The sequence below is a fragment of the Acinetobacter sp. FDAARGOS_559 genome, assembly GCF_003940475.1.
In the GTDB taxonomy this organism is placed as follows: domain Bacteria; phylum Pseudomonadota; class Gammaproteobacteria; order Pseudomonadales; family Moraxellaceae; genus Acinetobacter; species Acinetobacter baumannii.
Window position 1 is genome coordinate 1,730,144 of sequence record NZ_RKJG01000005.1, and the last position, 57,671, is coordinate 1,787,814.

The 57,671-nt window shown below is 39.2% G+C and carries 52 protein-coding genes, 1 tRNA gene and 4 pseudogenes (1 of these 57 cut by a window edge); 33 read left to right on the forward strand and 24 right to left on the reverse strand.

The features are described from left to right. Positions 1–86: 86 nt before the first annotated feature. Together EGS71_RS09695 and EGS71_RS09700 are read left to right on the forward strand one after the other, a co-directional pair. Positions 87–1,259 (forward strand): acyl-CoA desaturase, encoded by a 1,173-nt coding sequence (locus EGS71_RS09695; protein WP_000199593.1) that lies wholly within the window; start codon positions 87–89, stop codon positions 1,257–1,259. Between the two features lie 113 nt (positions 1,260–1,372). After that, positions 1,373–2,815 carry a protein adenylyltransferase SelO gene (locus EGS71_RS09700; RefSeq protein ID WP_001160204.1) on the forward strand — a complete coding sequence of 481 codons (1,443 nt, stop codon included), beginning with the start codon at positions 1,373–1,375 and terminating at the stop codon, positions 2,813–2,815. 63 nt (positions 2,816–2,878) lie between these two features. On the opposite strand, the gene EGS71_RS09705 is transcribed toward EGS71_RS09700, so the two are convergent. Beyond that, positions 2,879–3,565: a response regulator gene (locus tag EGS71_RS09705; protein WP_000680577.1), complete on the reverse strand. Its 687-nt coding sequence runs from the start codon at positions 3,563–3,565 to the stop codon at positions 2,879–2,881. A 19-nt stretch (positions 3,566–3,584) separates the two neighbouring features. Further along, positions 3,585–5,243, reverse strand: coding sequence for a sensor histidine kinase efflux regulator BaeS (baeS, locus tag EGS71_RS09710; RefSeq protein ID WP_031946322.1), 1,659 nt, complete (start codon positions 5,241–5,243; stop codon positions 3,585–3,587). Positions 5,244–5,374: 131 nt separating this feature from the next. Between baeS and EGS71_RS09715 the strand changes: the two genes are divergently transcribed. The 4 genes from EGS71_RS09715 (at position 5,375) to EGS71_RS09730 (ending at position 10,397) form a co-directional block, all read left to right on the forward strand. Beyond that, positions 5,375–5,755, forward strand: a complete 381-nt coding sequence (locus EGS71_RS09715) for a hypothetical protein (protein WP_000784265.1) — start codon at positions 5,375–5,377, stop codon at positions 5,753–5,755. 289 nt (positions 5,756–6,044) lie between these two features. Beyond that, entirely contained in the window at positions 6,045–7,847 is a 1,803-nt protein-coding gene (locus tag EGS71_RS09720) for an acyl-CoA dehydrogenase C-terminal domain-containing protein (protein ID WP_001136744.1), read from the forward strand. A 167-nt stretch (positions 7,848–8,014) separates the two neighbouring features. Continuing rightward, positions 8,015–9,796, forward strand: coding sequence for an acyl-CoA dehydrogenase C-terminal domain-containing protein (locus EGS71_RS09725; RefSeq protein WP_001123422.1), 1,782 nt, complete (start codon positions 8,015–8,017; stop codon positions 9,794–9,796). 118 nt (positions 9,797–9,914) lie between these two features. Then, the gene (locus tag EGS71_RS09730; RefSeq protein WP_001113293.1) at positions 9,915–10,397 is read left to right on the forward strand and encodes a phosphate-starvation-inducible protein PsiE; all 483 of its coding nucleotides are present in this window, start codon (positions 9,915–9,917) and stop codon (positions 10,395–10,397) included. A gap of 37 nt (positions 10,398–10,434) precedes the next feature. Here EGS71_RS09730 and EGS71_RS09735 read toward each other — a convergent pair whose 3' ends face one another. Continuing rightward, complete coding sequence (locus tag EGS71_RS09735; protein WP_000743011.1) at positions 10,435–10,815, reverse strand: RcnB family protein; 381 nt, start codon at positions 10,813–10,815, stop codon at positions 10,435–10,437. A 164-nt stretch (positions 10,816–10,979) separates the two neighbouring features. Between EGS71_RS09735 and EGS71_RS09740 the strand changes: the two genes are divergently transcribed. Then, positions 10,980–11,426, forward strand: a complete 447-nt coding sequence (locus EGS71_RS09740; protein ID WP_001290059.1) for a hypothetical protein — start codon at positions 10,980–10,982, stop codon at positions 11,424–11,426. 314 nt (positions 11,427–11,740) lie between these two features. Here EGS71_RS09740 and EGS71_RS09745 read toward each other — a convergent pair whose 3' ends face one another. Together EGS71_RS09745 and znuD are read right to left on the reverse strand one after the other, a co-directional pair. Continuing rightward, positions 11,741–13,204 carry a phospholipase D family protein gene (locus tag EGS71_RS09745; protein ID WP_001218071.1) on the reverse strand — a complete coding sequence of 488 codons (1,464 nt, stop codon included), beginning with the start codon at positions 13,202–13,204 and terminating at the stop codon, positions 11,741–11,743. A gap of 75 nt (positions 13,205–13,279) precedes the next feature. Continuing rightward, complete coding sequence (znuD, locus tag EGS71_RS09750) at positions 13,280–15,337, reverse strand: zinc piracy TonB-dependent receptor ZnuD (RefSeq protein ID WP_000899871.1); 2,058 nt, start codon at positions 15,335–15,337, stop codon at positions 13,280–13,282. A gap of 135 nt (positions 15,338–15,472) precedes the next feature. Between znuD and EGS71_RS09755 the strand changes: the two are divergent. From EGS71_RS09755 to EGS71_RS09775, 5 genes and pseudogenes are all read left to right on the forward strand, one after another. Next, positions 15,473–16,237, forward strand: a pseudogene (locus tag EGS71_RS09755) (DUF4184 family protein). 170 nt (positions 16,238–16,407) lie between these two features. Further along, positions 16,408–18,186 (forward strand): aspartate--tRNA ligase, encoded by a 1,779-nt coding sequence (gene aspS, locus EGS71_RS09760; RefSeq protein ID WP_000986451.1) that lies wholly within the window; start codon positions 16,408–16,410, stop codon positions 18,184–18,186. A gap of 141 nt (positions 18,187–18,327) precedes the next feature. Next, positions 18,328–18,546: a hypothetical protein gene (locus EGS71_RS09765; protein WP_001251493.1), complete on the forward strand. Its 219-nt coding sequence runs from the start codon at positions 18,328–18,330 to the stop codon at positions 18,544–18,546. Positions 18,547–18,588: 42 nt separating this feature from the next. Further along, positions 18,589–19,638, forward strand: coding sequence for a glycosyltransferase (locus EGS71_RS09770; RefSeq protein ID WP_001216506.1), 1,050 nt, complete (start codon positions 18,589–18,591; stop codon positions 19,636–19,638). A gap of 85 nt (positions 19,639–19,723) precedes the next feature. Continuing rightward, a complete protein-coding gene (locus EGS71_RS09775; RefSeq protein WP_001032032.1) occupies positions 19,724–20,656 on the forward strand; it encodes a glycosyltransferase family 8 protein in 933 nt (310 codons plus the stop codon). 82 nt (positions 20,657–20,738) lie between these two features. Here EGS71_RS09775 and EGS71_RS09780 read toward each other — a convergent pair whose 3' ends face one another. Further along, positions 20,739–21,593, reverse strand: a complete 855-nt coding sequence (locus tag EGS71_RS09780; RefSeq protein WP_001035148.1) for a WlaTC/HtrL family glycosyltransferase — start codon at positions 21,591–21,593, stop codon at positions 20,739–20,741. Positions 21,594–21,696: 103 nt separating this feature from the next. Here EGS71_RS09780 and EGS71_RS09785 point away from each other — a divergent pair, with 103 nt between their 5' ends. Then, complete coding sequence (locus tag EGS71_RS09785) at positions 21,697–22,827, forward strand: acyltransferase family protein (RefSeq protein ID WP_000608844.1); 1,131 nt, start codon at positions 21,697–21,699, stop codon at positions 22,825–22,827. Between the two features lie 68 nt (positions 22,828–22,895). On the opposite strand, the gene EGS71_RS09790 is transcribed toward EGS71_RS09785, so the two are convergent. The 9 genes from EGS71_RS09790 to EGS71_RS09830 form a co-directional block, all read right to left on the reverse strand. Then, positions 22,896–23,963: a glycosyltransferase family 4 protein gene (locus EGS71_RS09790; RefSeq protein WP_000734175.1), complete on the reverse strand. Its 1,068-nt coding sequence runs from the start codon at positions 23,961–23,963 to the stop codon at positions 22,896–22,898. Further along, positions 23,960–24,988 carry an ELM1/GtrOC1 family putative glycosyltransferase gene (locus EGS71_RS09795; protein ID WP_000551862.1) on the reverse strand — a complete coding sequence of 343 codons (1,029 nt, stop codon included), beginning with the start codon at positions 24,986–24,988 and terminating at the stop codon, positions 23,960–23,962. The genes EGS71_RS09790 and EGS71_RS09795 overlap by 4 nt, the downstream gene beginning before the upstream one ends. Beyond that, the gene (locus EGS71_RS09800) at positions 24,981–25,976 is read right to left on the reverse strand and encodes a glycosyltransferase (RefSeq protein ID WP_000546718.1); all 996 of its coding nucleotides are present in this window, start codon (positions 25,974–25,976) and stop codon (positions 24,981–24,983) included. The genes EGS71_RS09795 and EGS71_RS09800 overlap by 8 nt, the downstream gene beginning before the upstream one ends. A 12-nt stretch (positions 25,977–25,988) precedes the next feature. Further along, positions 25,989–26,798, reverse strand: coding sequence for a polysaccharide deacetylase family protein (locus tag EGS71_RS09805; RefSeq protein ID WP_000499402.1), 810 nt, complete (start codon positions 26,796–26,798; stop codon positions 25,989–25,991). Positions 26,799–26,811: 13 nt separating this feature from the next. Then, entirely contained in the window at positions 26,812–27,699 is an 888-nt protein-coding gene (locus tag EGS71_RS09810; RefSeq protein ID WP_000548426.1) for a mitochondrial fission ELM1 family protein, read from the reverse strand. Positions 27,700–27,766: 67 nt separating this feature from the next. Further along, positions 27,767–28,693, reverse strand: a complete 927-nt coding sequence (locus tag EGS71_RS09815; RefSeq protein ID WP_001046506.1) for a branched-chain amino acid transaminase — start codon at positions 28,691–28,693, stop codon at positions 27,767–27,769. Positions 28,694–28,717: 24 nt separating this feature from the next. Then, positions 28,718–31,468, reverse strand: coding sequence for a bifunctional [glutamate--ammonia ligase]-adenylyl-L-tyrosine phosphorylase/[glutamate--ammonia-ligase] adenylyltransferase (gene glnE / locus EGS71_RS09820; RefSeq protein WP_000990834.1), 2,751 nt, complete (start codon positions 31,466–31,468; stop codon positions 28,718–28,720). A 68-nt stretch (positions 31,469–31,536) separates the two neighbouring features. Continuing rightward, positions 31,537–32,805 carry a sensor histidine kinase gene (locus EGS71_RS09825; protein ID WP_000194111.1) on the reverse strand — a complete coding sequence of 423 codons (1,269 nt, stop codon included), beginning with the start codon at positions 32,803–32,805 and terminating at the stop codon, positions 31,537–31,539. A gap of 534 nt (positions 32,806–33,339) precedes the next feature. Further along, a tRNA-Leu gene (locus EGS71_RS09830) sits at positions 33,340–33,426 on the reverse strand. 182 nt (positions 33,427–33,608) lie between these two features. On the opposite strand from EGS71_RS09830, the gene queA reads away from it, so the two are divergent. The 7 genes from queA to secF all read left to right on the forward strand — a co-directional run bounded on the left by queA (position 33,609) and on the right by secF (position 41,148). Further along, positions 33,609–34,646 carry a tRNA preQ1(34) S-adenosylmethionine ribosyltransferase-isomerase QueA gene (gene queA / locus EGS71_RS09835; protein ID WP_001177138.1) on the forward strand — a complete coding sequence of 346 codons (1,038 nt, stop codon included), beginning with the start codon at positions 33,609–33,611 and terminating at the stop codon, positions 34,644–34,646. A gap of 153 nt (positions 34,647–34,799) precedes the next feature. Next, positions 34,800–35,828, forward strand: a complete 1,029-nt coding sequence (locus EGS71_RS09840) for a hypothetical protein (RefSeq protein ID WP_001121089.1) — start codon at positions 34,800–34,802, stop codon at positions 35,826–35,828. A gap of 86 nt (positions 35,829–35,914) precedes the next feature. Continuing rightward, on the forward strand, positions 35,915–36,484 hold the full coding sequence (locus EGS71_RS09845; protein WP_000147158.1) for a LemA family protein: 570 nt from the start codon (positions 35,915–35,917) through the stop codon (positions 36,482–36,484). Between the two features lie 175 nt (positions 36,485–36,659). Continuing rightward, the gene (gene tgt, locus EGS71_RS09850; protein WP_000667230.1) at positions 36,660–37,793 is read left to right on the forward strand and encodes a tRNA guanosine(34) transglycosylase Tgt; all 1,134 of its coding nucleotides are present in this window, start codon (positions 36,660–36,662) and stop codon (positions 37,791–37,793) included. 98 nt (positions 37,794–37,891) lie between these two features. Continuing rightward, positions 37,892–38,221, forward strand: a complete 330-nt coding sequence (gene yajC / locus EGS71_RS09855) for a preprotein translocase subunit YajC (RefSeq protein ID WP_000051669.1) — start codon at positions 37,892–37,894, stop codon at positions 38,219–38,221. A 51-nt stretch (positions 38,222–38,272) separates the two neighbouring features. Then, on the forward strand, positions 38,273–40,174 hold the full coding sequence (gene secD / locus EGS71_RS09860; protein WP_001270222.1) for a protein translocase subunit SecD: 1,902 nt from the start codon (positions 38,273–38,275) through the stop codon (positions 40,172–40,174). 8 nt (positions 40,175–40,182) lie between these two features. After that, positions 40,183–41,148, forward strand: coding sequence for a protein translocase subunit SecF (gene secF, locus EGS71_RS09865; protein ID WP_001984787.1), 966 nt, complete (start codon positions 40,183–40,185; stop codon positions 41,146–41,148). Positions 41,149–41,211: 63 nt separating this feature from the next. On the opposite strand, the gene coaBC is transcribed toward secF, so the two are convergent. Next, positions 41,212–42,465 carry a bifunctional phosphopantothenoylcysteine decarboxylase/phosphopantothenate--cysteine ligase CoaBC gene (coaBC, locus tag EGS71_RS09870; RefSeq protein ID WP_000006958.1) on the reverse strand — a complete coding sequence of 418 codons (1,254 nt, stop codon included), beginning with the start codon at positions 42,463–42,465 and terminating at the stop codon, positions 41,212–41,214. Between the two features lie 100 nt (positions 42,466–42,565). Here coaBC and radC point away from each other — a divergent pair, with 100 nt between their 5' ends. Both radC and EGS71_RS09880 read left to right on the forward strand, forming a co-directional pair. Then, positions 42,566–43,285 carry a RadC family protein gene (gene radC / locus EGS71_RS09875; RefSeq protein ID WP_085943986.1) on the forward strand — a complete coding sequence of 240 codons (720 nt, stop codon included), beginning with the start codon at positions 42,566–42,568 and terminating at the stop codon, positions 43,283–43,285. A gap of 61 nt (positions 43,286–43,346) precedes the next feature. Beyond that, complete coding sequence (locus tag EGS71_RS09880; protein ID WP_000637023.1) at positions 43,347–44,258, forward strand: bestrophin family protein; 912 nt, start codon at positions 43,347–43,349, stop codon at positions 44,256–44,258. Between the two features lie 7 nt (positions 44,259–44,265). Here the strand turns inward: EGS71_RS09880 and EGS71_RS09885 are convergent, their stop codons facing one another. After that, complete coding sequence (locus tag EGS71_RS09885) at positions 44,266–45,117, reverse strand: PHP domain-containing protein (protein ID WP_001161528.1); 852 nt, start codon at positions 45,115–45,117, stop codon at positions 44,266–44,268. 44 nt (positions 45,118–45,161) lie between these two features. On the opposite strand from EGS71_RS09885, the gene EGS71_RS09890 reads away from it, so the two are divergent. From EGS71_RS09890 to mnmC, 4 genes are read left to right on the forward strand one after another with little or no spacing between them, the layout of a single operon-like run. Further along, positions 45,162–45,776: a septation protein IspZ gene (locus EGS71_RS09890; protein ID WP_000645707.1), complete on the forward strand. Its 615-nt coding sequence runs from the start codon at positions 45,162–45,164 to the stop codon at positions 45,774–45,776. A 34-nt stretch (positions 45,777–45,810) separates the two neighbouring features. After that, the gene (locus tag EGS71_RS09895; RefSeq protein WP_001115787.1) at positions 45,811–46,113 is read left to right on the forward strand and encodes a YciI family protein; all 303 of its coding nucleotides are present in this window, start codon (positions 45,811–45,813) and stop codon (positions 46,111–46,113) included. Between the two features lie 4 nt (positions 46,114–46,117). Next, positions 46,118–46,597 (forward strand): hypothetical protein, encoded by a 480-nt coding sequence (locus EGS71_RS09900; protein ID WP_001175198.1) that lies wholly within the window; start codon positions 46,118–46,120, stop codon positions 46,595–46,597. 23 nt (positions 46,598–46,620) lie between these two features. Then, the gene (mnmC, locus tag EGS71_RS09905; protein WP_001043526.1) at positions 46,621–48,492 is read left to right on the forward strand and encodes an FAD-dependent 5-carboxymethylaminomethyl-2-thiouridine(34) oxidoreductase MnmC; all 1,872 of its coding nucleotides are present in this window, start codon (positions 46,621–46,623) and stop codon (positions 48,490–48,492) included. Between the two features lie 51 nt (positions 48,493–48,543). On the opposite strand, the gene EGS71_RS09910 is transcribed toward mnmC, so the two are convergent. Next, entirely contained in the window at positions 48,544–48,858 is a 315-nt protein-coding gene (locus tag EGS71_RS09910; RefSeq protein ID WP_000619820.1) for a rhodanese-like domain-containing protein, read from the reverse strand. Positions 48,859–48,949: 91 nt separating this feature from the next. On the opposite strand from EGS71_RS09910, the gene EGS71_RS09915 reads away from it, so the two are divergent. Further along, the gene (locus EGS71_RS09915) at positions 48,950–49,438 is read left to right on the forward strand and encodes a YajQ family cyclic di-GMP-binding protein (RefSeq protein WP_001138893.1); all 489 of its coding nucleotides are present in this window, start codon (positions 48,950–48,952) and stop codon (positions 49,436–49,438) included. A 35-nt stretch (positions 49,439–49,473) separates the two neighbouring features. Then, the gene (locus tag EGS71_RS09920) at positions 49,474–49,968 is read left to right on the forward strand and encodes a DUF4442 domain-containing protein (protein WP_000083571.1); all 495 of its coding nucleotides are present in this window, start codon (positions 49,474–49,476) and stop codon (positions 49,966–49,968) included. A gap of 39 nt (positions 49,969–50,007) precedes the next feature. Here EGS71_RS09920 and EGS71_RS09925 read toward each other — a convergent pair whose 3' ends face one another. From EGS71_RS09925 to EGS71_RS09935, 3 genes are read right to left on the reverse strand one after another with little or no spacing between them, the layout of a single operon-like run. After that, entirely contained in the window at positions 50,008–50,430 is a 423-nt protein-coding gene (locus EGS71_RS09925; RefSeq protein ID WP_001287657.1) for an acyl-CoA thioesterase, read from the reverse strand. A 1-nt stretch (position 50,431) separates the two neighbouring features. Further along, positions 50,432–50,869, reverse strand: coding sequence for a thioredoxin TrxC (gene trxC / locus EGS71_RS09930; protein WP_000587649.1), 438 nt, complete (start codon positions 50,867–50,869; stop codon positions 50,432–50,434). Continuing rightward, positions 50,870–51,766 (reverse strand): alpha/beta hydrolase, encoded by an 897-nt coding sequence (locus EGS71_RS09935; protein ID WP_000543478.1) that lies wholly within the window; start codon positions 51,764–51,766, stop codon positions 50,870–50,872. Positions 51,767–51,958: 192 nt separating this feature from the next. Between EGS71_RS09935 and EGS71_RS09940 the strand changes: the two genes are divergently transcribed. Next, the gene (locus EGS71_RS09940) at positions 51,959–52,294 is read left to right on the forward strand and encodes a TIGR01244 family sulfur transferase (RefSeq protein ID WP_001293924.1); all 336 of its coding nucleotides are present in this window, start codon (positions 51,959–51,961) and stop codon (positions 52,292–52,294) included. A gap of 286 nt (positions 52,295–52,580) precedes the next feature. Here EGS71_RS09940 and EGS71_RS09945 read toward each other — a convergent pair. Then, positions 52,581–53,633, reverse strand: a pseudogene (locus EGS71_RS09945) (hypothetical protein); the annotation flags it as partial. An 87-nt stretch (positions 53,634–53,720) separates the two neighbouring features. Between EGS71_RS09945 and EGS71_RS09950 the strand changes: the two are divergent. The 3 genes and pseudogenes from EGS71_RS09950 to EGS71_RS09960 all read left to right on the forward strand — a co-directional run. Then, positions 53,721–54,104 carry a transposase gene (locus EGS71_RS09950; protein WP_001055589.1) on the forward strand — a complete coding sequence of 128 codons (384 nt, stop codon included), beginning with the start codon at positions 53,721–53,723 and terminating at the stop codon, positions 54,102–54,104. After that, the gene (gene tnpB, locus EGS71_RS09955) at positions 54,101–54,436 is read left to right on the forward strand and encodes an IS66 family insertion sequence element accessory protein TnpB (protein ID WP_000619347.1); all 336 of its coding nucleotides are present in this window, start codon (positions 54,101–54,103) and stop codon (positions 54,434–54,436) included. The genes EGS71_RS09950 and tnpB overlap by 4 nt, the downstream gene beginning before the upstream one ends. A gap of 74 nt (positions 54,437–54,510) precedes the next feature. Next, a pseudogene (locus EGS71_RS09960) lies at positions 54,511–54,825 on the forward strand (IS66 family transposase); the annotation flags it as partial. Between the two features lie 73 nt (positions 54,826–54,898). Here EGS71_RS09960 and istB read toward each other — a convergent pair. Both istB and istA read right to left on the reverse strand, forming a co-directional pair. Further along, positions 54,899–55,672, reverse strand: a complete 774-nt coding sequence (gene istB / locus EGS71_RS09970; RefSeq protein ID WP_001053381.1) for an IS21-like element ISEc57 family helper ATPase IstB — start codon at positions 55,670–55,672, stop codon at positions 54,899–54,901. Continuing rightward, complete coding sequence (istA, locus tag EGS71_RS09975; RefSeq protein WP_002009888.1) at positions 55,672–56,697, reverse strand: IS21-like element ISEc57 family transposase; 1,026 nt, start codon at positions 56,695–56,697, stop codon at positions 55,672–55,674. Before istA ends, istB begins: the two co-directional genes overlap by 1 nt. An 89-nt stretch (positions 56,698–56,786) precedes the next feature. Here istA and EGS71_RS09980 point away from each other — a divergent pair. Beyond that, positions 56,787–57,671 (forward strand): annotated as a pseudogene (locus EGS71_RS09980) (IS66-like element ISAba25 family transposase); its annotated part runs 387 nt beyond the window's last position; the annotation flags it as partial.

The window sequence follows — 57,671 nt, forward strand, 5'->3', positions numbered from 1 at the left end:
ATAGCAATATATCTTGAAGATTGGTTTTGCTATGTCGATTTGTCTTTTTACCTTGTATGACAAGGTTTCTAGGAGCGCTGCCGGATATGACTTCCGCCCCACTCAAGGCCCCAATTAACTGGACCGCTAGCATTACCTTAATTGGTTTACCAATTCTTGCTGCAATCATAATCCCGATTTATGCGTATTATTATGATTTTAGTGTAAGCGCATGGGTAAGCTTATTTTTTCTTTTAGCTTTAAGTAGCATGGGGATTACTGCTGGTTACCATCGTCTTTGGGCACACCGTGCTTATGAAGCGTCGTTACCACTTAAAATTCTTTTAATGATTGGCGGCACATTTGCTGTACAAAACAGTATTCTGTTTTGGGCATCTGGTCACCGTACCCATCACCGTCATGTCGACGATGTAGATGAAGATCCATATTCAATTGAACGTGGCTTTTGGTATGCCCATATGGGCTGGATGATCCGCGATCATTCTCCATCTGAACCAGATTTTAAAAATGCACCAGACTTACTCAATGACAAACTGGTGATGTTCCAACATAAATACTACGCCTTGATGGTCGTAGCAGTTCACGTTGGTATTTTAGGTTTGGTTGGCTGGGCAACTGGCGATTTATGGGGTGTTGTACTTCTTGGTGGTCTATTACGTTTAATCATTAGTCATCAAGTTACATTCTTCATCAACTCACTTTGCCACATGTTCGGTAAACGTCCTTATACCGATGAAAACTCAGCACGTGATAACTTCTGGTTAGCGATTGCAACTTGGGGCGAGGGTTACCACAACTATCACCATATTTTTCAGTACGACTATCGTAATGGTGTGAAATGGTGGCAATATGATCCAACAAAATGGCTAATCTGGACATGCTCTAAGATTGGTTTAGCAAAGAACCTACGTCGTATTCCAAGCTTTAATATTAAAAAAGCAGAATTGGCAATGAAGTTTAAATATGCTGAACAAGACTTGGCTATTTATGGTCATGATGTAAATGCCGACATTAGTCAAATGAAGCAACGTATTGCTCAAGAGTATGAAGCATTTACGCATACTTTAAATGACTGGGCGAAACTCAAAGAACAAGAGTTACAAGCAAAGAAAGCAGCAATGGCTGAAAAGATTCACAAAATGGATCATAAGTTAAAAGTTGATTTCCAATTGCTTGAACATCGTTTGAGTCATCACCGTGAGTGTTTAGAAACTTTAATGCGTAACATTAAAAAGAACACAAACGTCGTACCAGACTAATACGTCTTTATCCCGAAATAGCACCTGTAGAGCCATACTTTGCAGGTGCTATTTTTTTGGCTTGTTTTTAACTATGGTATAGTGAATTTTGCCTCAAATATTTAGTCCAGCCTATGCAATTTAATCCGCTTTATTCATCGCTCAATCCTAAGCTTTTTCATATCCAGCAACCTTCTCCGCTTCGTGGTGCAAAGGCTGGACACTTTAATTTAGCTTTAGCCGAAGAGTTACAATGGACAGATGAAGAAAAACAGGCTTGGGTAGAAATTTGCAGTGGTCAGCGTACCTTCTCGGAATTCCCGCCTTTGGCTATGGTGTATGCAGGCCATCAGTTTGGACAATGGGCCGGTCAACTAGGCGACGGACGTGGCTTACTCATTGCGCAGATTCTTAATAAAAAAGGCCAAACCATAGATTTACATTTAAAAGGTGCAGGCCCTACGCCCTATTCGCGTATGGGAGATGGGCGAGCAGTTTTACGCTCTGTTATTCGTGAATATTTAGCAGGACATGCTTTAAATGCTTTAGGGGTGGCTTCTAGTCACGCAGTAGGTTTTACAAGCTCCACTCAAGGTGTACAGCGTGAAAAGCTAGAACCTGGCGCAATGTTACTTAGAACATCTGAATGTCATATTCGTTTAGGCCATTTTGAATGGATCAATCAATATGCACCTGATCTATTGGCCGAGTTCACTCAAAAATGTATTGAATGGCACTATCCAGAATGCCAACAAGAAGAGCAACCTATTTTAGCTTTTGCTAAAGCTGTGATTAGAAATACAGCCATTATGATCGCCAAATGGCAGTTGGTCGGTTTTGCTCATGGTGTGATGAATACCGATAACTTAAATATTACGGGTTCTACACTCGATTTTGGTCCATACGGTTTTATGGAACGTTTCCGACCAAATTGGATTAACAACCATTCCGATTACCAAGGGCGTTACACCTATCAAAACCAACCGAGTATTGCGCACTGGAACTTATGGACTTGGTTAAATAATCTTATTCCACTTGCCGAACCTGAGCATAAAGAGCAGTTCAAAGAAGCGCTGGCCGCTTGCCTAGAAGAATTTGAGCCGACTTTTATTGAGCATTACACCACTGGGTTATGTCAAAAAATGGGGCTTCCTCATTTTCATAAAGACAGTACTGAATGCGGCTTAAGCTTTTTGCGTATTCTGCAAGCGGAGCAGCTCGATTACACCCAAAGCTTCATTCGCCTTCAAAATAAAGAATACAAAGCTTTACGTGATGACTGCCTTGATATTCGACAATTTGATGCATTCCTTACGCAGTATCAAAACATCCGTGAATATCAAGATATTGATGAGCTTGATGCAAACATGCAGCAGGTAAATCCAATTTATATCTTACGTAACCATATGGCACAGAGAGCTATTGAGGCAGCGGAGCGAGATGATTTTAGTGAGGTTGATCGCTTATTCAAGCTACTCAACCATCCCTATACAAGACAACCAGATTTGGAAAAACCGGAAGATTTAGGTCCGTTACCAAGCGATGTACCTGATGTCGCGGTGAGCTGTTCTTCTTAATTTTTTATCCACATTTTCTGTGGATAACATTGTGGTTATCCACAGCATAACTTTTCTAAGCAATTATTCTTCTGGATATTCGAAGCGGTAACCTACTCCATAAACAGCTTGAATCCACTCATGACGGTTACCAGTTTCGGCCACTTCCGTGATTTTTCGACGCAAGTTTTTAATATGGCTATCAATAACTCGGTCGGCAACATCAAAGCTATCCGGATTAATATGATCTAATAATTGTGCACGTGAATAAACTTGCCCCACATGTTCTAAAAATAACTCAAGTAGGCGAAATTCTGTTGGCGTTAAACTTAAAGATTTTTGTTGATACCAAATTCTTTGCTGTGCTTTATCAATACGGAAAGAATCATTTTGCTCTGGCTCAGCCTTACGTTCTAAACGGCGTAAAACGGCCTGCACACGAGCAACCAGTTCTTTTGGACTAAAAGGTTTGCACACATAATCATCTGCCCCCATGTTTAGACCCAAGACACGATCAATTTCTTCGGTACGTGCCGTCACCATAATAATCGGTAAATCTGACTGTTCACGTACCTTACGGCAAATCGTTAAACCATCCATTCTTGGAACCATTAAGTCCAGAATCATTAAATTAGGTTTACGTTGTTGAAAGCTCGTGTAAGCATCCTGACCATCATGAAACATGCTTACTTCGAATCCAGCAGCCTCAAGATAATCACGCACCAGATGCGCTAACTCGACTTCATCCTCAACCAACATAATATGTTTCATGGGCCATTTTTCCTTTTATTTAACTCTGCTTTTTAAAGGTCAGTACACAACGTAAACCACCTAATGGTGAGTGTTCAAAACTGAGTGTACCACCAAGCGCCTGCGCAATTTTACAAGATAAAGCTAAGCCTAGTCCTGTTCCACCTGTACTACGCGTACGCGAATCATCGACACGATAAAAACGTTCACCTAAACGTGATAATTGCTCATCACTTAAACCAAATGGACTGTCATCAACATATAAAGTCCACTCCTGAGGCGTTTGACTTGTATGAATATGAATCTTTCCACCTGTTTCGGTATAGCGAATACTATTACCAATCAAATTAACAATAATTTGTTTAAATCGATCGCGGTCTAACAATAAAGTAGCACCTTCACCTTCCACCTCAATTTCTAACCCTGCTTGTTCGAGTTTAGGTCTGAAATTTTCGACTTCTTGCAGTATAACTTCCCAAGGATTAACCGAACTCAAATAACATTTAAGTTGTTGAGCATCAGCCTGAGCCAAGTCTGCCAAATCTTGTGTCAATTTCTTTAAACTCAAAACTTGTCGCATCATGGCATCAAGATGTTCAGGTGTTGCCTTTCGGATACCGTCTTGCATCGCTTCAATCTGCGCTTGCAAAACAGCCAATGGAGTTTTCAATTCATGAGAGGTATCTGCAACCCATTGACGTCGTGATTCTTCATGCTGATGTAAAATTTCAGCTAAATGATTTAATTGAGTAGATAAATCACCTAACTCATCATTTCGTTTAATCACAACTTGGTGTTGATAATTACCTTTTGTTAACTCATTTGTTGCATTTAATAGACGCTGAATTGGCTTTTTAAAATAAGTTGCCATTAAAAGTGCTGCAACTAAACTCGACAGTAATGTTAAGGCATAAATTAAAAGTAAATAGCGCTTTTGATTACTGAAGAAATTAATACTTAATGCATCTTCTTTATCTAAAACTGGTTTTAGACCTAAATAACCTACGACCTGACTATTGACCATAATCGGGCGATAAGACATCTGATCCGAAGACGGCGGTTCACCCACTACGAACTGGTGTTTGGCATCATATAAAGATAAACGAGAACTTAAGCCCAGCCGGTCTGGTAAAGCAATAAAACGCTTCTTACCATTTTGCGTCTCAATGTCTTTGAGGCTTCCTTTTTTTGATTTGTTTTTATCATCGCTTGGACGAAACTGGTTTGCACTTAGCGGGAATCTTAAACCTTCAAATGGTTGATATTCCGAAGGTAAGTTTTGCTCAAGTGTACGTAGTTCTTCATCACTAAAAATAGAGTTTTTATTTACCGTTCCCGCATCTGGAGAAATATTAATGAGAGTGTGTTCATCGAAAGAATGCTGCTGAATGGCAATATCATATTGGCGCCGTAACCACCACTGGGAAAGACGGTCATAATCATCTGGTGCTGCCGTTCCTTCAATTTGTAAGATTTGCGCCTGAATCGCATTCCCCCAATCATGATAAACGGTATATACATTTCCCAGATTAGTAATAAGCCGATCTAGCTTTTGCATTTCAACATCGGCTACATATTTGGCAAAGTTCTTTTGCATCGTCCAGTGCAGAACACTCAAACTCGCAGTTGCAATTAACAGTGTGGTAAGCAAAACCGTTAAAAATAACCGCAAGGCTATGGGAACACGTAGAACGTTCAAAAGCACTCTCTCATTTTTACTCTATATTTTGCATTGTAACCAACAACGAAAAGAAAAACTCTCCATTGTTTCTTCATCTTTATTATCTAATCTTTAAGTCATCTTAAAACAAACATTAAAGGGTTTTAACCATGAAAATGACGGCTAAAATTGCATTATTCAGTGCAGCAATTGTAACTATGGGTAGTTTGGCTGCTTGTCAATCAACAACTCAACCACCTAAGCCAGAACATGGCATGATGCAAGATGGCCCACGTGATGGTCACCACCATCGTATGAAACACCGTGAATTTACGCCTGAACAAAAAGCAGCATGGGAACAACACCGTGCAGAGCGTAAAGCTCGTTTTGAGCAAATTCAAAAAGCATGTGAAGGTAAAGCTGTTGGACAAACTGTCAATGTTCAAGTTGGAGATAAAACACTTGAAGGTACATGTAACCTCCGCTTTGAGCCAAAACGTCCTCAACCACTAGTCAATGCACCTGCTCCAGTAGCATCTCAAGCAAAATAATTCTAAAAATAATAAAACAAAAGGCGCCAGAAGGCGCCTTTTGTTTATACATAACTATTTACGATTTTGACTATTTGTCTCATCTAAACTTCATCAAAAGTGTTTACACTCAAAGCACTTACATAGTTCAAGTATTTTTTTCTTGACTTTGCAGTCACAAAGTAAAGGCCCCGAGGTGCTTGTACAGTTATGCAAGTTGTTGCACGATGTAATAGTTCAAGGTGCCTTATGGCACATTATCGTAGATTAGGATTATAACTCTGGTTTCACCAGTATTGAGGAACCCGATATGCCACAATACAAAGCGCCCTTACGTGATATGCAATTCGTTTTGCATGAATTATTAAATGCTGAAGAACACTATGCAAAATTACCTGACTTTCAAGGTAACGTAAGCCGTGAATTGGTTGATCAATATTTAGAAGCTGCGGCAGACTTCTGTGAAAATGAACTTTCTCCTTTAAACCAAGTTGGCGACCGTGAAGGTTGTACTTGGAATGATGGTGTTGTAACTACACCAACAGGCTTTAAAGAAGCTTATCAAAAATACATCGAACTTGGCTTCCCGTCTTTATCAGCAGAAGAACAATACGGTGGTCAAGGCTTACCTAACTCTTTAGGTATCGCAATTTCAGAAATGGTAGGTAGCTCTAACTGGGCATGGGGTATGTACCCTGGTTTGTCTCACGGTGCAGTACGTACATTAGAACATCACGGTTCTGAAGAGCAAAAAAATACTTACTTACCAAACCTTGTTTCAGGTGTTTGGACAGGTACGATGTGTTTAACTGAATCTCATGCAGGTTCAGACTTAGGTATTATCCGTACTAAAGCAGAACCAAATGCAGATGGTAGCTATGCAATCTCTGGCGAGAAAATCTTTATCTCTGCTGGTGAACACGACATGGCTGAAAACATTATCCATATCGTTCTTGCTCGTCTACCAGGCGCACCAAAAGGAACTAAAGGGATTTCGTTATTCATCGTTCCTAAGTTCAATGTCAATGCAGACGGAACTCTAGGCGAACGTAATGCCGTACGTTGTGGTTCAATCGAACACAAAATGGGTATTCACGGTAACGCGACTTGTGTCATTAACTTTGACCAAGCAAAAGGTTATTTAATTGGCCCTGAAAACCGTGGTTTGAACTGTATGTTCACCTTCATGAACACAGCACGTATTGGTACTGCGGTTCAAGGTTTATCTGCATCTGAGTCTTCTTTCCAAGGTGCTTTAACTTACGCGAAAGAACGTTTAGCTATGCGTTCACTTTCTGGTCCTAAAGCTCCAGAAAAAGAAGCAGATCCAATTATCGTTCACCCTGCCGTTCGTAACATGCTTTTAACTCAAAAAGCATTTGCTGAAGGTGGTCGTGCACTTGTGTACTTACTTGCTCAATATGCAGATATCGTTGAAAAAGGCGAAACTGAAGAAGAGCGTAAGTTTGCTGACAACATCTTGTCTTTATTGACTCCAATTGCAAAAGCATTCTTAACTGAAACAGGTTCTGAATCTGCTAAGCACGGTGTTCAAGTGTTCGGTGGTCATGGCTTCATTTCTGAGCATGGCATGGAGCAAATCGTACGTGATACACGTATTGCTTGTTTGTATGAAGGTACAACTGAAATTCAAGCACTTGATTTGTTAGGCCGTAAAGTTTTACAAACTCAAGGTGCAATGCTTCGTGATTTCACTAAGATTGTTCACAAGTTTGTAGAAGCAAATAAAGACAATGCTGCCATGAAAGAATTTGTTGAGCCACTTGCTGCGCTGAACAAAGAATGGGGCGACCTCACTATGCAAATCGGTATGCGTGCAATGCAAAATCCGGATGAAGTGGGTGCAGCGGCTGTAGATTACCTCTACTTCTCTGGTTACGTTACTTTAGCTTATCTATGGGCTCGTATGGCGCTTGTAGCACAAGAGAAATTAGCTGCGGGTACAACCGATGTTGATTTCTACAATGCGAAAGTAACTACTGCTCGCTTCTACTTCAAGAAAATTTTACCGCGTGTACGCTCTCATGTAGATGTTATCGCAGGTGGTTTAGATCCATTGATGGCATTAGATGCTGAACATTTCGCTTTCTAATCATAGTTAGTTGCGATATGCAATGTTAAAAACCAAAAAAGGACTGCTCAGTTTTGACGGTCCTTTTTTTATAAAATCAATGATAAATTTAGATTTTAAATTCAATATCCATTTCGTTTTACAGGATATCTAGCACAGGCCGATGTGCACAAAAAAGGTGAACGATTATGCCAATTTACAATGCTCCTTTAGCTGATATGAAATTCATCTTAAATGATGTATTTAAAGCAGAACAATTTTGGCAGGCTAATGAGAAACTCGCTCATGTAGATGCTGCAACAGCTGAAGCAATTTTAGAAGAAATGGCTAAATTTGCTCAGAACGTGACTCATCCATTAAACCGTACTGGTGATGAAGAAGGCGCTCGCTACGAAAACGGCGAAGTCTTTACTCCTGCTGGCTTTAAAGATGCATTTCGTCAATATGCAGAAGGTGGTTGGATTGGCTTAGGTGCAGATGAAGAATGGGGCGGTCAAGGCATGCCAAAAATGCTTACCGTTCTTGCGGATGAAATGTTATTCGCGACTAACCCATCTTTCATGCTTTACCCGCTTCTTTCAGTGGGTGCAGGTATGGCTTTAAGCAGCTACGCATCTCAAGAGCAAAAAGAAACGTATTTACCTAAGATTTATTCAGGTGAATGGTCAGGTACCATGTGTTTGACTGAACCACATGCCGGTACTGACTTAGGTATTATCAAAACTAAAGCCGAGCGCAATGAAGATGGTACATATAACATTACAGGTACTAAAATCTTCATCACTGGCGGTGACAACGATTTAGCAGAAAACATCATTCACTTGGTACTTGCTAAAACTCCAGATGCTCCTGCTGGTTCACGTGGTATCTCGCTATTTATTGTACCGAAATACCTTGTAAATGAAGACGGTTCTTTAGGTGACCGTAACCATGTTGGTCCAGGCTCTATTGAACATAAGATGGGTATTAAAGCATCTGCAACTTGTGTGATGAACTTTGACGGTGCGAAAGGTTACCTCGTTGGTAAAGAAAACGAAGGCCTTGCTGCCATGTTCGTTATGATGAACTACGAACGTTTATCAATGGGTATTCAAGGTTTAGGTGCTTCTGAATTTGCTTATCAAAATGCTGCTCAATACGCGACTGACCGTTTACAAGGTCGTAGTGCAGCTGGTGTTCAGTCACCAAGCAAACCCGCTGATAGCATTTTAGTCCACGGCGATGTACGTCGTATGTTGTTAAATGTACGTGCAAACAACGAAGCTTCCCGTGCCTTTGCAGTTTATGTAGGTCAGCAGCTCGATATCACTAAATTCTCAACTGATGCAGAAGCCGTGAAAAAAGCCAATGATCGTGTTGCGCTTTTAACCCCAATTGCAAAAGCTTACCTCACAGATACAGCCTTCCAAGCGACATTAGATGCTCAAATGGTATTTGGTGGTCACGGTTATATTCGTGAATGGGGTATGGAGCAATGTATCCGTGATCTTCGTATTGCTCAAATCTACGAAGGAACTAACGGCGTTCAATCTCAAGATTTAATTGGCCGTAAGACCATTAAATGTGGCGGTGCATTCATTGCTGAATACATCACTGAAATTCGTGACTTTGCAAATGACCTAGACACTGATTTGAACTTCATTAAAGATGCAACTTTAGATGCTGCAACTGAAATCGAAGCAATCACTCAGTTTATTATTGAGCAAGCTGCAGAGAACGTAGAGTTCCCGAACTCTGCTGCTGTTGATTACTTACATGCAGTGGGTCTACTCAGCTTCTCTTATATGTTTGCAAAAATTGCTGCCGCTGCTAAAGATAAGTCTGGTGATTTCTACCAAAACAAACTTGCATTGGCTCAATACTTTGTTGAACGTATCTTGCCGGATATTGATGCACGTATTGCTAAAATCAAAGCTGGTTCAGACTTAATTATGGGCTTTAGTGAAGATTACTTTACAAACCAAGCATAATTAAATTTTTTATAAAAGCGCCTGAAAAATCAGGCGTTTTTTATTTTGAATTTACTATTTCCATTGGCACAAAATTTGTTTAATTTCTAAACATTCTCATATCAAAAAAGATTTTACTATGCCTGATCCCAAAAAGTTTGAAAGAACCCTTGATCGGTTTGGACATTATGCTGTTGAGGCTTTTCATTATTTAGCCTTATTTATTATAGGCTGTATGATTGCTTGGTCTGCTGCTCATACCGTTTTTGAAATTCTGACCGTCAAAAAATATGCATCAATCGATGACATCTTATTGTTATTTATTTACCTAGAACTTGGGGCAATGGTTGGAATTTACTTTAAAACCAATCATATGCCTGTACGTTTTCTTATTTATGTCGCCATTACAGCCCTAACACGTTTACTTATTTCTGATATCCAACATGACCATAAAGCCGACCTTGATCAAGTCATTATTACTGGCTCAATTCTTATTTTAGCTCTCTCTATTTTAGTTGTCCGTTTTGCTTCTTGGCACTACCCATCTGTTATGAAAGAAAAACATTCAAAAACACCTACTTCTTTAAAAACACCCCAACCGCAAGATGACGAGTTGGCATAAAAAAATGGCCCTAAGCGGGCCATTTTTTATTTTACGTTTAACGAACTCGATAAATGTGATGTTTCGAGTCAACCAATAAGTATTGGTTAGGAGTCTTCACCCAGTGGTATCCACGTGGTGGTGCATATAAGCGATGTGCACGCCAGTCTGAGACATAATAACGGCTATTACGGTATTCCACAGGAATACGATCACCACGCTTAAAGGCTACATATCGGCCATAATGGTTGCCACGCTCAGAGTGTGACCAAGGAGCTCTATGATCATTGCGGTGGTCATAACGATAATCATGACGCTGTTCATAGCGATTATGTTCTTTACCGTGATAGTTATCCCAACGATGATTTGAATCGGCCATCGCAGTTGCCGACATACCCAACATTAATGTTGAAAGTACGAGAACAATAGGCTTTTTCATGGAGTATTCCTTTTTATCTTGATCTGAAGCTAGATTAAGAGAGAGTCAAGGAGAAACCATGAATAAAATGGCTTTGATTGATATTGTTTGTAATGACTATAAAGAAAATATGAAGAATCTGTATCTGTGCTACCATTAGCATTTTTCAAGCTAGGTCAATTGCTGTGTCTGAAATCAGTTTTGAACGTCTTCATCAATTTTTCTGCAAAGTTCCAAGTGTACAAGAAGCCCGTATCATGGCTCATGGAGCAGATGGCGAACACGCTTGGTGGTTTAAGTTCAGTATTGATGTAGAACACCCTCTCGCATGGCAAACCGTTCAAGAACTCGGGCATGTTTTAAATTACCTGTCGACGAATGAGCGTTTACCTACTTTATTCTTTCCTGTATCTCCACCACCTTACATGAATGGTGAAGCAAAAGATTTTTTATCATGGGTTATTCAGTGTAATCACCCTGAGTTTTCTCCAGATGTGGTTTGTGATTGGCTTGAAGCGCGTTTGCCGAATCCTGTAGATGATGAGTCGCAGTGGAAAATTAAGACGGATTTGAGTGAAATAGAAAAGTTAGATGATAAAGCGTTGGATCAGTTGATTCCGCCAGCGCCTTAAAATATTCAAAGTTTTATTTTCTATTTTTAATTAGCACGACGGGGTCTTACCACTTTAATTTCTATTTGTAGTAGCTAATTCGTTACTTTGGTTTCGCCCAAAGTAACCAAAAGCATTTGTCATCCACAAAACCTGAGGTACGGATAGCAAAGATTAATAACCTTTGCCGTACCGCAAGGCGAAAGCTATGCTTGTGTTTGAACTACGCACTTTGTTTGTCTTTCGCTCGAAGCAAACGATGTTTGCTTTCCCTCGCTCAGGTTGTGGATGACTCTAGGCACAAGCCATTTTTTTGGAAAACTTCAAGATAGTAATTAAAAAGTCGATAAACCTGACCATTCCATAAAACGATAAATCCAATACTTCACTTTAGACTCATCGGCATACTTCGCATAGTCCACGCTCATCTGTCTACCTTGTAGGTTTGACCAAGAGGTATTGAAGTAATTCTGAGCGTCTTTAAAGACTTGATCTTGAACTTTACCAATAACCAACATATCCGTTTCAAGGTTATAATTTTTTAAATTACGGGCCGTAAAATTGGCAGATCCTACAATCAACTCAGCTTGTTGAGCATTATATTTTAAGATCATTTTGCTATGGTTCTGTTCGCCATGAGTATCACACCAACGAATTGGAATGCCAGCAGCATGTAACTCTGAAGCCACCTGACGGTTTGGAATACCATTCTTTTGTCTACCAAACGCATCTTTATTTGGATCGAGTAAAACACGAACAATAACGCCACGTTCTTGGGCACTTTTTAGAGCTTTAATAATCTTACGTTCAGACAAATAGAACATACTTAAATCAAGATGTTCTTTAGGTTTAGCCATATTAATTAATTTTAATACAGCTTCATAGATTGCCCCTTCAGTTAGCACTTGAACTTGAGGCTTGCTAACGTCTTTTTCAAAATCGCCTAAAATAAGTGATGGTGAACTACTTCCTGACATTTGCGCAACTGCAGCTTCGGTTTGGAGTACATCAGTAGCTGTGGCTCCATTTACCATCAATGCCACATTAGAATGGCGCGAACTACCATCATGCGGGTTTGCTGAGGTCACCAATGACTTCCAACCCGCATCGGTATCAACGACAACAGTTTTACGATGGTTTGCTTTAAAGTTAAATAAGTTCAAATAACTACGTAGCGTAATTTTTTCATCGCCAAATGGGTTGGGTAACCAGCCTTTCTCTGGATTATTGCCAATATTTTGGCAACAGATGTACCAAAACCCTGACCAGAATGGGTTAGAAGCACGTAAAGGTGCCAGATTCGTTTCGATGACATCAACACCAGCTTGGCGTAATTGACGGTAGTGTTCAGGGCTTAGTCCACCATATACCGAATTAATCGGGTCGGTAATCATAACAACCTGAATTTGAGGGTTTTGTCTTTTTTTACTCACTAATGCATCAGTGAGCTCTTGCATCAATGGTCGTTGCTTTAGTTTTGAATCGCCTACTTCTGAATTAAATAAGAACATATCCACCACAATTGTGGTTTTTGCCTCATCAATCATTTTCAAGATTTCATCAAAGATGTGCTGATCAACCTGTTGTTGCCCATTCGCATCAATATACGTTTTATCGGCTAAAAATTTAACATCGGCATGTCTGAGCTTGCCACTAAAGTTAATTCCTTGCGGCAATGGTTTCACTGTGTGATAAATTGCCGATGCAAGATATGCAATAGCAACAACGCAAAGTATGACCGCCATATAACGACGTCCTGACCAATTTAACTTTTGATGAATTCGCTGAAAAATACGCATAAAAAAGACCTAACTTGATAGTTTCAAATTAGGTCTTTTGGCTTGATTTTTCAAGTTTAGTTTCGTGTTGAAGCCTTAGAAACTAAAATCTACACCGACGGTAAAGTTACGTCCAACTTGCGGGATATTTGATAAGAAAGACGCATGTTGATAAACCGTGTCATCTAACAAGTTATTCGCTTTCATATAAACACGGTAATCTGTTTTTGCACCATATTGTCCAGAGTATGCTACCCCTAAATTGAGCATGTTGTAGCCTTCTGTTTCGGTTTCATAAGCCGCAATCTTATCTTGATTAAAGACATGATAGTACTCAGCAGAACCACTAAAACCATCACCAAAATCTGCATCAACTTTAGTACCTAAACGCCCAGCCGGAATACGGGGAGCATTGCCCTCGGCATCAATCTTACCGCGCACGTAATCGCCAAAAGCACTGATCTTGTACATTGGTGTAATTTGATAACCAATTTCACCCTCAGCACCATAGAAACGTGCTTTATCTTGAGTGTATTGAACTAAACGGAAGTCTTTATAACGGTCAAGGGTTTGCGCATAGATGTAGTCATCAAACCAGTTATGGTAAACATGAAGATGATAATCAAGTTTGTCATTATCAAAATGCAGACCTAACTCAACATTATTTGATTTTTCCTTACTGAGTTGATCATTTCCTAACTCATAAGTATTGGTCGCAAAATGGGCACCATTTGCATATAACTCTTGAGCAAGAGGCAGACGCTCTTGGTGTGATGCTACAAATGAAAGCTTATAATTTGGCGCAAACTCCCAGTTGGCAGCACCTGCATAGGAAAAAGCAGAACCGTCAAAATCTTGTTTAGAGTTATCATCTACATCGATTTCTTGCTGATCTGCACGAGCAGAAAGTTCAAAATGAACATCTTTCCATTGTTTATGTTCTAAAGCAAAAACACTCCACTTTTTGGTAGTGGTCGGTGCCATAAATGCTTCTTCACCAGTTAAATTTAGTTTTTGTTGGCCTAACTGGGTACCAATTACCCCTTCCCAATCAGCAATAGGGTTATGGACTAACTCAATACGCCCATCATAACCTTTGTTTTGGAATCGAGTCGCGATTGTCCCTTCTTCAATTTCATCATGCTGATAATCTGTATAGCTCGCTTGGGCACGTAACTTTTGGAAGCCTGCAAATGGATCATTTAACTCGGTTTTAAAATCATAACGCTCAGACTTTAAGTCAATCCATGGACCGCCATGTTCATGCTCGTGGTCATGAGCTTCTTCATCACTATGCCCTTCATGGTCATGGTCTCCACAATGTAAACTTAGATCATGAATATGACAGGTCTCATATTCATGGCTATGCCCCGGTAAACCATACTGGTCTCGACGGTTACTATACGAAATACCCGTATAACCTCGATCATAAATCCAAGACAACCCCACATTCACTGAATCACCTTGTGCAAAGGTATTGTCTACACGGCGCTCTTTTTCACCTTCATGAATATAGTTTGGTGCAATATAGTTATTCGCATCACGTGTTAACCCCTCAACACGTAATGCAACTTGGCTTCCCAACCCTACAGTTACCCCAGCACTCGCCAGCTTTTCATCACTTCCAGTGTTGTAACGTAAGCCAACTTGTCCTTCATAACCATTTTCAGGCATTTGTGTAGGGATCTTGTTATCAATAACGTTGACTAAACCACCAACAGTTCCCGCACCAAACAATAAAGTAGAGGGACCACGAATCACTTCAACTTGTTTTGCGAGAACTGGATCTACTGTTACAGCATGATCAGGAGACAAAGTTGAGACATCCACATTTTCAGATGAATTTTGAAGAACTTTAACACGTGGTCCATCTTGGCCACGAATCACCGGACGACTTGAACCAGCCCCAAACTGATTCGCATAAATCCCCACCTCACTATTGAGCGCATCCCCAATAGTGGCGGCCCCTTCAGTCAAATGCTTTTGGTCAACTACAGTATCAGCGACTGCAAAATCTTTTGAAGTTTGCTCAAGGGGGTGCGCCTTGATGCGGATAGTTTCTAACTTCTCAACATTTTCATTTTCTGCTGCAAATACAGGTATAGATATGGCAGCCAAAATGGATAAGGTCAAAATATTTTTATAGAACAACATGAGGTGAGTCTCTAATCGTACGCCTTTTGTTTTGTTATATTATAACATTTCAGTTGTTTTGCAATAAAAAACATTCGCTAATGACATGTTTCGATAGACTCAACTTTTTGATGATGTGAGAAGCTTTCTTTTCTAATGCCTTTTACAATCTCCCATGCAGTTATCGCCCCTCCACTTGCTAAATTGAGCCGAAATACGTTACCCATTGCCGCCTTAGCAATTGGCAGTATGACGCCCGATCTTTACCGCTTATTTACAATGCAATCAGGTATGCTGACTCATCAATGGAAGGGGCTTTTCTACCCTAATCTTGCACTAGGGTTATTATTCTCTGCCATTTGATATTTACTTTACCGACCTGTGGTTTACCGTTTTTTTGGTATCCAACACGATTTAAAACTAGATTCTTTTAGACATTTTTTTAGCTTTTTTATTGGAATCATAATTGCTCTACTCATTGGTATAGCAACACATCTCATTTGGGATGGGCTTACCCACTCAGACTTTAGAACTTTTATATTTCAAGACTTTTTATCGCAAACTGTTCACTTGTTTGGCCACCCTTATCCATTACATCGCCTTCTTCAACTCGGTTCTTCTGCTCTGGCATTACCTTTTTTAGGCTGGATGAGTATTCATTACTATCAGCGCCATAAACAGCATTGGAAAGTAAATTATAAAATTAAAATTTTTGCTTGGTGTTTATTTGCTTTATCTACACTTTTAGGCTTATTTTCATTTTGGGACTATGCCCGTTATATTCCCCATGAGGTTTGGCATTCTGATACCTATTATTTTACTGGCCGCTCTATTAATGAGTTTATGCAAGGATGGTTAAGTACGTTTAGTTTAGGATGTCTATTATTCTTATTTTTAGATCGACAACAAAGAATGGGCTAAATAGCTAAACTTGCTGCCAAATTGCTCATTTTTAGCTAAATTATAGCTGTTTTTTGATCTAGTTCTTGTGGCATGCCATTCAACAGGGCATAATCGAAAACTTATTTTTTTGACGGTGCGCGGTTTACGCATCCGTCTTTTCAGCCAATATAGTTTGGATAATCTTCATCATGATGCGAACTCATTACTGTGGCTCTTTAACTGAAGCCCAAATCGACCAGACCGTTACATTATGCGGTTGGGTACATCGTCGCCGTGACCATGGCGGTGTTATTTTCCTTGATATGCGTGACCGTGATGGTCTCGTTCAAGTGGTTATTGACCCAGATACTCCAGAAGCATTTGCAACTGCAGATAAAGCACGTTCTGAATATGTATTAAAAATTACAGGTCGTGTTCGTCGCCGTTATGAAGGTACTGAAAACCCAAATATGGTGAGTGGTCAAATCGAAGTTTTAGGCAAAGAAATCGAAGTTCTTGCTGCATCTGAAACTCCACCATTCCCATTAAATGATGACACTATTAACGTGTCAGAAGAACACCGTTTAAAATATCGTTTCTTGGACATCCGTCGTCCAGAAATGTTAGAGCGTTTACGCTTCCGTTCTAAAGTAACTAACTTGATTCGTAACTATTTAGACGATCATGGTTTCTTAGACGTTGAAACTCCGATTTTAACTCGTGCAACCCCTGAAGGTGCGCGTGACTATTTAGTACCAAGCCGTGTACAAAATGGTAGCTTCTATGCACTTCCACAATCACCACAATTGTTCAAACAATTGTTGATGGTTGGTGGTATTGATCGCTACTACCAAATCGCGAAATGTTTCCGTGATGAAGACTTACGTGCTGACCGTCAGCCTGAATTTACTCAAATCGACATTGAAACATCGTTCTTAAACGACGATGACATTATGGATTTGATGGAAGGCATGACTGTTAAATTATTTAACGACTTGCTTGGCGTAAAATTTGAAAAATTCCGCCGTATGCCATATAGCGAAGCAATGCGTGATTATGCATCTGACAAACCAGACTTGCGTATTCCGTTAAAACTCGTTGATGTTGCAGACTTAATGCAAGAAGTTGAGTTCAAAGTATTTGCAGGTCCAGCTAAAGACCCTAAAGGCCGTATTGCAGCACTTCGTGTACCGGGCGCAGGTTCATTAACACGTAGTCAGATTGACGAATACACTAAATTTGTCGGTATCTACGGTGCGAAAGGCTTAGCGTACATTAAAGTCAATGAAATCGAAAAAGGAATTGAAGGTCTTCAATCTCCTATCGTTAAATTCATCGAACCAATCGTAATGCAATTGCTTGAACGTGTTGGCGCTGAAAATGGTGATATCGTATTCTTTGGTGCGGACAAAGCTAAAATTGTAAATGATGCAATGGGTGCGCTTCGTGTCAAAATCGGTCATGACTTGAACCTTGCGACTTGTGAGTGGGCTCCACTTTGGGTTGTTGACTTCCCAATGTTTGAAGAAACTGACGATGGCAAATGGACTTCTGTTCACCATCCATTCACATTACCTAAATCTAGTGTAGAAGACGTGAAGAGCAATCCAGGCGAAGCACTTTCTGTTGCTTACGACATGGTATTGAACGGTACTGAAGTTGGTGGTGGTTCACTTCGTATTTACACATTAGAAATGCAAAAAGCGATTTTTGAAGCGCTTGGTATTTCCGATGAAGAAGCAGAAGAAAAATTCAGCTTCTTACTCAATGCGCTTCGTTACGGTGCACCTCCTCACGGTGGTTTGGCATTTGGTCTTGACCGTTTAGTAATGCTTATGACTGGCGCGACTTCAATTCGTGATGTTATTGCGTTCCCTAAAACGAAAACTGCTGAATGTCCACTTACTCAAGCACCGGCTCCTGTTGAAGCAAACCAGCTTCGTGACTTGGGCATCCGCTTACGTGAACAACAAAAGAAAGAAGCTTAATTGCTCTTTAATAAAACACCCTGCAATTGCAGGGTTTTTTATTAGACAATATCAAACAAACATTCGGTTTTTATATGCTATACTTTGCGAAAAGGCACGTCAGTGGCATAATAAGTTGCTTTCAATTAAGAGGTCAGCTTTATGGCTATGCGCCCAGATGTACGTCGACATGCTTTAGTCGTGATTGTATTCTCCCTCGCACAATGGTTTTTCATGCGCTACATCCTTGCGAATGAATTATTTAACCTCACAACGAACCAACGTATTCTTTATTTCTGTGTAAGTAGTTTAGTCGGTGCATTACTTATCTTTGTTGCCCTAATTTATATGGTGCTCAAAGGTAATGCGGATAATCAGTAAAACCTCGATTCTTGTTCATCTTCTTATTATGGAACAGTAAAATTGCGCCATTCATCTTTAAAAATCTTGCATATTGCAAATTTCAAAACTGACAATAATGGCTTAATGTTTTACAACACCGATGCCAAAATTCAACATGGTTTAATTGAGCTTGGACACTATGTGCATGCTTTTGACTATAAATACATGGTCAGAAAAAGTAACATCTTCAATACTACATCCCTTTCTCATAAAAAAACACATCAACAACTGATTGAACTTTGTCAAAATGTTGACTTTGACCTGATTTTAATTGGGCATATCCATTTACCAAAAGAATTACTCAAGCAACTTAAAGCGATTAACCAAGCCAGAGTTGCCATGTGGTTTGTTGATCCAATCAATGAACCTCACCGCCTTGACCATTTCAAAGAAATGCACAGTGAAGTCGATCATGTCTTTGTTACAACGGCAGGCCAGCATTTACAGAATCTATCTGAAGTTTGTGATCATCCTGTGTTTGCATTTACGCCAAACCTGAGTTTACATTCGATTGAATACGCGCGTGAAGACTGGCTCAAATTTGACTATGACTGTATTTTCTGCGGTTCAAATAGCAAATATCCTGAACGTGAGCAATTTATTAACCATTTAACGGAGCAGCTTCCTGAGTTCAGATTTAAGCTCGGTGCATGTTTAGGACAACCATCTTTATTTGGGCATGAATATCAAGTGGCTGTCCGCAACAGTTTAATGGGCATTAACTACTCAAAATATAATGATATTTATATGTACAGTAGTGACCGTCTCGCTCAGCTTACAGGAATGGGGTGTCTAGTCTTTACCGCCCAAACACCAGGTCTGGCAGAATTATTTCCTGAAGATAGCGTCGTATATTTTCAAGATACGTCTGATTTACTTGAGAAATTAAAATACTATCAACAACATCCTGAAAAGGCTGTTGAAATTGCACAGCGTGGTTATGCACTTGCACATTCAATTTTTGAAGCCAAGTATATTCTGCAACAATGGTTAAATTTGATTGATCAGCAGCCATTAAATTCTCCTTGGCAAAAAGAAATTTATCAGCAAGGTAACAGAATGATCAACTGATTCTCAAAGTCATTGGATCTGCTATAAATAATGGCAGATTTAAAAATTTTCAAACCAGATTAAGATATAGAGTAATGAATGTCTCATGAACAAATTTAATGATTTTGTCAGCAAAACATATACATTATCAAATGCGCAGGATAACTTTGTTCCAAACATAAATATTGCATTTGCAATTGATAAAAATTATTTAAAGCCTTGTGGAATCACACTTTATTCAATTACAAAAAACAACCCTGATATTAATATTGATTTTCATATTTTCACAACTTTTTTTGACCCTAAAGGGTATCAAGATATATTAGAAAAAAATAATAATATTAGAATTCATGTTTATATATTAAACACTCAATTTTATGACAATTTGCAAGTTAATGGTCATTTTACAACTGCTATCTATTATCGTCTATCAATTGCAAGTATTTTAAAAGATAAACTAGAAAATTTTTGGTATCTTGATGCTGATATTTTATGTGTTGACAGTATAAAAGGCATGCTTTCCATAAATATAAATAATTATGTTTTAGCTGCGGTACAAGATAAATGTATGAAACCTGATTACATCAAAAGTATTGGTTTAAACTCTAACAACAAATACTTCAACTCAGGTGTTTTATTTATCAATGTCAAAGCATGGAATGATTTTCAGGTTTTTGAAAAATTTAACCAACTTATTTCTAAACGTGACTATAAATTTCCTGACCAAGATGTGCTGAATATCTTGTTAGAAAATAAAGTAAACTTTATTGATGAAAAATTTAACTTTTTTACTCAAGAAAAAATACACCCTGTACTGATACATTTTGTCAGTTCTCCAAAGCCTTGGAGTGTCGCTGCCTCACATAGTGCAAAATATTTAGAATACTACTACCAGTCACCATGGAAAGATCAACCTTTAGATGCACCAAAAAACTCTAAAGAGGCAAAAAAATATGCCAAAATTCTTTGGAGGCAAAGTAAATATTTAGATAGTATTAAATGGTACTTGATTTATCTTAATAAAAAAATGAAGAAATAAAAACCACTTGCCTTTTTAGTAAAATACTCTAAAAAGGCAAATATAATTTTTTAAATAAAAATGATAACTTATTTTGCTTATATTAAAATTTTCCTAAATATTTTCTGATTTTTTGAATAACATTCAATTTAGAAGTTTCATCATATCTTAAAAATAAAGTACGCCATTGATTTTTTCCTAAACGATGTTCTTGGATCAAATTTCTGCTCTTTAAAAGAGCCATCAAATATATACCTTGATCATCATCAACAATATTTTCATTTAGAAGCTCTAACTGACAAGAATAAATTATTTTTTGCAATTCTAACCACTTTTCTTTAGAAGCTATTGCAACACCGCCTATAATAAAAACCTCATTTTCAAATATTGCTTTTAATACTCTCTCTTTAGTTAATTTCGGTATTTTTTTCAGCGTAAAAAAATGTACTTTTTCCTCATCAAAGTCATACTTCCATTCTTGAACACCATTCAATGTCTGTATATCTCTACAATAACCAAAGTCAATCCAAGCAACCAAATTATTTGTTATCAAATTAGATTCAATTGCCCTTTTAACAAAATAAGATTTCAAATTAGTCAACAAAGTATAATCTGGAGACCAATATTCAGGATTAATAATTTGCTTCGGAGATACCCTGCTTTTAAATTCATTACTATTTTGAATTTCCTCAATTCTATTTCTATATTTTAAAAAATCTTCAGGATAATTAACCACAACAACATGAGTTGGTTTATTTTCTCTAATTTCTAAAATTTTCTCTTTGAACTTTTCAGAAGTAAAAATAATCATTTCATTGTTTAATAAAGCTAAATACTTAAAATAATTTATATAACTATCTGGAGTTCTAAATAAATAGTCAGGAAACCCTTTTTCTACTGTCCAATTCTCTCTCCCAATATCAAAAAAAGCTGTAACAACTGTTATTTTTTTATTCATATCAACACCATAGAAGCATATAAAATTCAGAGAATTTCTATATTATATACTAAAAAATTTAAATGATGTATATTGTTAAAATTTCATAATTTGGGAAATTAATATGATAAATAAAAATTTAGCAGCGGAAGGTTTGCGTGGTATAGCATGTATAATAGTAGTTCTATCACACCTTTCATTAACTTTCTTCCCTCAACTTCACAACTATTTTTCACAAGAAAACTTTCCTTCAAGTGATTTTTTAGCATCAATGCATAATTCACCTTTTTTATTCTTTATTTCTGGCACTGGTGCTGTTTATATTTTCTTTATATTAAGTGGATATGTTTTAACAGCAGCAAACTTAAATGCAAAAAATCCAAAAATCAAACTAAAAACATCAATAATAAAGCGCTATCCTCGGCTTGCTATACCTGCATTATGTTCATGTATTATTTCTTATTTAATTTTTCATATTTCTATTGATTTATCTAAAACTACAAATTGGTTTAGCCAACTTATACCGCAAAATATTAGTTTTTTAAATAGCATCTACTCAAGTTTAATTACTCCATTTATATTTGCAGAGTCTAAATACAATACGGTGCTTTGGACGATGAAAAATGAATTAATTGGCTCTTTAATTATATTTTATCTAATTTATTTAAAAAACATTCAAAAAATTAAACATTTTTATTTTTTTACTTTCCTATTTTTAATAATTTCTCTTAGCATTTCAAAAATTTTTCTTTTAGGAATATTAAGTTTCATTCTTGGGATGGCTATATATCACATGCAAAATATTAACAAATATTTATCTTTATTCTTGCTAATTCTTGGTTTATATTTTATAGGCTTCCATAAAACAAGCGCAAGTTATCAAATTATTTATGAAGCCTCAAACCATAGTAAAAAAAGTTATGATTACACTATATTTACTGGAAGTTTATTTATAACATACGCCATTTTAAAATCTCATTATTTATCTCAAATACTTAGCAAAAAAGTCTTAATAAATTTAGGAAAGCTATCATTTTCAATATATTTAAATCATCTTGTTATTTTATACATTATCGGTATACCAGTATTTAATTTTTTTATAAAAAATCTCGGAGAATCTTTCTTCTTTTCAGCAATAATCTCCAGTTTAATCACAATTTTTACATCTATTGTTTTCTCTATCTTATTTTACAAGCTAGTTGACAAATACTCCATTAATATCTCAAATAAATTAGCAAATTACATTAAAAAATAATCAATATAAAAATGAATGAAAATTTCATATTTTCATTCATTTAAAATTTTATAAAACCTTTATGAATTTTACTTCATATAAAATTCATAAACCTCATTCACAAATGCATTATGCTTTTTCGCAATCTGCTCAAAACAGTATTTTTCTAATGCCTCTTTTTTGCCTTGCTGAGCGAACTTTAAAGCTTCATCTGGATGTTGAATCAAGTATTCAATACCATTAGCAAGACTTTGTGCATCATCAGCTTTGGCACACCAAGCATTAATTCCATGCTTTGCTGTTTGACGAATCCCGATGTCATCCGTAGTGATCAGGGTTTTACCCCATGCAAAGGCATCTAAAATACCAATCCCCTGAATCTCAGTAATTGATGGCAGCGCCACGATATCAGCATTTTGCAATAATGCAATTTTATCTTCGCCTCCAATCCACCCTGGGAATTCAACCTTATCAGCCAAACCCAATCTTTGTGCTTGTGCCTTACACTGTTCTAACATTTCACCTTGTCCTGCCAAAACTGCATGAAATGGCAAGCCTTTATTATTAAGAATTGCTAAAGCATCAATCAGCACATGAACACCTTTATTGGGTACCATACGCGTTAACATCACAATGTTTGGTGGCTGTTTAATTAAACATGGCTCAGCAGTAACCTTTGGTAGATATGTTAAATTTGAAATCACTTGCTGTGGTTTTGTAGCGCGCTCTTCAGGCGTTTGGCGCTTTTGCACCAACTCTTGTACATACGGCGTAATATGAATAAATGCATCTGCACGTAAGGTACGTTTGACGTTATGGCTGTGGTTGACTGCAATCACTGGAATTTTTTTCGACATTCCCAGCATAGCATTTTTAAATAACCACACAGCCTTACCACTATGGGCAATAATCACATCTGGTTTTTGCTGCTCGATGAACTTACGAATTTTTAATGCCGCAGTGACACTATAAAAACCTTTATTCGGAATCACTGTGATTGGCCATTCACCACTTTTGAGATGCTGATTTTCAGTACCACGCAGCAAAACCACTTCATGTCCAAAACTTTTTAAGGTATTTGCAATATCAAGCATTGCCTGCCAACGACCACCCGTTGCATCACCATAAACGGCATTTATGATTTTTAGTTTTTTCAAGGGAATAACCTTTCTTTTAGCAGTTTTGCCAATTGTTCACTCGGTTCATATTTTAATGATTTCATCTTATCTTCGCTATCTTTAATCTGACTTAACTGAGCTATAGGCGAAATATGGATAAGATGATCCGCTTCCAAGCGTTTCAATACATTTCCGAATTGTTCATCGGGTTGCCAATGCTCAGGCAAATAAGCAACTACAGGACGCATGGCAGAAACACTTTCCATGAGCATAGACATAGAATCTGCACTACAAAATGTGCGTGTCGAAACTGCCAAAAACTGATGCAAAACTGCACGTGGCTGTTCTGCCCACCACACTACATCTACAATACATTCAAAATTTAAGTACTGCTGCAGAATTTTTTCAGCCTGTTTCCCTGTACGGCGTGAAGTGCTGAGCAACCATTTAATCCGATGCTGACGTGCCAGCAGGTTCATCTGTTTTGCCAGTTGAATCCAATCCTGCTCCTGATACTGTGCTCCCGCGCCATCTCCACCGATCAGCATGGTCCATACTTGCTGCTCGACATGTGGATGCTCGGAGTGCCATTGCTTGCCATGCTGTTGCAAGGTTGCCTGACTTAAAGGCATCGGCGACACAGGCAAGCTAATAAATGGTTTTGGCAAATCTGGTTCGAGCACCAATATTGCATCAAACAATTCAGCTTTCAGTTGACGCAATGAACCACAGAAAATATTTTTTGCACCAAGTGCTTTAGATAACCACACAATCGCATAGGCACTATTTCCACCTGCACCAACCACAATATCTGGGCGTGCATTTGGCAAAACATCTCCCTGATAAAACTGATGAATTTTTTCTGCTTTAGGGATTTTACAATTTAATAGCCAAGTCAAAGGACGACGATAAAACTTATGTTTGAGTGTCAGTTCAATCCAGTGCACGTCTAGCTCAAAATCACGCTCAAGTGCAAACAACACCCCTTTAGACTGATTAAAATGCCCTGGCACACCATCGCTGACCACCCATACTGTTTTTTTACTTTTCGGTTGGTTATGCATGACTCAGTTCCTGATAAACCTGTAGGGTATTGTGTAGCACAGCTTCTAGCGTTAGCTGTTGCTGGGCAGATTGATAAATCGGTTCTGAACGCTCAGTGAGCTGCTCAAAATGCTGCACATGCTGTTGAATTAAATCATGTAAAGCAGTGACATCATTTGCAGGGCAAATCAGCTCAGCAGGTAAGACTTCTGCCACCATGCCCACATCAGTTGAAATGACAGGACAATGTACCAACAAGGCTTCTGCCAAGGTATAAGGCCCACCTTCATTACGTGATGAAATCACCAGAAAGTCTGCTTGTTGCATCAACATCGTAATATCATTGCGATGCCCAAGCAATTCAATACGATCTGTTAAAGCATACTGCTGAATTTTTTCTTGTAGTAAATCGCGATCTGGCCCATCTCCCACAATCCAGAGCTTGGCATCAATGCCTTGCCATGCTTGAACCAGTAAATCAAAACCTTTGGCAGGCACGAGACGTGCAACCGCAATCGCTTGTAAAGGTTGATGTGGCTGTTTTTGTGCTGCCTGATGTACAGGTGGCTGAATCCCATTTAAGACTACACGCACACGGTCTTGCTGACTAAACTGATTGGCGACCCGTCGACTCACTGCAATAATTCGATCATATTTTTCAAATGCCTGAACATTACGTTTTAGGTTATGGAGTGTCGCCACACTGGGAATTTTCAACCATTTCAGCATGGGGGCAATCATGGATACGGCTTTGTTGGCTTGCACATGCAGGACATCAGCATGCGTGGCTTTAATGGTCTGATACAACTGCCACAGCAAAATCGGGTTTTTACGGCTCTTGCTTAAATCCAAAGCTTTAAATTCAACACCACTGACTCGCTCAGCATACTTTTCATGCGCGATGAGTGTCACCTTTTGCCCCGCCTGTGCCAAACCATTTGCCAGTTCAACCACATGTTTTTCCAAACCGCCTTCTTCGTCACCCGCCATGACCATACAAATATGCATTGTTATTCTCTCTTATAACCCGCGCTGACCCAGTTTCAAGCGACATTTCACTGCAAATAGCGAATCTTTACCACTGATCTTGATGCGCTGTAACTGCATAAAGTCAGGCTGTGCAATATCAATACCCTCTTTGGTGGTCACGGCATTACGATAACCTGCCTGTTTGGCCAGTTCAACGTCACGCTGACTATAAATTCCAAAAGGATAGGCAAAACTGGTCACAAGTTGGTCAATCATCTGCTCAAGCTGTTGTTTCGATTGCCCCAACTCCTGCAAACACTCTTCATCTGTCAACTTGTCCAAATTGGCATGAGTCATGGTATGTGAGCCTATTTCAACTAAACCACTCTTTGCCAAAAATCGGACTTGTCCATCACTCAGTTTTGGCTCACGTGCCAATTCGCCACTATTATGATGGGCTTTTTTATAAGTCGACCAATCACGATCATGACGATCAACCACAACATATATGGTTGCCTTGGCCTGATATTTTTCTAAAATAGGATAAGCATTTTGTAAGTTGTCTAAATAACCATCATCAAAGGTAATGGCAACTGTTTTGGCTGGGTGCTTTCCCCAGTTCTCTTGCAATTCGTGCATCGTTACAAAATGGAAGCCTTGCGCTTTCATCCAGGCAACTTGCTTTTCAAACTCAGCGGGCTTGACCCGAAGCTTATTAAATTTGGCACCATTAATATGATCTCGTACCATGTGATACATCAATACACGTGGTCGATTCCAATCCACTGCTGGCTTCCACCACGCATACTTATAGCTAAATAACACAATAAGCAAGATCAGTAAAATCAGGATATAAAACACAATGCCAAACTCATTATTTCGCTAAAAGATATGTTGCCACACGGTCTGCTTCTTTAAAAGCATAAGGTTGTGGCAACTGTACGACACAAGTATTCTGTGAAATTAGTTGTGATTCTATCATTTGATCAATCGAGTGCGTAATTCTATCGTCTTTCAACCGATCGATTGCTATGACCCCTACGCGACAACCCGCAGTAAGTGCTTCAAAAACCATAGAAACGCTATCTTCTGTTACCCATACAGCTTCTGCTTTTTGCATCTCTTCAAAAATCCAGCCTTGAGGTGTTTGCTCAACCGGAAATATTTGTAAATGCTGGGCAAAACTTTGTTGTCTTAAAATATCAATAAACTCTGCTGGGGTTCGACGTGAAGTCGTTAGAATGATTTCAGCATCCGGATTATTCTCAACAATCTTTTGCACGCTTAATAATACTTTTTCTTGGTTCCATTGATGCCGTTTTGACGAACCACCTAATGCAATTAAAATTCTAGAAGCTTGATGGCGTTTTTCATTACGAATGGGATTTAATGCCCCACGCGTAACAACTACTCGATTATTCGCAGGAATACCGTCGTGCTCTGGAATCACAGCATAATTAAACCAAACCGTCGGTAAATTTGGCTTCATTAAAATAATGGTCTTAGCCTTTTTGAAAATTTTACCGAGCAACCAGACACGAAAATGCGTATGACTTCCAACACCAAATATAAAATCGGGCACCTGTTGAAATAGAGATTTTTTTGAAGAAAAAAGCGCTTTGATTAAGGACATAACAGGCAAGTCATTAATAGAGACTTCTTCAAAAGTTGCATTTGCCTGCTGTCTTTGCATCGCCTGAAACAAGCCTAAAGCTTGTGAGCGATGCCCTGCTTTACCATCAGAGACATAGACAATATGCATAAAAGCTCCCTAACCCAAAAATAAAAAGGCGAAACCAACGTTCGCCTTTTCATGTTAACGGATTAACTTATTTTACGTAAGTTAACCAGTGTTCATATTTTGGATTTTTACCTTGAACTGCATCAAAGAAAGTCTTTTGGATTTCAGTGGTAATTGGGCCACGGCAACCCGCACCGATTTGACGGTCATCGTATTCACGAATTGGTGTTACTTCAGCAGCAGTACCTGTGAAGAATGCTTCATCGGCAATATAGAATTCGTCACGCGTAATACGACGCTCAACAACTTCATAACCAAGATCTTTAGCAATCGTCATCACTGTTTGGCGTGTAATACCGTCAAGTGCGCCACCCGCAATATCTGGAGTGTGTAAAACACCATCTTTAATCAAGAATACGTTTTCACCAGAACCTTGGCATACATAACCTTGTGGGTCCATAAGCATTGCTTCATCGTAACCCGAATGTGCAACTTCTTGGTGAGCAAGAATTGACAACGTGTAGTTACCAGATGCTTTTGCTTTACACATGGTCACGTTTGGATGATGGTGAGTAAATGATGAAGTTTTAACGCGAATACCTTTCGCCATTGCTTCATCACCAAGATATGCACCCCATGCCCATGCTGCAACAGCGGCATGAATAGTGTTATTTGTTGCTGCAATACCAAGTTTCTCTGAACCGATCCAGATCAGTGGACGTAAATAGCAAGAAGCTAATTTATTTTCACGAACAACATCGATTTGTGCTTGTTCAAGCGCTGCTTGATCATACGGCACTTTCATTTGATAAATTTTTGCTGAATTTAACAAACGTTTTGTGTGGTCTTGAAGACGGAAAATTGCAGTACCTTTAGGAGTTTCATAAGCACGAACACCCTCAAATACGCCCATACTGTAGTGTAAAGTATGGGTTAAAACGTGAATCTTTGCATCACGCCAATCAATTAATTGTCCATCTTGCCAAATAAAACCATCACGATCAGCCAAATTCATGGAACACTCCAAATTGTTATAAAATCATTCACTATCCAACTCAACCGAGGCGGTTGGGTCTATTAATCTTTGCCATAAATTGCAAACTACCGCACGGGTACTACGCCAGTCCGCTGCGCTTACTTGCATGGATTGATTCGCAAGGGCTAAGCGGTGGCTTTCGGCACGTTCACTAAGATAGGCTCGAATTAATGCTGTGGCATCTTCACTGGATAAGCAGTCTGCTTTAGCAGCATCTTCTAATATTCTTACATTATCAGAATAATGGGCGAGATCGGGTTTCGTCCCGCTCCATGCAAGTACAGCATACTGTGCCATAAATTCGATATCTACGATACCACCTGCGTCCTGTTTTAAATGAAAAATACCATGTTTTTTTTGTTCAGAAGATGAACCTAAGTGGTCTTTCATTTTCTGACGCATTTTCAGCACTTCCTCACGAACATAAGCCTCATCTCTAGATTGAGTCAATATCTCGCGGCGAAATATTTCAAATTTTTGGCAAAGCGCTTCATCACCTGCAATAGAACGCGCACGAACTAATGCCTGATGCTCCCAAAGCCATGCACTTTTCAACTGATAATGCTCATAGGCTTTCAGGCTTGTCACCAATAAACCAGCCTCACCTGAAGGTCTTAAACGTGTATCAATTTCATAAACACGGCCATCAAGCGTTTGAGTGGTCATTAAAGACATAAACTTTTGAGCGACACGCATAGCAAACTCAAAACCAGTTATTGACTTAGTACCATCCGTGTCGGCTTGTTCATCTAGATAGTGAATAAAGACAAGATCTAAGTCCGAACCATAACCCAGCTCAATACCACCCACCTTGCCATAACCAATAACGGCAAAAGCTTTATAATCGAGTGAACAACGTTTTCCCTCGACATCTTTTGGGTAACCATGACGTTTTGCTACGGTCTGATAAGCTAAATTAAGGGTTGCATTGACACTGACTTCTGCAATATCTGTCAAAGCATCAGAGACCTTCATAAGAGGACTTTCAGCTAACACATCACTTGCAGCGACCGTTAACACATTACTCTTTTTAAACAGGCGAAGTACCCGCATTTGATCTTCAACCTGATCAATTTCGATACGAAGTAATTGCTGACGTAATGAGTCTTCCAAGTCCTTACGTTTTGGTAATTCAAAGTCCATCGACAAGAACTCATCCAGCAATACCGGATATTGCGTTAACTCTTCACAAATCCACGGGCTCACTGTCGCCATTTTTACTAAGCGTTGTAATGCCCCTTTACTTTCAATCAGCATTACTAAATAGACGGTACGACGCATGACTGATTCAATCAGTGGCATTAAACGTAATAATGCAGTTTGTGGTTGTTCAGACTGTAAAATGGCTTCAATTAAATGGGGCCAAAACGTTTTTAAACGCTGCACGGCATTGGAAGGAAGTTTTTTAAGTGCATGACCATGCCAGAACTCATGAATTAGATTTTTTGCATTATCATCTAACACTTCATCTAGCTGCTGCTCTAACTGTCCAAAGTTCTCGGTAGCTGCATTGGAACTTGTGTCTTCAATGAGCTGCTTAAACTGAACTTTTACTTTTTGGCGTTTCTCGTTAAGAACATCAATAAATTCATTCCAACTCGTAAAACCCAAAGTATCTATAATGCGTTGTCGTAAATCTGCTTCTTCTGGTAATAGTTGCGTTTGCTGATCATTCAAGGCTTGAATCGCATGTTCAACACGGCGCAAAAACAGGTAAGCATCTTCAAGCTCTAGTACGGCCTGTTTTTCTAACAAGCCTGCCTCACCAATATGTTCAAGACTGACTAAACATTGACGGTCTTGCAGCTCACGTTTAGAACCGCCGTAAATAAGCTGGAACACCTGAACAATAAACTCAATTTCGCGTATACCGCCTGCCCCGAGTTTAATGTCATCTTCAATATGCCGACGTAATACTTCGCGCTCAATCATCGCTTTCATATCGCGCATGGCAGCAAAAGCGGTGTAATCGACATAACGGCGGAATACAAAAGGACGTGTCATTTCTAATAAGTCTTGCCCTTCTTTACCCCCCGTGACAACGCGTGCCTTAATCCATGCGTAACGTTCCCATTCACGGCCATGCTGACTTAAATATTTTTCTAAAGCTGCATGACTAATCGCTAATGCAGAGCCATCTCCCCAAGGCCGTAAACGCATGTCTACTCGAAACACAAAACCATCTGCGGTGATATGTTCAAGTAAATAAATAAGTTTTTGTCCCCACAAAATACAGAACTGCTGTACATCAATACATTTACGACCGTTGGTTTCGCCTTGCTCATCAAAGGCAAAAATCAGGTCGATATCACTTGATAGATTTAATTCCTGTGCCCCAAGCTTACCCATGGCAACCACAATCAAATCTTGAACTTTGCCTGAATAACTTAATGGTTCGCCATGTTTAGCAACCAATGCAACACGAGCAAAAGCCTTTGCGGCACAAATACTTGCATCGGCAAAGTCTGAAAGTTCACGAGTAAGTGTAACGACATCCGTCAGTTGATTGGCATCTTGCCAGATCCAGCGAAACATTAAACGACTGCGCAGTATACGAAGCGCACGCATCCACGTTATTTCATCGCCAATTCCGTCAAGGGTGGTGTCTACAAGTTGGTAAATTTGTTCTGTTGAGAGCGGTGCAGCAAATTGATCTATTTGATAATCTTGTTCTAAAACAGCCTGATGTAACCCTAAAACTTGTTCAGCATATTGGCTGGCACGCAATGTTTTTTGTAACTGCTCCGCATTCATATAAAAAAGCTCTTTTCCTCAGACTCTCTTTTTAGTTATAGCAGTTCAAGTAGTAGTAGGAAAAGGGATTAAACCAATTTTGCTTCAGATGTATTTTGTTGTTCTATATGATGTTCAGGAACTTCTTGAGCAGAGGGTAATAAAACTTTAAATGTCGTTCCCACTCCTTTTTGGGAAGTTACACTAATTTTCCCCTGATTAATCTCGACAAAACGCTTACATAAGCTCAAACCTAAACCCGCACCTTTTTCCCCAGCGGTGCCTTTAAAGCTTGCTGTAATACGCGGATGGAATAAATTTGCCATTTGCTGTTCAGTCATGCCAAGCCCTGTATCACGCACAGTGATTTCGACATTTGTACCCACCTGCTTTGCTTCAATGAACACTTTTCCAGAGCCGTCAACATCGGTAAATTTCAATGCATTTGACACCAAGTTTTGGATCACGGAAGTCATCATATTGATATCGGCATAGATTTTTAAATCTTCGGAAACCGCATTTACCAATTCAATATTTTTCTTTAAAGCCAAAGTATGCAGCACATCACAAACAATATTGCTCACTTGTCTAAGCTTAAAATTAATTGGGTGATAAACAAAGCGACCACCTTCGGCCATTGCCCATGTCAGCAAACTTTCAAGTAAGTTATAGGTCGATTGAGAAGTGTCGTATAAATAATCGGCAATGTTTTGAATACTCGATTCATCCAGTGTTTCACGTTCTTTAGCTAACACTTCGGAGAAACCTAACAAGCCATGAAATGGTGCCCGCAAGTCATGCGAAATAATGGAAAAGAACTTTGTTTTACTCGAGTTCAGCGCGACTTGCTGCTCATAGAGTTCATTTAATTCTTCATAATTAAACTTCAACTCGACTTGTTGCATAAAACTAGAACAGTAATCGAGAAGCAACTGAATTTGATCATCTTCAAAACAATTTTCATCGTCATCGAAGAAAACTGCAAATCCCATAGATGTCTGGTCAGGCTGCACCAAATGGACAGCTAAGGCACGCCCACATTCAATATTTAGCTCTTTTAAATAGTTGATTAAATTTTGATAAGAAGGATGATTGTGATGAATCACCTGTTGTTTAGCAAAACATTGTTTTAGGTGTCTTGAAGGTTTAAAGGAAATTGCAGTCATGCCATCTGGGCAATGATGCCAAAAATAAGGTTCCTGATTAAAAGTAAGCAAAGCTTTTTGACACTTCAACAGGCGAAGACTAAACCGGAAAAATTGCTCAATATAATTCTGCTCGGCATTTAATCCAAGTAATAGTGATATCTTACAAGCTGTTAACTGCTCTACCTGATGTAGTTCTAATCGCTGTGTCATGCCCGCCTCACAGATTTTGTCATTGTTGGTCGGAACCGCTCTTTTGAAGAATGTACTTATAATCATTATGATCTACTACAAACTTTAACACAGTACATTAAAAGAGCAACTTTCTTTTCGAAATAGAAATGTGAAGTTTCAATTAAAGGTTTTCAGATACATAAAGTGGGTATGCTTTAGAAAAATACAACAATTTTTTTGGAAGAAAGAGTTGTAAGTAATAAGAAATAAGAAGTCAAAATTAGCTAAAAAAGAGATAAAAATTAACTTAAATCATCTTATAAATATGAAACCTTAACTTCGACTCAAATTTTGCTTTTATCAAATGCATTTCATATTTAAATAAAGTTTTCTTAAATTGAAAAATTAAAAGACTTTTAATAGCTCTAAATTTATAAGCGATTTGATCCCGACCCTCGGAACCAAAGCAAGTAGCTCATAATTTCTTAAAGTCTAGGAACTTTTTTATATCCAACAAAAAACCCCTAAACCGTCAGTTTAGGGGTTTTCGTAGAATCATAAGATTCTGAATCTTGGTCCCGAGGGTCGGACTCGAACCGACACGTCATCTCTGACAGCGGATTTTGAGTCCGCCGCGTCTACCAATTTCACCACCTCGGGAGAGGAAGTATGTTTGTGTTGCGTATATTAGCGCGTTTGCAAAACTTGTCAAACCCTAAGTGAATATTATCGTTCACTTTTAGATCATTTAAACATTTTTCATGATTTAGGCCAGAAGCACAGCCATTAAAAAGCGAAAAAGTTTATACTAGGCGCAATTTTTGCGGTGTTTTTTCTCAAATATGCAACTGTCTGACTTTTCCTTTGAACTACCCGATGAACTTATTGCCCGTTACCCACTCGAAACACGTAGTGCTTCGCGTTTATTGCATTTAGATGCTAAGGGCCAATATCACGATCATATGTTCACAGATATTATTGATCTGTTCGAAGAAGGCGATTTATTGGTACTCAACGATACCAAAGTCATGAAGGCTCGACTGAAAGGAAAACGTGCCACAGGTGGGGCGATTGAAATTTTGGTTGAGCGTATGCTGAACCACACCACAGCGTATTGCCATATTAAAGCGAGCAATTCACCTAAAGCAGGGGCTGAGCTTTTTGTCGGTGCAGACAATATTCCTGTGATTGTGCGTGGCCGTCACGAAAACTTATTTGTCGTTGAGTTTTCACAACCAATTTTGCCAGTACTTGAGCAATATGGTCAGTTACCTATTCCGCCTTACTTCAATCGTGAAGCAGAAGAAATTGACACTGAACGCTATCAAACGGTTTTCCATAATCCAGAAAAAATTGCCAGTGTGGCTGCCCCAACAGCAAGCTTGCATTTTGACGAAGAGTTGTTAGCAAAGTTAGACCAAAAAGGCGTTAAGAAAACCTTTGTGACTCTTCACGTCGGTGCAGGTACTTTTATGCCTGTACGCACTGATGACATTACAAATCATGTTATGCACAGTGAATGGTGTGATGTTCCTCAAGAAACCATTGATTTAATTTTGGCAACTAAAGCACGCGGTAATAAAGTGATTGCTGTTGGTACAACTGCAACACGTGCTTTAGAAAGTGCAGCTCAAGCGCATGGCGGAAAAATCGCAGCATGGACTGGTGATACGCAAATCTTTATTTATCCGGGTTATGAGTTCTGTATCGTAGACCGATTAATTACTAACTTCCATTTACCTGAGTCTACCCTGCTCATGTTAGTTTCAGCATTGTCAAATAGAGAAAATATTTTGGCTGCTTACGAACATGCCGTTAAAGATCGCTATCGCTTCTTTAGTTATGGTGATGCAATGCTGATTGATAAATTAGAAGTTTAAAGATTAAAGCTGGATTAAGTCTTATTAGTTAATTTGAGGTTTAACCCAGCATCTATAATTAAAATAAAAATAGTCTTAGTATTTCTATTTATCTCTTTCAATTTAAAAGATAATCTAGAGTTAGCAATTTATGATAATCAACTCATTACCTTCATGCCAATTGATACCGCACAACAAGCACTTCATATAAGACGTAAAAAAAATACACAAGTCTTTCGTAATATTGCCCGACTTTGGGATGCTGGACAAAAGTCACAAACAGATCAAGAACTCTTAAACGCATTACATCCATGGCGTGAAGATCATAACCTTCTTTTTGTGAATACCCTATCGTATTTATTAAGTATTTGCAGTATTACGACGCTATTGTTTGGATATTTTTTTCATCCTCATATTCAATATATTTGGAGTCTATTATGGGCATTTTTAACTGGTTTCCTCGCCTATTTGCTCTATGAACCGCAAAAACCTTTAACTGAAGTTATTCATTATTTAGAACAGCGTATGACTGCTTTACGTTATGGTCTAAAGTTTCAGCAGTTACCAGCTTATCTTCCAATACAAGCTCAACCCATTTTAGTCTTAAGCAAATTAAAACAACACTTTCCACTTTTTAACCGAGGCAATGAAGCGAATGAAATTACCGAGTTTGCTTCAGTAACATGGAATGACGGCATTACAGATCATCAAGTCCTGCTATTTAAATACCACTATGTAAATAATTTACCTATTCTTCAAGACCAGAACAGCGATAAAAAAATAGTAAAAGAGATTCATAAAGACTTATGGGGCGCTTTTATTTTTCAAATGCCAGCTTTAGGTATTGCTGTAAGTAATCAACGTTCTCGCTTTTTTGAACCATACTTAAGCGAATGGCAAAGTAGCGACATTCTCATTAACCAAGAACTGAGTATTTTCGGAACCAACCAGCACCAGTTAGCTAAAGAAATGAGCCCAAGTCTAACGTTAAAACTTCATGATTTTTTTCAACATTTTAGAGGGGATTTAATTTATCATCATGAAGAGCAAATATTATGTTATCTCGGTGAGCAAGATCTTTTTCAAACCACCCGCAAACGTAGTGAAATTCATGATATTCCAGCATTACGTGGACATTTACGTACCATGACCATGCCGCAATATGAAAAATTTCAGCAATTCATGCTTAATTTAATTAAATAAATCTCTCGTACTGCTGAACTGGCAACTTATTAAAAAAATAAGAAGTTAGAGAGCATAATGAGGGAATAACAATAAGAGGAGTAAAAATGACAGGCTTATTCATTTTCTTGGGGATTTTCGTCGTACTGATTGCGTGGGGCATCCACATTCGCAATAACATTGTGCGTTATTTCAATGCGACCAAACGCGCTTGGGCTGAGGTTGCAAATTTCGAACGCCAGAAAGTAAAAACACTTGAAGCACTAGAAACCACACTCAATCAATATACTCAGTTCGAGAAGTCAACTTTAGAACAAGTAACTGCTTTACGTCAGCAAATTCTAAGTTTGAATGTCGATCATACTGATATTGCTCAATTACAACAGATCGAAAAAATGAGTAAAGAGCTAATCCGCAGCCTAAATGTGGTGGTTGAAAATTATCCTGAACTAAAAGCAGATATACTCTATAGCAAAATGATGGATGATATTCAGGAACAAAACGAAAATGTCGGCGCGGCAATCAGCATTTTTAACCGCAACGTCGAAGTATTTAATAATCAGATTGAAGTGTTCCCAAATAATATTATCAATACGATGACTTTATCTAAAAAAACAATTCGTCCCTTTCGAGATAACTTGGTTACTGACAATTTTGACTATAAACCGAACTTTTAGTCGAAATAAAAAAACAATCGGTCACCCAGAAATTTGCCCGATTTTATAGTCAGCTACATTTAGTAGTAGAACTACGTCGCAGAATCAAGGAAAATAGCCCTCTTTTTAGCAGCGAACTGTTTTTTCGCCCTTGCACTGCCCTACGGCATTGCTTGCTATTGTTCAGGATTTTTAAATGAAGTTTGAAAAATTAGGTCAGTCGGGTCGTGCCCGTCGTGGTCGTTTAACTTTAGAACATGGTGTTGTTGAAACCCCTGTTTTTATGCCGGTGGGGACTTACGGTACAGTCAAAGGCATGCTGCCACGTGATATTGAAGATATTCAGGCACAAATTATTTTAGGTAATACCTTCCATTTATATTTGCGTCCGGGCCTTGAAGTGATCAAGCAACACGGCGGCTTGCACGACTTTATTAAATGGAATAAGCCAATTTTGACTGACTCTGGCGGCTTCCAAGTATTTAGTCTTGGCGCTATGCGTAAAATTAAGGAAGAAGGTGTTACTTTCCGTTCTCCGATTGATGGTTCAAAAGTCTTTTTATCGCCTGAAATTTCAATGGAAATTCAGCATGTATTGAACTCTGACATTGTCATGATTTTTGATGAATGTACGCCTTATCCTGCGACACATGAAGAAGCACAAAAATCATTACAGCTTTCTTTGCGCTGGGCAAAACGCTGTAAAACTCATCACCACGATGAACTTAAAAATAAAAATGCGTTATTTGGCATTATTCAAGGCGGCATGTATGAAGACTTACGTGATGAGTCTTTAAATGGCTTACTTGAAATCGGCTTTGACGGTTACGCAATTGGCGGTTTGTCAGTTGGTGAACCAAAAGAAGAGATGATCAAGGTTTTAGATTATCTTCCAAACAAGATGCCGCATGACAAACCACGTTACCTGATGGGTGTAGGTAAACCTGAAGATATCGTTGAAGCGGTGCGCCGTGGTGTCGATATGTTTGACTGTGTAATGCCAACACGTAATGCACGTAATGGTCATTATTTTGTCACTGATGGTCTGGTACGTATTCGTAATAGTAAATATCGTCATGACCAAGGACCACTTGACCCACACTGCGATTGCTATACCTGTAAGAACTTTACTCGTGCTTACCTGTTCCACCTTGAGAAGTGTGGAGAGATGTTGGCGTCTATGCTTGGTACCATTCATAACTTACGTTATTACCAACGTTTAACTGAAGGTATGCGTGATGCATTAGACAATGACACTTTTGATGAATTTGTTCAGGACTTTTATGCCCGCCGCGGATTAGAAGTTCCACCATGCCCTGTCGATGAATAAGCGAGATTTGCGCTCAACCTCAAGACAAGGTAAATTGCAAAACGAATTAGGATTATGTCAGGTATCTGACTCATATTTTTTAACTTTAGGAAATTAAAATGAGCTTGTTCATTTCTACTGCACATGCAGCTCCAGCAGCAGCCCAAAGCCCTGGCCTTTTACCAAACATTTTGATGATTGTTGTATTCGTTGCAATCTTCTATTTCTTAATTTGGCGTCCTCAAGCAAAACGTGCAAAAGAACACCGTTCTTTAATCGAAAGCTTGGGTGTTGGTAGCGAAGTTGTCTTTGCTGGCGGTTTAATGGGCAAAGTAACTAAACTTGAAGGTGACTATGCGGTTGTTGAACTTAACCGTGGTGTAGAAGTAAAAATTCAGCGTGCCAGCGTAATTTCTGTATTACCAGAAGGCACTCTAAATAACCTTTAATCATAAAACAGTCGTGCTTTAGCACGGCTTTTTCATTTAAGAAGAAAGCGAATGCGTTACCCTGCATGGAAATATTTACTGATTCTGGTTGTTCTGGTAGTCAGTACATTATACGCACTGCCTAGTCTATATCCGGATGAGCCCGCCGTTCAAATTTCCGGTGCCAAAGCTGGTACCCAAATTGATCAAAGTGTGGTGCAAAAAGCAGAGCAAATTTTAAAAACAGCAAATATTGCAAGCCACGATAATACTTTTACAAATAATGCTGCTCTCTTGCGTGTCAGCTCTTCTGAAGCGCAATTGAAAGCAAAAGAAGTATTACGCCGTGACTTAGGTGATCAATATGTTGTAGCCCTAAACCTTGCACCAACAACTCCAGAATGGTTGCAAAAAATTGGGGCGAAACCAATGAAACTTGGTTTGGACTTACGTGGTGGTGTCCACTTCTTGCTTGAAGTAGATATGGACAAAGCCATTTCCCAACGTATGGAAACCTCTGCCACTGATTTGCGTCGTCAGTTCCGTGAAAACAAAATTAAATTTAACAATCTTGCGTTAAATAATAATGTGATCACTGTTCAGTTTGCTGACAATGCGGATCGTGATGCAGCAATGGATTTTTTACGCCGTAATGGTAATGAATATACCCAACAGGCATTAGCGAGCACGACAGGTTCAATCTTAAAGCTCACTTATACTGATGTACGTCGTCAAGAAATTCAGGCTTATGCAGTTAATCAGAACTTAACAACACTACGTAATCGTATTAACGAACTTGGTGTTGCAGAAGCTTTAGTACAAAGTCAGGGTAGCAACCGTATTGTCGTTGAATTACCGGGTGTTCAAGATACAGCAGAAGCTAAACGTGTTTTAGGCCGTACTGCTAACCTCGAATTCCGTTTGGTATCTGACTTAAATGATCAATATATTGATCCATATACGGGTAAATATAATGGTCAACCGTTACCTCCGGGTACGGAAGTTTTTGCTTATCAGTCTTTAGATAGTGGTCGCCAACTGTTGTTGCAACGTAACCGTATCTTGACTGGTGAACGCGTTCAAAATGCAAGTTCTGGCTTTAGCCAAGACTCTGGTGGTGCCGAAGTAAATATTACGCTCGACAGTGCTGGCGGTAAGCTGATGTCAGATGCAACCCGTAATGCAGTTGGAAAACGCATGGCGGTATTGTTCATCGAAAATAAACAAAAGATTAGCTACGTTACAGATCCAAAAACTGGTGCTCAAACAGAAGTTCGTACACCATATACCGAGTCTGTCGTGATTAATGCCGCAACCGTTCAAGCCGTTTTAGGTTCAACTTTCCGTATTACTGGTTTAAGTTCACCTCAAGAAGCATCTGAACTTGCGTTAATGCTTCGTGCCGGTGCTTTAGCTGCGCCAATGTACTTCGTTGAAGAGCGTGTTGTTGGTCCAAGCCTTGGTCAAGAAAACATTGATAAAGGTGTACTATCAACGCAAATCGGTTTCTTGCTTGTTGCAATCTGGATGGTCGTATTCTTCCGTCTATTTGGTTTAATCGCGAACTTTGCACTTGTATTTAACTTGGCAATGATTTTAACCATTATGTCTTGGATAGGTGCTTCCCTCACCTTACCGGGTATTGCGGGTATCGTCATTACCATTGGTATGGCCGTCGACGCCAACGTACTGATATGTGAACGTATTCGAGAAGAAATGCTCTGGGGGGCCTCACCTAAACAGGCCATTGTGGCGGGTTATGATCGAGCCTATAACACCATTTTCGACTCGAACTTAACAACGTTCCTTGTTGCATTCATTCTGTTTGCAATCGGTACTGGCCCGATTAAAGGTTTCGCCGTGACATTAATGATCGGTATTATTTGCTCAATGTTTACTGCAATTACAGTAACGCGTGCGATTGTACAAATCATTTATGGTAAACGCCGTAACTTGAAAAAGTTGAGCATTTAAGGAGATCTATGATGACTAAAGTGACTCAACAGCCTTCAAAACAATATGGTCGTCCGGATGATGCAAAAATCATCCCATTCATGAAGATTGCTAAACCTGCAGCAATCTTCTCGATCCTTATTACTTTAGCGAGCATTTTCTTTATTGCGACCAAAGGTCTTAACTTAGGTTTGGATTTTACAGGTGGTGTTTCAGCTGAGCTTAACTATGCTCAGCCAGCAAATCAGGCAGAAGTTATTCAGGCTCTCGACAAAGCTGGTTTTAAAGATGCTGTAGTACAAACTTTGGGTAGTAATAAAGACTTACTTGTTCGCATGCCAGTACAAGATATTAAGGTTGAAGATCTTAATAATGCGATTACCAAAGCTGTGCAATTGCCAAACAATGCAGCAGAAGTTCATAAAGTGGACTCTGTAGGTGGTCAGGTAGGTAACGAGCTTTATGTTCGTTCGGCTGGTGCTGTTGCACTTGCGCTGATTTTAATGTTGATCTATGTCACCATTCGCTTTGAGTTCAAACTCGCAATGGGTGCCGTGATGTCTTTATTCCATGACATCATCATCATTATTGGTGCATTTGCTTTATTCCAATGGCCATTTGACCTGACAGTTTTAGCTGCGGTACTTGCGGTGATTGGTTTCTCGCTTAACGATAACATCGTTGTTTCAGACCGTATCCGTGAAAATTTCCGTAAAATTCGCGGTGCAACTCCACGTGAAATCGTTGATATTGCGTTAACTGAGACTTTACGTCGTACCATCCATACCTCAATGACCTTGTTGCTCGTAGTACTTGCAATGATGTTCTTGGGTGGTGATGGCTTACACTGGTTCTCTGTTGCAATGTTTGTCGGTGTCTTTGTCGGTACTTACTCTTCGATTTATATCGGTACAGCATTTGCCTTATGGCGTGGTCTTAACCGTCAAGACTTCATTGTTCAGGTCAAACCTGAATTTGAAGATGAAATCCCTTGATTGTCTAAATAAGACTATAAAAAAACCGCGATTTATTCGCGGTTTTTTTATTTAGTTCAAAAATTATTTACGGCGTAATGCATCCGAAATAGCTTCAACCAATTGTTGAGAAATTTCTTGCTTAGATGCTTTCTCTAACTCACGTTTTTTCATATGGTAACTTTCAGCAAAAAATACTGTCATCGCATTTTCATCAGAAGCAAAGCCAATATCAGCGCGAGAAACATCGTTACATGCAATCATATCTAGCTTTTTAGCAACGAGTTTCCCTGCTGCATATTCTTCAACATTCTGCGTTTCGGCAGCAAAGCCCACCATAAATGGACGTTTTTCCTGAGCTGCAATCGTTGCCACAATATCCGGATTTTTTACAAGGGAAACATTCAGCTCATCCCCTGCTTTCTTAATTTTATGCTCTGCCACTTCGGCGACGCGATAATCAGCTACAGCCGCCGTTGCAATAAAGATGTCACAGCCAGTCTCAAGCGACTCCATACTGACATCTAACATTTGTCGAGCCGAAGCAACATTTACACGTTGAACACCGTTTGGAGTATCTAAACTTACGGGACCAGCAATTAACGTAACTTTTGCGCCTGCTGCATAACATGCCGCAGCTAAAGCAAAGCCCATTTTTCCAGTACTATGATTTGAGATATAACGGACAGGGTCAATCGCCTCACGGGTTGGTCCAGCAGTAATTACAACTCGCTTACCTGCCAACAACCCAAATTTTTCAGCAATTGCACGTTGGGCTTGATGGAAATAACCCGCCACTTGCCTTGCAATTTCTTCTGGTTCTGGCATACGGCCTAAGCCTACATCACCACACGCCTGCTCCCCTGCATCTGGCATAATCACATGCACGCCATCTTCAACCAGAGTTTGCAAATTACGCTGAGTTGCTTTTGCAGCCCACATTTGCTGGTTCATCGCAGGAGCGACCCACACAGGCGCTTTAGTTGCTAAAAATAAAGTACTGAGTAAGTCATCTGCCAAACCATTAGCAAACTTAGCTAATGTGTCACAGCTTGCTGGAGCAACCAGTAATAAATCAGCCCAACGAGCCAATTCAATATGGCCCATTCCAGCTTCAGCCTCAGGGTCTAAAAGCTCGGTATGTACAGGATTTCCTGAAAGAGCCTGAAAAGTTAGAGGTGTAATAAATGCTTGAGCCCCGTGTGTCATCACAACCCGAACGTCAAAACCATAATCTTTAAGACGACGGACCAAAATGGCACTCTTATAGGCAGCAATCCCACCTGTAACAGCTAAAACAATGTTTTTATGAGGAATAACACTTAAATCAAAGCTCACGAACAGGATACCTTTCTGTTGCAGTGGCGCTCACAATAGCATTAAATACGCGCAGACCCAAGATTGATTGGGCAAACAAAATAAATTTTTAAGCAGAATATTGCTGGGGAATATGAATACTTCTATTAAAAATTGGCCAGAACAAGAACGGCCAAGAGAACGGTTATTACAACAAGGCCCTCAAAGCCTTTCTGACTCTGAACTACTCGCGATCTTTCTTCGCTCAGGTTCACGTCAACATTCAGCAGTAGAGCTCGCACGTTTACTGATTCAACAGTTTGGTAGTCTAAACGCTGTTTTCGATGCATCTTTCAATGAATTGGCTCAATTTAATGGTATTGGAGCTACCAAGTATTCCCAATTACTGGCCGTAAAAGAGCTTGGACGGCGTTACCTCGACTATCATTTTAGTCAGACTGAGCTAAGCCTTCATTCTTCTCATTTAGTTCTAGATTATTTGCGTTACGAATTAAAAGGTGAAAAACAAGAAGTCTTTGCGGTACTTTGCTTAGATGCCGAGTTGAGAAAACTACATTTTAAAAAGTTATTTTTTGGTTCAGTTCAACACTGCGCTGTTTCAGTGAATCAAACCTTACGTTATGCCTTACAACAGCACGCTTGCCAATTAGTAATAGCACATAACCACCCATTTGGTTCCCCACAGCCCTCTCCTGAAGATATTAAACTCACACAGCAACTTGAACATGCCTGTCAGCTTGTTGAAATTCGTCTGCTGGACCATTTTATTATCTCGCCAGAAGGTAGCTTTTCATTTGCTGAACAACAACTGCTCAACCCTACCTCAATAGCCGTTCAATGATATTGACAAAGCTTCACTAAGCTTAGAATATCAAAACAAAAATAGCGACGTTTAAAATAAAATGATTGTTCGTGAACAGCCCAGTATTTTTAAAGTTTTATTCTCTTGGCGAGGGACGATATTACCTAAAATTTTGCCCTCTTTAGGGGTAGTAATGCTGATTTCGGCAATCATTGGTGGGGTTGAATACATTAACCTCTATCGTTTTCCAGAAATTCCTTTAGTTGGCTTTACTTTAATTGGTGTCGTACTTTCTATTTTTTTAGGTTTTAAGAATACTGCATGTTATGACCGCTGGTGGGAAGCCCGAAAATTATGGGGGGTCCTGATTGCGACTTCGCGACATTTCGACCGTGACTGCCGGATTTTAACTCAAGCCCGCCGTGAACGTGTCATTCAGCACGTTATTGTATTCGCCAATGTGTTACGTGACCGTTTACGCCGTCAAACAGCCAACCCCACCGAGCTAATACAAACCAGTGGCATGAGTCAACAAGCACTTACCCAACTTTACCAACAGAATAACGCACCGCAATATACGCTTAGCCTTATTCAATGGGAATTATTACAAGCGCTTAAAGAAGGGGAAATTTCAGATATTATTTATGCTCAAATGAATAAGAATGTTGCAGATCTAAGTGTCGTACAAACTGGCTGTGACCGTATTGCAAATACTCCTATTCCGTTTGCTTATTCAGTTTTGCTTAACCGTACTGTTTATTTTTTCTGTTTTATGTTGCCGTTTAGCTTAGGATCTTTGCTTGGTTTAGCAACGCCTTTACTGGTTGGAATTCTGGCTTATACATTTTTAGGACTTGATGCTTTAAGTACCGAAATTGAAGAACCATTTGGCACGCAAAGTAATGATTTACCTTTAGATGCAATGGTACGTAGTATCGAAATTGAGCTTTTGGGGACACTTGGTAAGCCCACACCTCCTCCAATTCAAGCTCAAGATAACAACTTGCTCTAAAATGCGATTAGATAAAACGTTCCCAAATGCCTTGCTGGTTACTCGCTGGTTTAGGGGTGTTTCCTAATTTAATCCACGGCATATTTTCACCATGAAAATCGCTACCAATTGAAATAGCCAAATGATGCTGGTCAATCATACGATCAATCATTTGGCGAGTAGATAAAGGATCTACAGGAGGCGGCAACTCCACCGCATCTCCACCACAACTTGCAAATAACTCAATCAAATACCGGGTATTTGTAGCCGACAAATCATAACGAGTTGGATGAGCTAAAACTGCAAATCCTTTACTGTTATGAATAACCTCAATGGTCTCTTTCAAACCCAATCCTTCAAACTTTACAAAAGCACGCTTCCCTTCTTTTAAAAAACGATCAAAAGCTTGTTGAGGACGACTTACTACATTCTTTTCAACTAAGGTTTTAGCAATATGGGTTCTGGTAATCCGGTCTGGTTGATTTTCAACTTTATCGAGAACATCTTGATAAATATCAAAGCCAATACACTTTTTTAATAGTTCACAAATAACTACTGCTCTTTGTGCTCTAATTCTTTTTTGTTGTTCTAATGCTTCTAAAATTGGAGCTTCATCTTGCATATTTAAAGCCACAATATGTACGCCATAGCTTTTTTTCGTGCTTGGTCGTGACCACTGGCTTGAAATCTCTACACCAGAAATAATTTGCAAATCATGGGGTTGTGCAGCCTTTCTTGCACGCTGTAATCCATCCATCGTATCGTGATCGGTTAGCGCTAAAGTATGCAACTTCACATCGACAGCAGCTTGCACTAGCAATTCCGGAGACAAAGTTCCATCAGAAATATTGCTATGTGTATGTAAATCTATGCCTTGCATCTTTTATACTATGCCATTCACCAAACCTGATCAGATACTCTAACATGAAAGCACTACTGGACTTTGTTCCATTAATTATTTTCTTTTATTTATATAAGACAGTTGATCCAGCCGATACACAGCATCCTTTACTCAAACTGATCGGGTCTGCTGGCGGTGTTGATAATAATAATATTCTTGTCGCTACTACCGGTTTAATTATTTCAATGCTGGTAGTGTATGGTGCGTTGTTCATCATGCAAAAGTTCCGTCTAGATAAACAGCAATGGATTGTGCTGTTCATGACAGTCATTTTTGGTGGTATTACCCTTATGTTGAGCGATGATTTTTACATCCGCTTAAAAGCCGCTATTTTGAATCTAGTTTTTGCAGGTGCTTTCTTAGTTTCACCTTGGTTTGGTAAAGACCGTAAGCCCCTTATTCAACGTTTATTTGATCCGATTTTAGCCTTAAGCGAAAAAGGTTGGAAAAATTTAAACTTTGCTTGGGCAGCTATGTTTGTCGTGATGTCTGGTTTACATGTTTTCTTTGCGTTTTTATTCCACGGCGGAAAATATTGGGGCGAATTTACTGCATTTGGTGACATGATTGTCATGTTTTCATTTATCATTATTCAGTTCATTATTTTACGTAAACATTTTAAGTCACCAGATGCTTAATGTGGTTTCGGATTGATTATAGAGATACGATGACATGCCTTTTTTTGTTCTAAGCTGTACCGATAACGAAGGAACTCTAGAGAAACGTTTAGCAGTACGTCCTCAACATATCGAACGTTTGCAAAAACTTGATGATGAAGGTCGTCTAGTTGCTGCTGGAGCGATGCCAAAAGACCCTAATGACCCGCAAGCTGGTTTTTATGGCAGCACCATGATTGTAGAGTTTGATACACGTGAAGCCTTAGATGAATGGTTAAAAGAAGAACCATTTTTGAAAGAAGGCATCTATAGTCATGTTGATGTCAAACCATTTAATAAAGCATTTCCAAAAGGGTAAACGCATGCAGCTTGCAACCAAAAGCTTTCTTGGCTTGTGTTTGATATGTTCAACTGCCGGAGCAGTTGAACCTGCTGCGACACCAGCAACACCTCCAACTGCAGCGTCAATACAGAATGCTAAACCAGCACCTACTTCTGCAACTGTAGCTAAACCCGCAACTACAACAGCACCAACCACAACACAACCGCTTACAGCAGAACAAATCGCAAAGAACAAGCAACAGCAAGATGCAAAAATTAAGGCTTTAGTTCAAGATCAAGCATCTCGTCTAAAACAGCTAGAACATGCAAACCTTGAAGCGCTAGCACAAAACCAAGAATTGCAGCTAAAGAACGATAACTTGTCTGTTCAGGTACAAGTTTTACAAAGTGAACGTAGTGCTCAAATGTTCTTATATGGCGCAGTAACTCTTGCAGGTGGCGTACTGCTTGGCTTCTTTATTGCGAGTTATGTTTACACCAAACGTCGACGTCAGTGGTAATCCTGAGCGACTTATTAAACCGAATGAACAAATCAAACCGTATACAAACTGCTGAGCTGGATTGGGAATCTATTGATGGTATTGAAGTTCCCATTTCCAAACAATTTGGTGATGTCTATTTTTCTAAAGATAATGGTCTGCTTGAAACACGGCATGTATTTTTAAATGGCAATGACCTATCAGAACGATTAGCCAATTTACAAGATTTTGAATATTTCAGTGTAGGAGAAACCGGGTTCGGCACTGGTTTAAATATTCTTGCGCTCTGGCAACTATGGCAACAAGTTCGTCCAAATAACCACAGTCATTTACATGCAATTAGCGTCGAAAAGTTTCCTTTAAGCAAAGCTGATCTCATTCGTGCTTTAAATGTATGGGATGAACTTAAACCGCTTTCCAAACAACTTATTGAGCAATATCCCTTACCTCTTGCAGGCTGCCATCGTTTAAGTTTTCCAGAAGAGCGCTTCAGCATCGACCTATGGTTAGGAGATGCACAAGATATTTTTCCAAGTATGGTAAAAACGAAGGCAGTGAATGCTTGGTTTCTGGATGGTTTTGCGCCTTCTTGTAATCCGGACATGTGGGAACAAAATGTTTTAAATAATATTGTTCGGCTTTCCAACTATGGCACTACCTTTGCCTCATTTAGTGTAGCTGGTGTCCTCAAACGTGGACTAAAGGCTCACGGAATCGATATTTCTCGTCCTCGCGGTTTTGGACATAAAAGGGAAATGCTTAAAGCCGTTTGGAAAGCACCTTTAAGTGAAGAAATTTTATTAGAACCAGTTAGCGATACTTTCCAATTTACTCAGCAGCGTATCGCCGTAATTGGCGCTGGGATTGCAGGTTTAAGCACAGCTTGGGCATTTGCTCAACGTGGGCATCAGGTCACTCTATTTGAGCGTACAGCGCCGTTATCAGGTGCTTCTGGCAATCCGTTGGCATTACTTAATCCGAAACTATGCCCAATTGAACAAAGCCATGAGCATCTCATGACTTTAAGCTGGCAACATGCGTTAAATTTCTATAAAAATTTTCAAGCCTTTCGCCCGATTCAAATACAGCAAATGGCTTTAAAAAATGCACAAGATCTTCTCGATCTTACTAATCAATATCCTGCTGATATTGTCACGCGGCAAACAAGCTCACTTGAATCAGACTATCCACATATTTTATTGACCGAAGCTGGAGCAGTTTCTCCGCACCAATTACGTGATGAAATTTTGCAACATCCAAGTATTGAACTGAAAATTGCCAATATTACGACACTTGATTCTTTTGAAAATAAAGTTCAATTAAAAAGTGGTAATGAAACTACTTTAGAAGCTGATCATGTCGTGGTGTGCTGCGCCAGAGAAAGTGTTGCTTTATTTGAAAATTATCCGCTATTAAAACCTATACGTGGACAGGTGAGCTGGGTTGATAATTCTTTTGCAACCTTACCTTTAAACGAAGCCTATAGCTATGGCGGTTATTGTATGCAACTGAATACGTCTGAACTTATTCTAGGGGCTTCTTTCTACCCAAACCGAGACGATCAAGAAGTACTGCTTGATGACCATGTGCATAACTTTGAATTAATCCACAGCGTTTTTCCTCATTATGCAAAACAATTACCGCCAGTCGAACAATGGCAAGGACGAGCATCAGTTCGCGCTCAAAGTCCAGATTATTTTCCAGTTGTGGGAAAAATGCAGAATGAAAGCCGTATTTTTACTTTTGCAGGTTTAGGCTCAAAGGGCTTTTTATTTGCGCCGCTTTGTAGTGAAGTTTTAGTGGCCCAAATTTTAGGTGAAGCTTGTCCTGTTCCCAAAAGCCTATTACAGAAATTAGATGCCCAACGTTTTCAAAAGAAAGTTAAACCTAAGAAACCTTATTTTAAATCTCAATAGTGCACTTGAGAAAATTTGGTCCCAATAAAAAAGCACCCGAAGGTGCTTTTTTTATGCGCCCTGCTCTAGAGGTAAACCTGCGTCACGAGCTGCACGCGTCCCTCCCATCAGCACGACATATTCACGCGAGGCATCTAAGCCTTCTAGTTTCTCAGCTGCACGAGGAGCTTTGCTACCACCACCACATAAAATATAAATCGGCTGATCCGCAGCGACCTGGTTCAAAATATCAGCATTTAAATCATTAATTGGGCGGCTTACCGCACCTTTAACATGCCCTTCTGCATAAGCACTTGAATCACGGACATCCCAGATAACAGCATTTTCTGGGAACTCAAATGTTGTAATTTCTTGTTTACGGATCATTGTGCACTCCTTTGATGTAAACAACACTTGGCAAATGAAGAAAACCCTCTTAGCATCTCAAATATTCTTTCACTTTGTAAAGGTCTAAACTATGCCTTCTTTCGATATTGTTTCTGAATTAGAGTTATTTGAAGTTAATCACGCTGTACAAAACACCCAAAAAGAGATTGCAACACGTTTTGACTTCCGTGGTCATGATGTTTCTATCGAATTAAATGAAAAAAATAAAGAGATAAAAATCAGTACAGAAAGTGATTTCCAGTGTGAACAAGTTTATAACATGTTAGAAAATCACTTTTATAAACGTAAAATTGATGTGCAAGCGCTTGACCCACAGAAAGCAACAGCATCAGGCAAAAATTTTGTACAAGTGATTAAACTAAAAGATGGCCTTGACTCTGATACAGCAAAAAAAATTAATAAAGCCATTAAAGAAAGTGGCATCAAAGTGCAATCATCTATTCAAGGCGACAAAATCCGTGTAACTGATAAAAAGCGTGACACTTTACAACAAGTGATGGCTTTTTTACGTGAACAACAATTTGGTCTGCCATTACAATTTAATAACTTTAAAGATTAATGTCTTCGCATGACATTCCCAATTAAGGTAATCCCATGTCTCAATCCAATCGTCTATTAAAACTGGTAAAAGCAACTTCAAAATTCCCTAAAGGTATTCGGAGTACGCTTTGGAGTAAGGCATTTGGCCGCATTGTGCCAATGGTGGGTACAGCAAACATTCGCTATCTGGAAGTAGATGTAAACCATGTGACGGTTCGTTTAGAAAATCAAAAAAATATGCAGAACCATATTAAAGGTGTCCATGCTGCGGCTATGGCACTTTTGGCAGAAACTGCAACAGGTTTTCTAACGGGTTTACATATTCCAGATAACCGTATTTTATTAATCAAATCATTACATGTTGATTATTTAAAAGTGGTTGAAGGTGGTTTAACAGCAACAGCGACTCTCTCTACCGAACAGCAAAAATATATTGCTGATCATGAGAAAGGTGAACTTGTTATTCCAGTTACGGTCATTGATGATGCAGGTAATGAACCAATTCAATGCCAAATGTTATGGGCATGGTTACCTAAGCGTAAGAAATAAAGATATAAAAAAGCCCAAATTCAAATTTGGGCTTTTTTATTACGATTCTTGAGAGGCAAGAAATTTCTGTTTCGCTTCCTCAGGAATCTGACGTTTGTTGCCTTTTACATCTACTGCAACAAAGGTAAAGACCCCTTCAGTAATACGAATTGGGGCACGAGAGTCATCATGGCTATCCCAAACTTCAATTTGCATTTGAATAGAGGTATTACCCACTTTTAGGATTTTGGTATAGCAACTAATGACAAAGCCTACTTTTACCGGAACCAAAAAGGTCATCTGATTAATGGAAATCGTAGCACAGCGCCCGCGACTAAAACGCTCCGCGTGAATTGCTCCAGCCAAGTCCATTTGTGACACGATCCACCCACCAAACACATCACCACTCCAGTTTGTATCTGCTGGCATGGCAATCGTTTGTAAGGATAAAATTCCTTCTGGTTTGGTATAAGCTTCTGACACCTTAGCTCCCGAAATTCGTTTGAAGTTGTTGATCTAGCCACTGCTGCAATTCAGGCGCGCGTAATGCGCCGCTCATTCGAGCAACTTCTGTGGTTTTATTCATTAATACAAGGGTAGGAATACTTCTCACATTAAATGCTTGGCTTAAGCGAGGAGACTCTTCGGTATTAATCTTGGCAAAAATGACACGTGGATTTTGTTTTGCAACTTGTGCAAAATGTGGCGCCATCATTTTACAAGGTCCGCACCATTCTGCCCATAAATCTATCAAAATAGGCAGATCACTATTTGTGATGTAGTTGCTAAAGTTTTGTTCATTTAACTCAATTGGCGCAAGCGGGAGTAATGGCTGATGACATTGTCCACAACTCGGTTGAGCGGTAAGTTTTTCCTCTGGTACTCTATTTTTTGCACCGCACGATGCACATACAATAATCATTTACATCACTCCTATATGCTGATGTAAAAATTCTAATTGGGTCGTCACTGCTTTTTCAAACCATGAACCGTGATAGATATCAAAATGTTTCATATCCCATTCATGATAACTCACAAAAGGAGCAATATTAGTCGCAGCTTCACGACTAGACTCAATTGGAATCAAAGAATCATGCTGAGCCGCAATAAATAAAACTGGAATATTAATTTGACGTACAAGTTGAATTGGGCGATAACGCATCAAATTAAAAAACACGCGTGCCGGGACTTCTCCACTCCAGTAATAATCCGGATTCACAATCGATAAATAACCATAATAGCTATCTGCTGTTGGCATAAAGCACAATTTATATTGATCTACCACAGGCAACCTTTTAGGGTTAAGGCCCATTTTTGAACCCATATAATCTTGGCTCGACAACTTTAAAGCTTGGGGATAACGCTGTAGTGGATATAATTTTGCTGTTTCCGCACCATCAACATATGGAATTTGTACCATAATGGCCTGAATATTCTTTAATTCAGAAGCTAGGCTTAAAGCATATCCCCCACTTAAGGATGTTCCCCACAATACAATTCTTCGGTTATCTATAAATTTACACGTAGAAGCGTATTGGATCATGGTCTTCCAGTCTTCTAGTTGAGAGTTGATAGAAATCATCTCTCGGGGCTTACCTGTACTTCCACCCCAATATCGGTAATCAAATAAAATAACCGCATAGCCAGCTTGAGCAAAACGCTGGGCATATTGAATGAGTTTGAATTGACGCAATCCGGCAAAACCATGTGCCATGATAATTACCGCAGATTTATTATTTGTTTTTGGAATATAAAAGTCAGCTGCAATCATTTCCTGATCACATGGAACATATAAAGGCTCAACCGTATAAGCGTGCATATGTGCTCCGTGGCATTATGGTCGAAGTAATGAATTTACAAAAAACATCCTGATCGCCTTTTAAAAATCTAGAGCTGTTCTTTTACATAAATTTTATCTATGTAGGAACAACGTTTTAGTGTCTTGTATCTCAGGTTAAGCTTAATGCTATGATACAGCATAAGAGGTTTTATTAAATTTTGGAGTGACGAAATGTCAGAGAATGTTGGTTTCGCAGGTCAAATTGGCCCAGAACATGTGGGTCAAGTTGTAGAAAAAGGCTTTAAATCTATTATTAATAACCGTCCTGACATGGAAGGTGGTCCAGAACAACCAACCAGTGCTCAAATTGAAGAAGCAGCACGCCAAGCTGGCCTAGATTATGTTTATCAGCCTGTTGTAGCTGGCCAAATTACTGAACTTGATGTTCGTACTTTTGCAAATCACTATAATGAACTTCCAAAACCGGTTCTCATGTTCTGCCGTACTGGAAACCGTTCAAACAATCTTTATCAATTAGCCAAACAAATGGATTTGTTAGATGATTAAATGAATAAATAAATTCATAAGCTCTATTTTTATTTAAAGATAGAGCTTTTTTAATAAAAAAAAATATACAACTGCATCAATTCAACAGATATACAAACTGTCTTCAGCTAAAGTTGTTAAGTCACTTTTTATTTTCTTAGTTATTTTATGAATAAATTGATTTTGTTATTAGTAAGCTGCTTTATTCTCAGCGCGTGTTCATCTATGCAAGTACGCCCTACTGTCGGGGTAAGTATGGGAACACAACTCTAAAAAAGAAGCAGCTCAAAGGCTGCTTCTTTTTATATTAATTACCATTTGAACAGTTTGGATCTATTCCATATGGACTTTCCATATTTGGGCCATTAAGATCCGTAAGGCTGACATCTTTAGTTAAATAACCTAAAGTTAAGGATGTAGAACCTTTAATTAAACTTCCCGAAACTGTAGATTTAGCCGTTAACTGAACAGTTAACCATGATGCATAAATTTTAGGATATTGAATTTTAAGATCAAAACGTCCATTTGCATCTGTTGTATATTTATTATTGGTTGCAGCGGTACCTGCACTGTTGATATACGATACAACTTGGACTGTAGAATTTTCTTTAAGCGGCTTTAATTGATTAATAACGTCCCCATTCACATTTACAGCTTGGACTGGTGATGTACAGGCTGTTCTAATAACAGGAAGATATTCATCTGGTTTACCATCAGTTGGATTAGAAGTATCAACAAACCCATATCGACCCTTATAATATGCAAGAGCATTAACGCCCATGACTACATCTTGATTGGGTATCGGTTTACCATCCACATCAGTCACTTGTACTGAAATATTTTTATAGTAGTAGACTCCATCACTTGAATCTTCCATTGTGGTCGGATTATATGCTACGGCAATAGCGCCGACTGCTACTGGTACATCAGAATTAACCACATCAAGTTTATAAGTATAAATTTTTGTAGATTGGCCAAAGTTTGCTTCTAAAACAAGATCATCTGTTACGAACTGACCAGCACTATATGATGAAGTTCTTTGATTTTCACTAAAAGATAAAGTATAGCTGATCTGACCATTTACATCAGTTTGTGTCGCATTAGGAGTAAATTTGACACCATTTAAAACTGAATTTCTAACTTTAAGTGTAATCGCTTGGTTTGCTAAAGTTGCACCATTTGCATCTACAGCTGTTAATGTGACGGTTGTTTGATCACCTCTAACATTTAGAGAGGTTTTTGTAGCATCAAACAATACAATACTCGTAGTATCAGCTTCGACAGTACTGTTGCTACCTGTTACTGTCACTGTCTGTTCTTGAGTAAGCGTACCATTATTCGTAGAGACTTTTAATTTAAAAGTAAGCATCCGGCTAACACAGCCTTACCAAGCGGTCCTATAAGCCTTAATTTAGTTCCCACCTAAAAACAAGTGGGGACTTAATCCATGAACATGGATATATATTCAGCAACACCTCCTGTTGCTAAAAAACGCAGAACATACAGCAAAGAATTCAAACTCAGTATTGTCAATGCCTGTAAAAATCCTAATACCTCGATCGCTTCGGTCGCACTGCAACATAGTATTAATGCCAACCTTGTCAGTCGTTGGATCAGGATCTTCAGCCATCATGAGGGTGCCGTGCAGGATCCTACTCATGTGAATCCAGCATTTATTGCTTTGCCTTACACTGCTGCAATCAGCCAACCTATTGATGAGAGGATCACGTTGTGTATCACCGTGCCTCATACGAATAATGATATTCAGCTAAAATGGCAGACATCAGAAATACCTGCCTTGGCAGAATTACTCAAGGCACTGGCAACATGATCCGTATCAATGAAATTTGGCTCTCTACCCAGCCCATGGATATGCGAGCAGGAATGGATACTGTCATGGCTCAGGTGGTGAGAGCCTTTGGCTACATCAAACCGCATTGCGCCTACCTGTTCTGTAATAAACGTGGTCATCGTATGAAAGTGTTGGTACATGATGGACTGGGCATCTGGCTGTGTGCCCGGCGTTTGGAACAGGGTAAATTTCACTGGGCTCAAGTTCACCAAGGTGAAACCGTGGCCCTCAGCCCGGAACAGTTACAGGCATTAATCCAAGGTTTGCCCTGGCAGAGAATTGGATTGCAGCAAGTGGTGAATATGCTCTAAACCAAGCTCGACCATTCTGCCATCCTCCAAACGTTCTATTTCATTCTCTTCATGACCTCAGGCATACTGCGGTCATGAATACGCTGCCTGACTTAAGCCAACTGACCCATGAACAACTGCTGGAATTCACCAGACAGTTGGCGATGCAGCATCAGTCTCTAGCACAATCAAACCAACAATTGGATGCCAAAGTTCAACATCTTTCTATTCTCAATCAAAAATACGAGCATGAACTGGCGCTGTTTAAAAAGCACAAATTCGCCCAAAAGAATGAACACTTAACGGCAAAACAAATCCACCTATGGGATGAAGCGGTTGAAGAAGATATTGCTGCTGTTGATCTGGAATTAGAACGATTAAATGCAGATAAAACCGATGCAGCGACACAGTGTCAACGGCAATTTAAAACTGACCCCTTTTACCTTAAAACAGCAAAGTAAAATTGACCCCTTTGATGATTTATTAAGACTCAATTTGTGGTTGAATTCCTACTCTCTTTTTATCTTTTAGACGATAACTTTCCCCAGATATTTGTACAACATGACAATGATGTAATAAACGATCCAACATTGCTGCTGTCAAAGTAACATCATCTGCGAATGATTTAGACCACTGGCTAAATGGTAAATTACTGGTCAAAATCGTACTGCCTTTTTCATAGCGCTTGGCAATAACATTAAAAAATAAATTTGCTTCTTCACGACCAAATGGTAAATATCCTATTTCATCGATAATCAATAACTTTGGAGCAAGTACAACACGTTGCATGTAGTTTTTTAATTTACCTTGTTGATAAGCTAGGCTAAGTTGCAACATTAAATCAGCTGCAGTAATAAACTTAGTCTTAATATTATTCATAATTGCCTTATAGCCTAAAGCCATTGATAGATGTGTTTTCCCAACACCACTTGCACCAATAAATACAACATTTTCAGCTCTTGGAATAAAGCTTAAATTAAATAGTTCAAGCAACTGCGACTTTGGAGCACCTAAAGCATAATTAAAATCATAAGCCTCCAACGTTTTGATTTGAGTAAGACCTGAAAGTTGTAAAAGAATCTGTTGACTACGTTGCTGCTTGGCTGTGTATTCATGTAATAGCATAGCTTCAACGAAATCTGCATAACTGCCATCCTTTGCTAAGGTTTGTTGTGCATGATGTGACCATTGTGATGCCACTGTTTGTAGACCAAGCTGACGGCAAAGCTGTTCAATACGCTCATACTGTAAATTCATTAAGAAACCTCCAGTAATTCATCATAGATTGATAAGGGGTGTTGAACACTCTCATGAGGTATGAGTGATGATGGGCTAACATCATCAATTACAGATTTTTTAGAACCATCATTAAATAAAGGTAATGAAGAAAAATATTGTTGTTCTTCAAGCAAACGAGTACTTGGTTTTTCTTTAGTTGTTGCATGAATGCGTTGATTTGCTGTTTCACTAAGCCATCGACCAATATAGGCATTTGCCATATCAACATCTAAGCTAAGGTCAACCACCTTTAAACTTGCTTTTAATGGCACGATAAAACTTGATTTCAAATAACTATTAAAGCGTTCTACTTTACCTTTTGTTTGCGCACGATATGGCTTACAAACACGTGGTCGGAAGTTATATTTCTTAGCACAATCAAGTAATTTAGCATTCCAGCGATGTTGACCATCTTGATAAGCATCACGTTCAATCATAATGGCCTTAGCATTATCAAATAATACATCTTTAGGAACACCACCAAAGAACTGAAAAGCACTTTCTAAGCCATCAATCCATGCATCAGAACGTTCATGATCATAAAACTTAACAAAGGTTGCTCTAGAGTATCCCAAAGTTGCAACAAATGCTTTTAATGTGGTGTGATGACGTCGAATTTTTGTGAAATCAACCTGCATTTGTTGACCTGGTTGAGTCTCAAATCGCTTAATCGGCTCTGGTTGTTTAGTTGGCTTTAATGTATTGAGATAATTTTGTAGTGTTCTAATTTTCCCCGTGTAGCCTTTTTGCAAGATTTCTTGATACAACACTGCAGCCGGTATCCATTCTGGATCGGCGGCATTTACACGTTTGATTAAATACGGTTTATAAGGCTCAAGAATACTCACTTTAGATTGTGTTCGTTGATATTTAGGTGTTACTTGAGATCGTAAATATTTACGCACAGTATTTCTAGAAATACCGAGTTCGCGGCTAATTGCCTTAATAGATTGACCTTGTTGATGAAGTATTTGGATTGTCACTGCTTGCTCCAAAGTTAACATGTTGAGCAGTCCAAAAAGACCACTATATTAACCAAGGGGGTCAATTTTCAAATGCTGTTGGGGGGTCATTTTTACATTGCCGCTAACAACAGAAAGCCAAAACCAATAAACCTAAACGTCGACCACTGCCAGATCATCTACACACCATCCGTATTGAGCATGAACCTGCATCAACCCAATGCACTTGTGGATGCCAACTCCGTCGTATCGGCGAAGATGTCAGTGAGAAACTGCATTTCAGACCGGCACAGTTCTATAAGGAACAGCATGTGCGTGGTAAATGGGTCTGTGATCAGTGTGACACTCTGACTCAGCAAGCGATGCCCGCCTATGTGATTGATAAAGGCATTGCTTCACCTGAATTGCTCAGCCATGTGCTGGTATCGAAGTATGCCGATCATTTGCCGCTGTACCGTCAACGTCTGATCTATCAGCGGGCGGGAATCGAACTTTCTAGATCAACTTTATCTGACTGGATAGGTCGCTGCGGTGTAGAACTGGAACCTCTGGCCAATGCCTTAAAAGAGGTGGTGCTGCAACAGCGGGTGCTGCATGCAGATGAAACACCGGTCACCATCATGCGGATGGGTGAGAATGAGAAAAAACCGAAGAAAGGTTATGTCTGGGCCTATGCCACCACACAGTACAATCCAGTTCAGGCGGTGATCTATGACTTTCAGGATAGTCGTTCAGGCCAGCATGCTGCAGAGTTCTTGAAAGGCTGGCAGGGCAATCTAGTCTGTGATGATTACAGTGGTTATAAAGCACGCTTTAAATCAGGCCAGGTCATAGAGGTCGGCTGCATGGCCCATGCACGTCGTAAATTCCATGAACTGCATGTGACCGGGAAAAGTCAGGTCGCTGAACAGGCATTGGTGCTGATTCAGAAACTGTATGCGATAGAAGCAGAACTCAGGAAAAAGACCGATGGTACAGCGGAAGACCGCCGCGAATACCGACAACAGCATAGTCAA

Coding starts and splice junctions, on each gene's coding strand:
- EGS71_RS09695 (WP_000199593.1), top strand. CDS start 87: ATGACTTCCGCCCCACTCAAGGCCCCAATTAACTGGACCGCTAGCATT.
- EGS71_RS09700 (WP_001160204.1), top strand. CDS start 1,373: ATGCAATTTAATCCGCTTTATTCATCGCTCAATCCTAAGCTTTTTCAT.
- EGS71_RS09705 (WP_000680577.1), bottom strand. CDS start 3,565: ATGAAACATATTATGTTGGTTGAGGATGAAGTCGAGTTAGCGCATCTG.
- EGS71_RS09715 (WP_000784265.1), top strand. CDS start 5,375: ATGAAAATGACGGCTAAAATTGCATTATTCAGTGCAGCAATTGTAACT.
- EGS71_RS09720 (WP_001136744.1), top strand. CDS start 6,045: ATGCCACAATACAAAGCGCCCTTACGTGATATGCAATTCGTTTTGCAT.
- EGS71_RS09725 (WP_001123422.1), top strand. CDS start 8,015: ATGCCAATTTACAATGCTCCTTTAGCTGATATGAAATTCATCTTAAAT.
- EGS71_RS09730 (WP_001113293.1), top strand. CDS start 9,915: ATGCCTGATCCCAAAAAGTTTGAAAGAACCCTTGATCGGTTTGGACAT.
- EGS71_RS09735 (WP_000743011.1), bottom strand. CDS start 10,815: ATGAAAAAGCCTATTGTTCTCGTACTTTCAACATTAATGTTGGGTATG.
- EGS71_RS09745 (WP_001218071.1), bottom strand. CDS start 13,204: ATGCGTATTTTTCAGCGAATTCATCAAAAGTTAAATTGGTCAGGACGT.
- znuD (WP_000899871.1), bottom strand. CDS start 15,337: ATGTTGTTCTATAAAAATATTTTGACCTTATCCATTTTGGCTGCCATA.
- aspS (WP_000986451.1), top strand. CDS start 16,408: ATGATGCGAACTCATTACTGTGGCTCTTTAACTGAAGCCCAAATCGAC.
- EGS71_RS09765 (WP_001251493.1), top strand. CDS start 18,328: ATGGCTATGCGCCCAGATGTACGTCGACATGCTTTAGTCGTGATTGTA.
- EGS71_RS09775 (WP_001032032.1), top strand. CDS start 19,724: ATGAACAAATTTAATGATTTTGTCAGCAAAACATATACATTATCAAAT.
- EGS71_RS09780 (WP_001035148.1), bottom strand. CDS start 21,593: ATGAATAAAAAAATAACAGTTGTTACAGCTTTTTTTGATATTGGGAGA.
- EGS71_RS09785 (WP_000608844.1), top strand. CDS start 21,697: ATGATAAATAAAAATTTAGCAGCGGAAGGTTTGCGTGGTATAGCATGT.
- EGS71_RS09795 (WP_000551862.1), bottom strand. CDS start 24,988: ATGCATAACCAACCGAAAAGTAAAAAAACAGTATGGGTGGTCAGCGAT.
- EGS71_RS09800 (WP_000546718.1), bottom strand. CDS start 25,976: ATGCATATTTGTATGGTCATGGCGGGTGACGAAGAAGGCGGTTTGGAA.
- EGS71_RS09810 (WP_000548426.1), bottom strand. CDS start 27,699: ATGCATATTGTCTATGTCTCTGATGGTAAAGCAGGGCATCGCTCACAA.
- EGS71_RS09815 (WP_001046506.1), bottom strand. CDS start 28,693: ATGAATTTGGCTGATCGTGATGGTTTTATTTGGCAAGATGGACAATTA.
- glnE (WP_000990834.1), bottom strand. CDS start 31,468: ATGAATGCGGAGCAGTTACAAAAAACATTGCGTGCCAGCCAATATGCT.
- EGS71_RS09825 (WP_000194111.1), bottom strand. CDS start 32,805: ATGACACAGCGATTAGAACTACATCAGGTAGAGCAGTTAACAGCTTGT.
- queA (WP_001177138.1), top strand. CDS start 33,609: ATGCAACTGTCTGACTTTTCCTTTGAACTACCCGATGAACTTATTGCC.
- EGS71_RS09840 (WP_001121089.1), top strand. CDS start 34,800: ATGCCAATTGATACCGCACAACAAGCACTTCATATAAGACGTAAAAAA.
- EGS71_RS09845 (WP_000147158.1), top strand. CDS start 35,915: ATGACAGGCTTATTCATTTTCTTGGGGATTTTCGTCGTACTGATTGCG.
- tgt (WP_000667230.1), top strand. CDS start 36,660: ATGAAGTTTGAAAAATTAGGTCAGTCGGGTCGTGCCCGTCGTGGTCGT.
- yajC (WP_000051669.1), top strand. CDS start 37,892: ATGAGCTTGTTCATTTCTACTGCACATGCAGCTCCAGCAGCAGCCCAA.
- secD (WP_001270222.1), top strand. CDS start 38,273: ATGCGTTACCCTGCATGGAAATATTTACTGATTCTGGTTGTTCTGGTA.
- secF (WP_001984787.1), top strand. CDS start 40,183: ATGATGACTAAAGTGACTCAACAGCCTTCAAAACAATATGGTCGTCCG.
- EGS71_RS09880 (WP_000637023.1), top strand. CDS start 43,347: ATGATTGTTCGTGAACAGCCCAGTATTTTTAAAGTTTTATTCTCTTGG.
- EGS71_RS09885 (WP_001161528.1), bottom strand. CDS start 45,117: ATGCAAGGCATAGATTTACATACACATAGCAATATTTCTGATGGAACT.
- EGS71_RS09890 (WP_000645707.1), top strand. CDS start 45,162: ATGAAAGCACTACTGGACTTTGTTCCATTAATTATTTTCTTTTATTTA.
- EGS71_RS09895 (WP_001115787.1), top strand. CDS start 45,811: ATGCCTTTTTTTGTTCTAAGCTGTACCGATAACGAAGGAACTCTAGAG.
- EGS71_RS09900 (WP_001175198.1), top strand. CDS start 46,118: ATGCAGCTTGCAACCAAAAGCTTTCTTGGCTTGTGTTTGATATGTTCA.
- mnmC (WP_001043526.1), top strand. CDS start 46,621: ATGAACAAATCAAACCGTATACAAACTGCTGAGCTGGATTGGGAATCT.
- EGS71_RS09910 (WP_000619820.1), bottom strand. CDS start 48,858: ATGATCCGTAAACAAGAAATTACAACATTTGAGTTCCCAGAAAATGCT.
- EGS71_RS09915 (WP_001138893.1), top strand. CDS start 48,950: ATGCCTTCTTTCGATATTGTTTCTGAATTAGAGTTATTTGAAGTTAAT.
- EGS71_RS09920 (WP_000083571.1), top strand. CDS start 49,474: ATGTCTCAATCCAATCGTCTATTAAAACTGGTAAAAGCAACTTCAAAA.
- trxC (WP_000587649.1), bottom strand. CDS start 50,869: ATGATTATTGTATGTGCATCGTGCGGTGCAAAAAATAGAGTACCAGAG.
- EGS71_RS09935 (WP_000543478.1), bottom strand. CDS start 51,766: ATGCACGCTTATACGGTTGAGCCTTTATATGTTCCATGTGATCAGGAA.
- EGS71_RS09940 (WP_001293924.1), top strand. CDS start 51,959: ATGTCAGAGAATGTTGGTTTCGCAGGTCAAATTGGCCCAGAACATGTG.
- EGS71_RS09950 (WP_001055589.1), top strand. CDS start 53,721: ATGAACATGGATATATATTCAGCAACACCTCCTGTTGCTAAAAAACGC.
- tnpB (WP_000619347.1), top strand. CDS start 54,101: ATGATCCGTATCAATGAAATTTGGCTCTCTACCCAGCCCATGGATATG.
- istB (WP_001053381.1), bottom strand. CDS start 55,672: ATGAATTTACAGTATGAGCGTATTGAACAGCTTTGCCGTCAGCTTGGT.
- istA (WP_002009888.1), bottom strand. CDS start 56,697: ATGTTAACTTTGGAGCAAGCAGTGACAATCCAAATACTTCATCAACAA.